At 52.1% G+C, this 57,671-nt stretch carries 56 protein-coding genes, 1 pseudogene and 1 riboswitch (2 of these 58 only partly in view); of the genes and pseudogenes, 28 read left to right on the forward strand and 29 right to left on the reverse strand.

The features are described 5' to 3' along the window. The 5 genes from cecR to HV213_RS19270 form a co-directional block, all read left to right on the forward strand. Positions 1-50: the final stretch of a transcriptional regulator CecR gene (cecR, locus tag HV213_RS19250; RefSeq protein ID WP_197975045.1), read on the forward strand. 628 nt of this gene lie to the left of the window's left edge; the window shows 50 of its 678 coding nt (coding positions 629-678); its start codon lies off the left edge, out of view; it ends in the stop codon at positions 48-50. Then, positions 47-1,039, forward strand: a complete 993-nt coding sequence (hlyD, locus tag HV213_RS19255; protein ID WP_181482927.1) for a secretion protein HlyD — start codon at positions 47-49, stop codon at positions 1,037-1,039. The genes cecR and hlyD overlap by 4 nt, the downstream gene beginning before the upstream one ends. Further along, the gene (locus HV213_RS19260) at positions 1,036-2,775 is read left to right on the forward strand and encodes an ATP-binding cassette domain-containing protein (protein ID WP_181482928.1); all 1,740 of its coding nucleotides are present in this window, start codon (positions 1,036-1,038) and stop codon (positions 2,773-2,775) included. The genes hlyD and HV213_RS19260 overlap by 4 nt, the downstream gene beginning before the upstream one ends. Then, positions 2,741-3,898 carry an ABC transporter permease gene (locus HV213_RS19265; protein ID WP_442788115.1) on the forward strand — a complete coding sequence of 386 codons (1,158 nt, stop codon included), beginning with the start codon at positions 2,741-2,743 and terminating at the stop codon, positions 3,896-3,898. The genes HV213_RS19260 and HV213_RS19265 overlap by 35 nt, the downstream gene beginning before the upstream one ends. Positions 3,899-3,983: 85 nt before the next feature. Continuing rightward, a complete protein-coding gene (locus tag HV213_RS19270) occupies positions 3,984-5,090 on the forward strand; it encodes an ABC transporter permease (protein ID WP_181482930.1) in 1,107 nt (368 codons plus the stop codon). Here the strand turns inward: HV213_RS19270 and HV213_RS19275 are convergent. After that, on the reverse strand, positions 5,052-5,462 hold the full coding sequence (locus HV213_RS19275; protein WP_181482931.1) for a YbhQ family protein: 411 nt from the start codon (positions 5,460-5,462) through the stop codon (positions 5,052-5,054). The two genes, HV213_RS19270 and HV213_RS19275, sit on opposite strands and share 39 nt — an antisense overlap. Before the next feature lie 131 nt (positions 5,463-5,593). On the opposite strand from HV213_RS19275, the gene HV213_RS19280 reads away from it, so the two are divergent. Genes HV213_RS19280 through HV213_RS19290 form a run of 3 tightly spaced genes read left to right on the forward strand, consistent with a single transcriptional unit; the run spans position 5,594 to position 8,561 of the window. Further along, positions 5,594-6,355, forward strand: a complete 762-nt coding sequence (locus HV213_RS19280; RefSeq protein ID WP_181482932.1) for an endonuclease/exonuclease/phosphatase family protein — start codon at positions 5,594-5,596, stop codon at positions 6,353-6,355. Beyond that, positions 6,352-7,596, forward strand: coding sequence for a cardiolipin synthase ClsB (gene clsB / locus HV213_RS19285; protein ID WP_181482933.1), 1,245 nt, complete (start codon positions 6,352-6,354; stop codon positions 7,594-7,596). The genes HV213_RS19280 and clsB overlap by 4 nt, the downstream gene beginning before the upstream one ends. Continuing rightward, a complete protein-coding gene (locus HV213_RS19290) occupies positions 7,596-8,561 on the forward strand; it encodes a lysylphosphatidylglycerol synthase domain-containing protein (RefSeq protein ID WP_181482934.1) in 966 nt (321 codons plus the stop codon). The genes clsB and HV213_RS19290 overlap by 1 nt, the downstream gene beginning before the upstream one ends. Positions 8,562-8,679: 118 nt before the next feature. Here the strand turns inward: HV213_RS19290 and HV213_RS19295 are convergent, their stop codons facing one another. The 7 genes from HV213_RS19295 to moaA form a co-directional block, all read right to left on the reverse strand. Then, positions 8,680-9,837: an integrase core domain-containing protein gene (locus HV213_RS19295; protein ID WP_181482744.1), complete on the reverse strand. Its 1,158-nt coding sequence runs from the start codon at positions 9,835-9,837 to the stop codon at positions 8,680-8,682. A gap of 133 nt (positions 9,838-9,970) precedes the next feature. Next, a complete protein-coding gene (locus tag HV213_RS19300) occupies positions 9,971-10,675 on the reverse strand; it encodes a Bax inhibitor-1/YccA family protein (RefSeq protein WP_110276765.1) in 705 nt (234 codons plus the stop codon). A gap of 44 nt (positions 10,676-10,719) precedes the next feature. Next, entirely contained in the window at positions 10,720-11,172 is a 453-nt protein-coding gene (gene moaE, locus HV213_RS19305) for a molybdopterin synthase catalytic subunit MoaE (protein ID WP_110276766.1), read from the reverse strand. Position 11,173: 1 nt separating this feature from the next. After that, entirely contained in the window at positions 11,174-11,422 is a 249-nt protein-coding gene (gene moaD / locus HV213_RS19310; RefSeq protein ID WP_181482935.1) for a molybdopterin synthase sulfur carrier subunit, read from the reverse strand. Continuing rightward, positions 11,415-11,903, reverse strand: coding sequence for a cyclic pyranopterin monophosphate synthase MoaC (moaC, locus tag HV213_RS19315; RefSeq protein WP_181482936.1), 489 nt, complete (start codon positions 11,901-11,903; stop codon positions 11,415-11,417). The genes moaD and moaC overlap by 8 nt, the downstream gene beginning before the upstream one ends. Before the next feature lie 3 nt (positions 11,904-11,906). Continuing rightward, entirely contained in the window at positions 11,907-12,419 is a 513-nt protein-coding gene (gene moaB / locus HV213_RS19320; RefSeq protein WP_181482937.1) for a molybdenum cofactor biosynthesis protein B, read from the reverse strand. 21 nt (positions 12,420-12,440) lie between these two features. Further along, a complete protein-coding gene (gene moaA / locus HV213_RS19325) occupies positions 12,441-13,430 on the reverse strand; it encodes a GTP 3',8-cyclase MoaA (RefSeq protein ID WP_181482938.1) in 990 nt (329 codons plus the stop codon). After that, a riboswitch (molybdenum cofactor riboswitch) is annotated at positions 13,418-13,556 on the reverse strand. (Overlaps the previous gene by 13 nt.) Before the next feature lie 281 nt (positions 13,557-13,837). On the opposite strand from moaA, the gene HV213_RS19330 reads away from it, so the two are divergent. Beyond that, positions 13,838-14,683, forward strand: a complete 846-nt coding sequence (locus HV213_RS19330) for a DUF4431 domain-containing protein (RefSeq protein WP_181482939.1) — start codon at positions 13,838-13,840, stop codon at positions 14,681-14,683. A 36-nt stretch (positions 14,684-14,719) separates the two neighbouring features. On the opposite strand, the gene HV213_RS19335 is transcribed toward HV213_RS19330, so the two are convergent. Continuing rightward, positions 14,720-16,426, reverse strand: coding sequence for a WG repeat-containing protein (locus HV213_RS19335; protein WP_181482940.1), 1,707 nt, complete (start codon positions 16,424-16,426; stop codon positions 14,720-14,722). Positions 16,427-16,793: 367 nt separating this feature from the next. On the opposite strand from HV213_RS19335, the gene yvcK reads away from it, so the two are divergent. From yvcK to pmrB, 4 genes are all read left to right on the forward strand, one after another. Next, the gene (gene yvcK / locus HV213_RS19340; protein WP_181482941.1) at positions 16,794-17,699 is read left to right on the forward strand and encodes a uridine diphosphate-N-acetylglucosamine-binding protein YvcK; all 906 of its coding nucleotides are present in this window, start codon (positions 16,794-16,796) and stop codon (positions 17,697-17,699) included. Between the two features lie 110 nt (positions 17,700-17,809). Then, on the forward strand, positions 17,810-19,453 hold the full coding sequence (gene eptA, locus HV213_RS19345; RefSeq protein ID WP_181482942.1) for a phosphoethanolamine transferase EptA: 1,644 nt from the start codon (positions 17,810-17,812) through the stop codon (positions 19,451-19,453). Beyond that, positions 19,450-20,121 (forward strand): two-component system response regulator PmrA, encoded by a 672-nt coding sequence (gene pmrA / locus HV213_RS19350; protein WP_181482943.1) that lies wholly within the window; start codon positions 19,450-19,452, stop codon positions 20,119-20,121. The genes eptA and pmrA overlap by 4 nt, the downstream gene beginning before the upstream one ends. A gap of 4 nt (positions 20,122-20,125) precedes the next feature. Next, positions 20,126-21,223 carry a two-component system sensor histidine kinase PmrB gene (gene pmrB, locus HV213_RS19355; protein ID WP_181482944.1) on the forward strand — a complete coding sequence of 366 codons (1,098 nt, stop codon included), beginning with the start codon at positions 20,126-20,128 and terminating at the stop codon, positions 21,221-21,223. A gap of 446 nt (positions 21,224-21,669) precedes the next feature. Here the strand turns inward: pmrB and uvrB are convergent, their stop codons facing one another. After that, positions 21,670-23,691: an excinuclease ABC subunit UvrB gene (gene uvrB / locus HV213_RS19360; protein WP_110276775.1), complete on the reverse strand. Its 2,022-nt coding sequence runs from the start codon at positions 23,689-23,691 to the stop codon at positions 21,670-21,672. Positions 23,692-24,412: 721 nt separating this feature from the next. On the opposite strand from uvrB, the gene HV213_RS19365 reads away from it, so the two are divergent. Further along, the gene (locus HV213_RS19365) at positions 24,413-25,135 is read left to right on the forward strand and encodes an ABC transporter ATP-binding protein (protein ID WP_181482945.1); all 723 of its coding nucleotides are present in this window, start codon (positions 24,413-24,415) and stop codon (positions 25,133-25,135) included. Here the strand turns inward: HV213_RS19365 and bioD are convergent. The 4 genes from bioD to bioB are packed head-to-tail and all read right to left on the reverse strand — an operon-like array spanning position 25,077 to position 28,725. After that, complete coding sequence (gene bioD, locus HV213_RS19370) at positions 25,077-25,799, reverse strand: dethiobiotin synthase (protein ID WP_181482946.1); 723 nt, start codon at positions 25,797-25,799, stop codon at positions 25,077-25,079. The genes HV213_RS19365 and bioD overlap by 59 nt on opposite strands. Next, complete coding sequence (bioC, locus tag HV213_RS19375; protein WP_181482947.1) at positions 25,792-26,547, reverse strand: malonyl-ACP O-methyltransferase BioC; 756 nt, start codon at positions 26,545-26,547, stop codon at positions 25,792-25,794. Before bioC ends, bioD begins: the two co-directional genes overlap by 8 nt. Continuing rightward, positions 26,531-27,688, reverse strand: a complete 1,158-nt coding sequence (gene bioF, locus HV213_RS19380) for an 8-amino-7-oxononanoate synthase (protein ID WP_181482948.1) — start codon at positions 27,686-27,688, stop codon at positions 26,531-26,533. The genes bioC and bioF overlap by 17 nt, the downstream gene beginning before the upstream one ends. Beyond that, a complete protein-coding gene (gene bioB, locus HV213_RS19385; protein ID WP_181482949.1) occupies positions 27,685-28,725 on the reverse strand; it encodes a biotin synthase BioB in 1,041 nt (346 codons plus the stop codon). Before bioB ends, bioF begins: the two co-directional genes overlap by 4 nt. Before the next feature lie 86 nt (positions 28,726-28,811). On the opposite strand from bioB, the gene bioA reads away from it, so the two are divergent. Continuing rightward, positions 28,812-30,101: an adenosylmethionine--8-amino-7-oxononanoate transaminase gene (gene bioA, locus HV213_RS19390; RefSeq protein ID WP_181486458.1), complete on the forward strand. Its 1,290-nt coding sequence runs from the start codon at positions 28,812-28,814 to the stop codon at positions 30,099-30,101. A gap of 186 nt (positions 30,102-30,287) precedes the next feature. On the opposite strand, the gene HV213_RS19395 is transcribed toward bioA, so the two are convergent. From HV213_RS19395 to hutI, 6 genes are all read right to left on the reverse strand, one after another. After that, positions 30,288-31,667, reverse strand: coding sequence for an amino acid permease (locus tag HV213_RS19395; RefSeq protein WP_181482950.1), 1,380 nt, complete (start codon positions 31,665-31,667; stop codon positions 30,288-30,290). Between the two features lie 99 nt (positions 31,668-31,766). Further along, entirely contained in the window at positions 31,767-33,302 is a 1,536-nt protein-coding gene (hutH, locus tag HV213_RS19400) for a histidine ammonia-lyase (RefSeq protein WP_181482951.1), read from the reverse strand. Then, positions 33,299-34,987 (reverse strand): urocanate hydratase, encoded by a 1,689-nt coding sequence (gene hutU / locus HV213_RS33310; protein WP_228288555.1) that lies wholly within the window; start codon positions 34,985-34,987, stop codon positions 33,299-33,301. Before hutU ends, hutH begins: the two co-directional genes overlap by 4 nt. Before the next feature lie 143 nt (positions 34,988-35,130). Next, a complete protein-coding gene (locus tag HV213_RS19415; RefSeq protein WP_181482953.1) occupies positions 35,131-35,856 on the reverse strand; it encodes a histidine utilization repressor in 726 nt (241 codons plus the stop codon). A gap of 55 nt (positions 35,857-35,911) precedes the next feature. After that, positions 35,912-36,868: a formimidoylglutamase gene (gene hutG, locus HV213_RS19420; protein ID WP_181482954.1), complete on the reverse strand. Its 957-nt coding sequence runs from the start codon at positions 36,866-36,868 to the stop codon at positions 35,912-35,914. Next, positions 36,865-38,163: an imidazolonepropionase gene (gene hutI / locus HV213_RS19425; protein ID WP_228288633.1), complete on the reverse strand. Its 1,299-nt coding sequence runs from the start codon at positions 38,161-38,163 to the stop codon at positions 36,865-36,867. The genes hutG and hutI overlap by 4 nt, the downstream gene beginning before the upstream one ends. Before the next feature lie 178 nt (positions 38,164-38,341). Between hutI and HV213_RS19430 the strand changes: the two genes are divergently transcribed. The 3 genes from HV213_RS19430 (at position 38,342) to HV213_RS19440 (ending at position 40,855) form a co-directional block, all read left to right on the forward strand. Then, complete coding sequence (locus HV213_RS19430) at positions 38,342-39,625, forward strand: putative acyl-CoA thioester hydrolase (RefSeq protein WP_181482955.1); 1,284 nt, start codon at positions 38,342-38,344, stop codon at positions 39,623-39,625. 406 nt (positions 39,626-40,031) lie between these two features. Continuing rightward, positions 40,032-40,244 carry a hypothetical protein gene (locus HV213_RS19435; protein ID WP_181482956.1) on the forward strand — a complete coding sequence of 71 codons (213 nt, stop codon included), beginning with the start codon at positions 40,032-40,034 and terminating at the stop codon, positions 40,242-40,244. 56 nt (positions 40,245-40,300) lie between these two features. Then, a complete protein-coding gene (locus tag HV213_RS19440) occupies positions 40,301-40,855 on the forward strand; it encodes a LuxR C-terminal-related transcriptional regulator (protein WP_181482957.1) in 555 nt (184 codons plus the stop codon). A gap of 222 nt (positions 40,856-41,077) precedes the next feature. On the opposite strand, the gene HV213_RS19445 is transcribed toward HV213_RS19440, so the two are convergent. After that, entirely contained in the window at positions 41,078-41,809 is a 732-nt protein-coding gene (locus HV213_RS19445; protein ID WP_181482958.1) for a MerR family transcriptional regulator, read from the reverse strand. Positions 41,810-41,983: 174 nt separating this feature from the next. Continuing rightward, complete coding sequence (locus HV213_RS19450) at positions 41,984-43,207, reverse strand: diguanylate phosphodiesterase (protein ID WP_181482959.1); 1,224 nt, start codon at positions 43,205-43,207, stop codon at positions 41,984-41,986. A gap of 333 nt (positions 43,208-43,540) precedes the next feature. Here HV213_RS19450 and ycgZ point away from each other — a divergent pair, with 333 nt between their 5' ends. The 3 genes from ycgZ (at position 43,541) to HV213_RS19465 (ending at position 44,549) form a co-directional block, all read left to right on the forward strand. Then, positions 43,541-43,786, forward strand: coding sequence for a regulatory protein YcgZ (ycgZ, locus tag HV213_RS19455; protein ID WP_181482960.1), 246 nt, complete (start codon positions 43,541-43,543; stop codon positions 43,784-43,786). 136 nt (positions 43,787-43,922) lie between these two features. Next, complete coding sequence (locus HV213_RS19460; protein WP_228288556.1) at positions 43,923-44,228, forward strand: hypothetical protein; 306 nt, start codon at positions 43,923-43,925, stop codon at positions 44,226-44,228. 54 nt (positions 44,229-44,282) lie between these two features. Then, the gene (locus HV213_RS19465) at positions 44,283-44,549 is read left to right on the forward strand and encodes a biofilm development regulator YmgB/AriR family protein (protein WP_110276842.1); all 267 of its coding nucleotides are present in this window, start codon (positions 44,283-44,285) and stop codon (positions 44,547-44,549) included. Positions 44,550-44,781: 232 nt separating this feature from the next. On the opposite strand, the gene pdxR is transcribed toward HV213_RS19465, so the two are convergent. Further along, positions 44,782-46,251: a MocR-like pyridoxine biosynthesis transcription factor PdxR gene (pdxR, locus tag HV213_RS19470; protein ID WP_181482962.1), complete on the reverse strand. Its 1,470-nt coding sequence runs from the start codon at positions 46,249-46,251 to the stop codon at positions 44,782-44,784. 136 nt (positions 46,252-46,387) lie between these two features. Between pdxR and HV213_RS19475 the strand changes: the two genes are divergently transcribed. Continuing rightward, the gene (locus HV213_RS19475; RefSeq protein WP_181482963.1) at positions 46,388-46,843 is read left to right on the forward strand and encodes a GNAT family N-acetyltransferase; all 456 of its coding nucleotides are present in this window, start codon (positions 46,388-46,390) and stop codon (positions 46,841-46,843) included. 61 nt (positions 46,844-46,904) lie between these two features. On the opposite strand, the gene pgl is transcribed toward HV213_RS19475, so the two are convergent. Further along, on the reverse strand, positions 46,905-47,900 hold the full coding sequence (gene pgl, locus HV213_RS19480) for a 6-phosphogluconolactonase (RefSeq protein WP_181482964.1): 996 nt from the start codon (positions 47,898-47,900) through the stop codon (positions 46,905-46,907). Positions 47,901-48,117: 217 nt separating this feature from the next. On the opposite strand from pgl, the pseudogene HV213_RS19485 reads away from it, so the two are divergent. The 3 genes and pseudogenes from HV213_RS19485 to HV213_RS19495 form a co-directional block, all read left to right on the forward strand. Then, positions 48,118-48,330: pseudogene (locus HV213_RS19485) on the forward strand (HAD-IIB family hydrolase); the annotation flags it as partial. 124 nt (positions 48,331-48,454) lie between these two features. Further along, on the forward strand, positions 48,455-49,297 hold the full coding sequence (locus HV213_RS19490) for a pyridoxal phosphatase (protein WP_181482965.1): 843 nt from the start codon (positions 48,455-48,457) through the stop codon (positions 49,295-49,297). Positions 49,298-49,523: 226 nt separating this feature from the next. Beyond that, positions 49,524-50,519: a hypothetical protein gene (locus HV213_RS19495; protein ID WP_181482966.1), complete on the forward strand. Its 996-nt coding sequence runs from the start codon at positions 49,524-49,526 to the stop codon at positions 50,517-50,519. Between the two features lie 402 nt (positions 50,520-50,921). Here HV213_RS19495 and HV213_RS19500 read toward each other — a convergent pair whose 3' ends face one another. Then, positions 50,922-51,497 (reverse strand): recombinase family protein, encoded by a 576-nt coding sequence (locus tag HV213_RS19500; protein WP_181482967.1) that lies wholly within the window; start codon positions 51,495-51,497, stop codon positions 50,922-50,924. Between the two features lie 516 nt (positions 51,498-52,013). Between HV213_RS19500 and HV213_RS19505 the strand changes: the two genes are divergently transcribed. The 3 genes from HV213_RS19505 to HV213_RS19515 are packed head-to-tail and all read left to right on the forward strand — an operon-like array spanning position 52,014 to position 53,745. Further along, complete coding sequence (locus HV213_RS19505) at positions 52,014-52,715, forward strand: dual OB domain-containing protein (protein WP_181482968.1); 702 nt, start codon at positions 52,014-52,016, stop codon at positions 52,713-52,715. A gap of 2 nt (positions 52,716-52,717) precedes the next feature. Further along, positions 52,718-53,155 (forward strand): DUF488 domain-containing protein, encoded by a 438-nt coding sequence (locus HV213_RS19510; RefSeq protein ID WP_181482969.1) that lies wholly within the window; start codon positions 52,718-52,720, stop codon positions 53,153-53,155. Further along, positions 53,152-53,745, forward strand: coding sequence for a DUF4326 domain-containing protein (locus tag HV213_RS19515; protein WP_181482970.1), 594 nt, complete (start codon positions 53,152-53,154; stop codon positions 53,743-53,745). The genes HV213_RS19510 and HV213_RS19515 overlap by 4 nt, the downstream gene beginning before the upstream one ends. Positions 53,746-53,760: 15 nt before the next feature. Here HV213_RS19515 and HV213_RS19520 read toward each other — a convergent pair whose 3' ends face one another. From HV213_RS19520 to HV213_RS19535, 4 genes are all read right to left on the reverse strand, one after another. Then, a complete protein-coding gene (locus HV213_RS19520; protein WP_181482971.1) occupies positions 53,761-54,213 on the reverse strand; it encodes a hypothetical protein in 453 nt (150 codons plus the stop codon). 129 nt (positions 54,214-54,342) lie between these two features. Further along, the gene (locus tag HV213_RS19525; RefSeq protein ID WP_181482972.1) at positions 54,343-54,699 is read right to left on the reverse strand and encodes a hypothetical protein; all 357 of its coding nucleotides are present in this window, start codon (positions 54,697-54,699) and stop codon (positions 54,343-54,345) included. A gap of 11 nt (positions 54,700-54,710) precedes the next feature. Continuing rightward, positions 54,711-55,481, reverse strand: a complete 771-nt coding sequence (locus HV213_RS19530; RefSeq protein ID WP_181482973.1) for a hypothetical protein — start codon at positions 55,479-55,481, stop codon at positions 54,711-54,713. A gap of 843 nt (positions 55,482-56,324) precedes the next feature. Beyond that, on the reverse strand, positions 56,325-57,671 hold the 3' portion of the coding sequence (locus HV213_RS19535) for a type III restriction endonuclease subunit R (protein ID WP_181486460.1). Its footprint extends 96 nt past the window's final position; 1,347 of the gene's 1,443 nt are visible here — the last part of the coding sequence; the start codon falls outside the window, past its right edge; it ends in the stop codon at positions 56,325-56,327.

Here is a 57,671-nt window from a genome sequence, read left to right on the forward strand (position 1 = left end):
ACGTTGATTTCGTTCTGCAAGGATTATCGCAAAGGAGTCTGGAGTCATGAAAAAACCGCTCATCGTTGTTCTACTGCTTCTCCTGATGGCTGCTGTGATTGGCGGCGGCTGGTGGTGGTATCAAAGCAGCCAGCAAAAAGCGCTCACCCTGTATGGCAACGTGGATATTCGTACCGTTAACCTGAGCTTCCGGGTGGGAGGACGGCTGGCGTCGCTAAGCGTCGATGAGGGCGATGCGATTAAAACCGGGCAAACGCTGGGCGAGTTGGATCGCGCCCCTTATGAAAATGCCCTCCAGCAGGCGCAGGCCAACGTTTCTACGGCCCAGGCGCAGTACGACCTGATGATGGCGGGCTATCGCTCGGAAGAAATTGCCCAGGCCGCCGCCGCGGTTAACCAGGCCCAGGCGGCTTACGCCTATGCGCAGAACTTCTATCAACGCCAGCTGGGGCTGCGTAAAAGCAGCGCTATCTCCGCGAATGACCTTGAGAACGCGCGCTCCTCACGCGACCAGGCACAGGCCACGCTGAAATCAGCCCAGGATAAACTGCGCCAGTACCGCGCCGGTAACCGTCCGCAAGAGATAGCCCAGGCCAAAGCCAGCCTCGAACAGGCTCAGGCCGCGCTCGCACAGGCGAAACTCGATCTGCACGATACCACGCTGACCGCGCCGTCCGACGGCACCCTGATGACCCGCGCCGTGGAGCCAGGCAGTATGCTCAGCGCAGGCGGCACGGTGATGACGCTATCATTAACCCATCCGGTTTGGGTACGCGCCTACGTCGATGAAAAAAATCTCGGCCAGGCCCAACCGGGGCGTGAAGTCTTGCTCTATACCGATAGCCGTCCGAATCAACCTTACCTTGGCAAAATCGGCTTTGTCTCTCCTGTGGCTGAATTTACACCGAAAACCGTCGAGACCCCGGACCTGCGCACCGACCTGGTTTATCGCCTGCGGATTGTGGTCACCGATGCCGACGGCGCGCTGCGTCAGGGGATGCCGGTGACCGTCGCTTTCAGCAATGGAAACGGCCAATGAGCGAAGACGTTATCACGCTGCGCGGTCTCACCCGGCGTTTCGCCGGCATGGACCGCCCGGCCGTCGCGCCGCTGGACTGCACCATTCACTCCGGCTATGTGACCGGGCTGGTTGGCCCCGATGGCGCAGGGAAAACCACCCTGATGCGTATGCTCGCCGGCTTGCTCAAAGCCGACAGCGGCAGCGCACAGGTCATTGGTTTTGACCCCATTGCCGACGATAGCGCCCTGCACGCGGTGCTCGGTTATATGCCGCAGAAATTTGGCCTGTATGAAGATCTGACGGTGATGGAAAACCTGACCCTCTACGCCGACCTGCGCAGCGTCACCGGCGAAGCACGGGAAAAAACCTTCGCCCGGCTGCTGGAGTTTACCTCTTTGGGCCCCTTTACTGGCCGTCTGGCGGGTAAACTCTCCGGCGGTATGAAGCAGAAACTCGGCCTCGCCTGTACCCTCGTCGGTGAACCGAAAGTGCTGCTGCTGGACGAACCCGGCGTCGGCGTTGACCCCATCTCACGCCGCGAACTGTGGCAAATGGTCCACGAGCTGGCGGGCGATGGGATGCTGATCCTCTGGAGCACCTCCTATCTCGACGAAGCCGAACAGTGCCGCGACGTGCTGCTGATGAACGAAGGACAGCTGTTGTATCAGGGCGCGCCCAAAGAGCTGACGCAGACCATGGCTGGACGCAGCTTTTTGATCTCCAGCACCGAGGAAAATAACCGCCGCCTGCTACAACGGGCGCTGAAGCTGCCGCAGGTGAGCGATGGCGTGATTCAGGGCAAATCGGTGCGCCTGATCCTCAAAAAAGAGGCCAATATCCGCGAAGTGCAAAACGCAGCCGACATGGCGCCGCTGGAGGTAGCTGAAACCGCGCCGCGCTTTGAAGATGCGTTCATCGACCTGCTGGGCGGCGCGGGTACGGCTGAATCGCCGCTGGGGAAAATTATCCACACCGTGGAAGGCTCCCATGACGACACGGTGATTGAAGCGCAAACCCTGACCAAAAAATTTGGTGATTTTGCCGCCACCGACCACGTCGATTTTCAGGTCAAGCGTGGAGAAATCTTCGGACTCCTCGGCCCTAACGGCGCGGGCAAGTCCACCACCTTTAAGATGATGTGCGGCCTGCTGGTCCCCACCTCCGGCAAAGCGCTGGTGCTGGGGATGGACCTCAAAGTCAGCTCTGGCAAGGCACGCCAGCATCTGGGCTATATGGCACAGAAATTTTCGCTGTATGGCAACCTCACCGTTGAGCAGAACCTGCGCTTTTTCTCCGGCGTTTATGGCCTGCGCGGCAAAGCGCAGAACGAAAAAATCGCCAGCATGAGCGAGGCATTTGGCCTGAAAAGTATCGCCAGGCAGGCCGCCGACGACCTGCCGCTCGGCTATAAGCAGCGCCTGGCGCTGGCCTGTTCGCTGATGCATGAGCCGGATATTCTGTTTCTGGACGAGCCAACTTCGGGCGTCGATCCCCTCACCCGCCGGGAGTTCTGGCTGCATATCAACAGCATGGTGGATAAGGGAGTGACGGTAATGGTCACCACCCACTTTATGGATGAGGCGGAGTATTGCGACCGTATTGGTCTGGTCTATCGCGGCAAACTTATCGCCAGCGGCACGCCGGACGATCTCAAAGCAATGGCGGCGGATGATGAACAGCCTGACCCGACGATGGAACAGGCATTTATTACCCTCATCCATGACTGGGATAAGGAGAACGCCAGTGAGCGCTAAAATCCTGGCATGGCGGCGCGTGCGCGCCCTGTGCGTCAAGGAGACGCGGCAGATCGTCCGCGACCCCAGCAGTTGGCTGATTGCGGTGGTGATCCCGCTGCTGCTGCTGTTTATCTTTGGCTACGGTATTAACCTCGACTCCAGCAAACTGCGAGTCGGCGTGTTGCTGGAACAGCAGAGCGAAGAGGCGCTGGATTTCGTCCATACCATGACCGGTTCGCCCTATATCGACGCCACCATCAGCGACAATCGCCAGCAACTGATTCAAATGATGCAGGCCGGGCGGATCCGCGCGCTGGTGGTGGTGCCGGTGGATTTCGACCAGAAGATGGCCCGTCCCGGCGACGATGCGCCAATCCAGCTTATCACCGACGGCAGCGAACCGAATACCGCCAACTTCGCCCAGGGCTATATCGAAGGCATCTGGCAAATCTGGCAACAGCAACGGGCGGAAGATCGGGGTGAAACCTTCGAGCCGTTGATTGATGTGCAGATGCGCTATTGGTTTAACCCGGCCGCCATTAGCCAACATTTTATTATCCCCGGCGCGATTACTATCATCATGACGGTGGTCGGCGCGATCCTGACCTCGCTGGTGGTGGCTCGCGAATGGGAGCGCGGCACTATGGAGGCGCTGCTGTCGACCGAGATTACCCGCGCCGAGCTACTGCTGTGCAAGCTGATTCCTTACTACTTCCTCGGCATGCTGGCGATGCTGCTGTGCATGCTGGTAGCGGTGTTTATTCTCGGCGTGCCGTTTCGCGGTTCGCTGGTGATTCTGTTTTTTATCACCAGCCTGTTTCTGCTAAGCACGCTGGGAATGGGGCTGCTGATTTCCACCATTACCCGCAACCAGTTTAACGCCGCGCAGGTGGCGCTGAATGCCGCATTTCTGCCATCGATTATGCTATCCGGGTTTATTTTCCAGATAGACAGTATGCCAGCGGTGATCCGCGCGGTGACCTACGTGATCCCGGCGCGCTATTTTGTCAGCACCCTGCAAAGCCTTTTTTTGGCGGGCAATATTCCCGTAGTGCTGCTGGTGAACACGATGTTTTTAATCGCCTCAGCGGTAATGTTTATCGGCCTGACGTGGATAAAAACCAAGCGGCGTCTGGATTAATTTGCCGAAGGCGGCAGTTTGCGGGTCTTGTAGCCCGGACAGGTGCGCCAGCACCACCTCCGGGGATCACAAAGAGAGAATAGATATGTTTCATCGCTTATGGACACTAATCCGCAAAGAGCTGCAATCGCTGTTGCGCGAACCGCAGACGCGGGCGATTTTAATTATGCCGGTGCTGATTCAGGTACTGCTGTTTCCGTTCGCCGCCACGCTGGAGGTGACGAACGCCACCATCGCTATCTACAACGAAGATAGCGGCAAGCATGCGGTGGAGCTAACCCAGCGCTTCGCCCGCGCCAAAGCCTTCACCCATGTCCTGTTGCTGAAAAGCCCGCAGGAGATTAGACCCACCATCGATGAACAAAAAGCGCTGCTGGTCGTGCGCTTCCCGGCAGATTTCTCACGTAATCTCGACACGAACCAGACCGCCCCGCTCCAGCTTTTGCTCGACGGACGTAACTCCAACAGTGCGCAGATTGCCGCCAATTACCTCCAGCAGATCGTTAAAAACTATCAGCAGGATCTGCTGGAAGGTAAAGCGAAACCGAACAACAGCGAGCTGGTGGTGCGCAACTGGTATAACCCGAACCTCGACTATAAATGGTTCGTAGTGCCGTCGCTGATCGCCATGATCACCACCATCGGCGTGATGATCGTCACCTCGCTATCCGTTGCCCGCGAGCGTGAACAGGGCACGCTCGATCAGCTGCTGGTTTCACCACTGGCGACATGGCAGATTTTTATTGGCAAAGCGGTTCCTGCACTGATTGTCGCCACTCTTCAGGCGAGCATCGTACTGGGGATCGGCATCTGGGCCTATCAAATCCCCTTCGCCGGATCGCTGCTGCTGTTTTACTTTACGATGATTGTTTACGGATTGTCGCTGGTGGGATTCGGGCTGCTGATTTCATCGCTATGCTCTACGCAACAGCAGGCGTTTATCGGCGTGTTCGTCTTTATGATGCCGGCGATCCTACTGTCCGGATACGTTTCGCCAGTGGAGAATATGCCGGTATGGCTACAGAATTTAACGTGGGTAAACCCCATTCGTCACTTTACCGATATCACTAAGCAAATCTATCTGAAGGATGCGAGTCTGGAGATTGTGTGGGGAAGTTTGTGGCCGCTATTGGTCATAGCGGCCACTACCGGCTCAGCGGCGTATGCGATGTTCCGCAGAAAGATCGCGTAATTTTTTATCTTTCGCCAGCAACGAAACCACTGCCGGGCCTGCCAGTATCACCAGCCCGGCGAGGGCCAGCAGCAGGTTATTGTGCAGCACGCGCGACAACAGCCATAGCGCAATAACCGCCGCGCCGAAGTACCAGGTGGTGGTGAGTTCTTCAAGGAAATCACCCACATCACGCCAGCGCTCTTCGTGATGACGCTGCAAAAACAGCATCGACAGTAACGTGACACCGTACAGCACGCACAAACCTAATCCGACGCGAACCAGCGCGCCGCTCATCCAACCCATCACCAGTACTGCCACGACCAGTAGATGCAACATAATCTGCCAGCAACTAAGACCCGTTGCGACGCGTACACGTTGTTGCCACTTCATGGCTTCTCTCCTGAAGGATTTTTCTCTGCTACTCAGAGTACCGCACTTTACGGAAAATTCCGTATCACCGCATCTTTTTGTGACCTCTACTACACTATTTCATTCAGGAAAGTGACATTGACTGGAGAAATATGGACGAACAAACGCCGCGATTTTCGTTGAACGTGCTAACAATTAACACCCATAAAGGCTTTAATGCGTTTAATCGCCGCTTTATTTTGCCTGAATTGCGCGAAGCGGTACGCAGCGTCAATGCCGATATCGTTTGTCTGCAGGAGGTGATGGGGGCGCATGAAATTCACCCGTTGAATATTAAGAACTGGCCGGAGACCCCACACTATGAATTCCTTGCCGACACGATATGGAACGATTTCGCCTACGGGCGTAACGCGGTCTACCCACAAGGGCATCATGGCAATGCGGTGCTCTCACGTTTTCCCATCGCGCATTACCAGAATCTTGATGTATCCGTCGGCGACAGTGAAAAACGCGGTCTGCTCTACTGCCGCATCGTGCCGCCAGAAAGCGGGATAACCCTTCATCTGATTTGCGTACATCTGGGACTGCGCGCGAATCAGCGCCAGGCTCAGATGACCATGCTGGCGGATTGGGTGAACAGTTTGCCTGCGGGCGACCCGGTGGTGGTCGCAGGTGATTTTAACGACTGGCGACAGCAGGCTAATCGGCAGCTAAAAGTCCAGGCCGGGCTGGAGGAGATCTTCACCCGCGCCAGAGGGCGTCCGGCGCGTACTTTCCCGGTCAACTTCCCGCTGCTGCGCCTCGATCGCATCTACGTCAAAAATGCGCACGCCAGCCAGCCGAAGACGCTAGCCCTGAAACAGTGGCGTCATTTGTCCGATCATGCACCGCTTAGCGTGGAGATACATCTGTGAAATGCAGCTGGCAGGAAGGAAACCGCATTCAGCTATTAGAAAACGGCGACAATTATTATCCGGCGGTCTTTTCCGCGATTGGCCGCGCACAGCAGCGGGTCATTCTCGAATCTTTTATCTGGTTTGAGGATGACGTCGGCAGGCAGCTCCATGCCGTGTTGCTGAAAGCCGCCCAGCGCGGGGTGCGCGTTGAAGTTCTGCTGGACGGTTACGGTTCGCCCGATTTAAGCGACGATTTTGTCGGCGAGCTAACCTCGGCGGGGGTCATTTTCCGCTACTACGATCCGCGCCCGCGCCTGCTCGGTATGCGTACCAACCTGTTTCGCCGGATGCACCGAAAAATTGTGGTTATCGACGACGTTGTCGCCTTTGTCGGCGGAATTAACTACTCCGCTGAGCATATGACCGACTACGGCCCGGAGGCCAAACAGGATTACGCCGTTCAGGTTGAGGGCCCGGTGGTGCTCGATATCCTGCAATTTGAACTTGAAAACCTGCCCACCAGCGAAGCCACGCGACGCTGGTGGCGTCGTCGTCGGCATAAGCCTGAAATCAACCGTAATCCCGGCGAAGCCCAGGCGCTATTTATCTGGCGAGATAACCAGGAACACCGCGACGCTATCGAACGTCACTATCTGAAGATGCTGACCAGCGCGCGCCGGGAGGTGATTATCGCCAACGCCTACTTCTTTCCAGGCTATCGGCTGCTGCACGCCATGCGCAACGCCGCCCGCCGCGGCGTTAGCGTAAAATTAATCGTTCAGGGTGAGCCGGATATCCCGATAGTCAAATTCGGCGCTCGCCTGCTCTATCACTATCTGGTCAAAGGCGGCGTGCAGATTTTCGAATATCGCCGCCGCCCGCTACACGGTAAAGTGGCGCTGGCGGACGACCACTGGGCCACCGTCGGCTCCAGCAATCTCGACCCGCTTAGCCTGTCGCTGAATCTGGAAGCCAACCTGATCATCCACGACCGCGAATTTAACCAGACGCTGCGCGACAATCTCAACGGCCTGATTGCCAACGACTGTCGTCAGGTTGATAAAAGCATTTTGTCGAAGCGGACCTGGTGGCGGCTTGGCGTTAGCGTGCTGGCGTTCCACTTCCTGCGCCACTTTCCGGCCTGGGTGGGCTGGCTACCGGCCCACACTCCGCTCCTGTCGCGCGTTCAGCCGCCGGTACAGCCAGAAATAGAAACGCAGGATCGCGTTGAGACGGAAAACCAGGAGGTGAAGCCCTGATGGCGAAATCGCACCCTCGCTGGCGGATGGCGAAAAAAATCCTCACGGTGCTGTTTTTTATCGCCGTTGCGGTGCTTCTTGTGGTCTATGCGCAAAAAATTAACTGGCAGGAAGTGTGGAAAGTCATTCGCGATTACAACCGCACCGCCTTGCTCAGCGCGATAGGCCTGGTTATCACCAGCTACCTGATTTATGGCTGTTATGACCTGCTCGGGCGCGTGTATTGCGGCCATAAGCTGGCAAAGCGCCAGGTGATGCTGGTGTCATTTATTTGCTACGCCTTTAACCTGACGCTGAGCACCTGGGTGGGCGGTATCGGCATGCGCTACCGGCTCTACTCGCGTCTGGGCCTGAGCGGTGGAACCATTACCCGCATCTTTTCGCTGAGCATCACCACCAACTGGCTGGGCTATATTCTGCTCGGCGGCATCATCTTTAGCGCCGGCATGATACAAGTCCCCGAACGCTGGTATATCAGCCAGCAATCGCTGCAAATTCTGGGCATCGTTTTGCTGCTGATTTCCGCGTTTTATCTGTGGGCCTGCACTTTTGCTAAAAAGCGTCATCTGACGATAAAAGGCCAGCGCCTGGTGCTGCCCTCCTGGCGATTCGCGCTGTTGCAGATGGCAGTTTCCACCCTGAACTGGATGGCGATGGGGGCAATAATCTGGCTGCTGTTAGGCCAACAGGTTGACTACTTCCTCGTGCTCGGGGTGCTGTTGGTGAGCAGTATTGCCGGGGTTATCGTGCATATCCCCGCCGGGATTGGCGTGCTCGAAGCGGTATTTATCGCCATGCTCTCGGGGGAAGATATCTCGCGCGGGGCGATTATTGCCGCCCTACTCGCTTATCGCGCGCTGTACTATTTTATACCGCTGCTGCTGGCGACCTTTGGTTACTTAATTCTGGAAAGTCGGGCAAAGCATCTGCGGGAGAAAAATCAGCGTAAACTGGCGGGAGAATAGAAAAAACCCCGGTCGCGTTGACCGGGGCTACAGTTTCGTGCGGTTTGTTCCCGGGTCGCGCTGCTGTATGACCGGATACATAGGTGACAGATCAGACCGGGAACATAGGTAACACTTTTTAGTCTATCCGGAGCACACTCTGGTTTTTTTGGTCATAGTACGCAAGCGTTATTCCATTAAAGATGATGGCTTCCAGGCCATCATCTTGTTCTTTCAGCATAATGTACTCGTCAGTCAGCGCTTCACTCAGGAACACCGCCCCCTTTTTACCCATATAAAGTGTTCCCCTCGATTTCACCCTGTAGACCGTGCCTCCTGCCGGATACACATATTCCGGAACACTGCCATCCCATTGTCGGCCCGACGGTTGCCACACCGTTCCGGGCGTTGCGCCTGCCAGGGCTTCATGCGGCCTCTCGTGGTTAAACTCTTCCCGGTAGTCACTGAACCACCGCTGTTGTTCTGCCATCGTCATGAAGGTGTTGCCATATTTCACCGCACTTTTCAGGGAGCGATGCATTCGCTCATGGCGGCCATTTTCTTCCGGATGACCCTTTCTGATACGTTCCGGTCTGATGCCCAGCTTGATTAGCCAGACGGCAAGACGGCTTAATCCGGCTATACCTGTTCCCGCAAAGGGTTGACCGTTATCAGTTCTGAGGACTTCCGGCAGGCCATATTCCAGGAACGCATCAGTCAGGCACTCTCTGACAAAGGATTCACTCTCCCGGAATGTTCCACGGCAGCTCAGCAGATATCGGCTGTGATTGTCGGTCAGAGTGAAGGGATGGCAGTACTCTCTGCTCAGCAACCTGAACTTGCCTTTAAAATCAGCGCTCCAGACCTGATTGTTCTCAGTGATGAGGGTCAGGGGCTGGCGATTACCCGGTGTTCTGCGTTTTCTCTTTTTATCCGGGACCAGGCCTTCACGCTTGAGGATATCGCCGATAGTGCTGGCAGCAGGTACGGTAAAATCGACATGGTGATTGAGCAACCACATCCGCAGTTTTTTAGGCCCCCAGTCAGGGTGTTTTTGACGCAGGGCAGTCAGATGCCCGACGATATCATCAGGAACAGTCCGGGAGTGGGAGTGGGGAGCGCGTGAGCGGTCAGAGAGAGATGAGAGGTCAGAAGGGTCAAAACGTTCAAGCCATTTATAGCCAGTTTTTCGGCTGATGCCGAAAAGACGGCAAAGAGCAGAGAAGGAGCCCGTACCTGCATGGCAGGCACGGATAAAATCAAGACGTTGCATAGGTCGGGTCTCAGTCCAGGGCATAGTGAGTCTCCTCTTCTATGTCAGTTATAACTGTTACCCATGTATCCGGTCTAAAGTGTTACCCATGTTTCCGGTTCATACCCTGCGCTTACCCGGGCTACGGGTCCGCCGCTCTCTGCAATCCGGGAAGGGTTTAGCGGCGGTTGCCGAAAATACGCAGCAGCATCAGGAACAGGTTGATAAAGTCCAGATACAGCGTCAGAGCGCCAAGAATCGAGTATTTACGCAGCATTGACGCATCGCGAACATCAATCTGCTCGCCAATGTTTTTCAGCTTCTGGGTGTCATAAGCCGTTAAGCCGACGAAGATAACGACCCCGATATAGGTCACAGCCCACATCAGCGCTTCGCTCTTCAGCCAGAAGTTGACCAGTGACGCCAGTAAAATACCAATCAGCCCCATAAACAGCATATTGCCGAAGCCGCTGAGATCGCGTTTGGTGGTGTAACCGTAGAGGCTCATCGCGCCAAACATCCCGCCTGCGACCACAAAAGTGCTGGCGATTGACGAGTAGGTATAGACGATGAAAATGCTCGATAGCGTTAATCCAGTTAGCGCCGAATAGAGCATAAATAGCGTCGTCGCCATCCCGGCGCTAAGCCGTTGCACCATGCCTGAGAGCACGAAGACCAGCCCCAGCTGTGCGATAATCAGCCCGTAAAAGGTGATTTTGCTGGAAAACACAAACATCATGACCGCTGGGGTATTAGCGGCAAACCACGCGATAAACGCTGTGAGCAGCAGCCCGACCGTCATCCAGCCATAAACCTGCGCCATATAAGTTTGCAGGCCGCTGCGGCCCTGCACGATTGAATCGGAACGAGGGTATCTGTCCATGACTATCTCCTGATTAACGAAATTTATCCTCTAAGCGTACCACACTACCAGCGTTCTGCCGCCTGTCTGTCGCTATCACGCGCATCGACCCAGCGCTCCCCTTCCGGCGTTGCTTCACGCTTCCAGAACGGGGCTCGAGTTTTCAGATAATCCATAATGAATTCCCCGGCCGCAAACGCGCTGCTGCGATGGGCGCTAGTGACGCCGACAAAGACAATTTCTTCGCCAGGCCACATCTCCCCGATGCGGTGAATCACCGTTACCCGCCCCAGCGGCCAGCGCTCGCGCGCCAGTTCGACAATTTCCGCCAACGATTTTTCGGTCATACCTGGATAGTGCTCAAGAGTCAGCGCTTTCACGCTATCGCCCAGGTTATGGTTGCGCACTTTGCCAGTGAAAGTCACCACCGCGCCGTCTTCATCGCGTTCGGCAAGCCACGGATATTCGTCACCAACCTTAAAACGCTCATGGCTGACCACAATACGGGTTTGCGTCATCTTAACCTCCGGTAACCGGCGGGAAGAATGCCACTTCATCACCGGCTACCAGCGGATGATCAAACGAGGTCAGCGTCTGATTCACCGCCGCCAGCAGCTTGCCCTCTTCCAGCGCCAGCGCCCAGCGGTCGCCACGCGCAACCAACTGTTGGCGAACGGCTTCAACCGTGGAAAGCCCGTTCGGCTCGAGAGTCAGGGAATCGGTGCCGAGCAGTTCGCGCACCTGAGCAAAAAATAGAACGTTAATCATGGGCATCTTCCACTCTGAAATCGCCGGACTTGCCGCCGCTCTTCGCCAGCAGGCGCACCGGACCAATCACCATATCTTTCTGCACCGCTTTGCACATATCGTAAATCGTCAGCGCGGCGACGGAAGCGGCAGTTAACGCTTCCATTTCCACGCCGGTTTTACCGGTCAAACGGCACAAGGATTCGATACGCACCCGGTTATGTTCCGGCTGCGCCTGTAGATTGACTTCAACTTTGCTCAACATCAGCGGGTGGCACAGCGGGATCAGCTCCCAGGTACGTTTGGCCGCCTGGATCCCGGCGATTCGTGCGGTGGCGAAAACGTCGCCTTTGTGATGGCTACCGTCGATAATCATGGCAAGCGTCGTCGCCTGCATTTCAACGTAGGCCTCGGCGCGCGCTTCGCGAACCGTCTCCGCTTTCGCCGAGACATCGACCATGTGCGCTTCGCCCGCGGCGTTAATATGGGTCAGTTGCGACATAAATTACTTCTTAAGATGAGAGATAAAGTTGCACGGACGGGTGCGGGCATCGAGCTGCGGCGCAATAATATTGTCCCACGCGGTATGGCAAGCTTTGGTTGAGCCGGGCATCGCGAAAATCAGCGTGCGGTTCGCCACCCCGGCAACGGCACGGGATTGCAGGGTCGAGGTACCAATCTCTTCAAAAGAGAGCATCCGAAACACTTCGCCGAAGCCTTCAACTTCGCGGTCAAACAGCGGCAGCAGCGCTTCCGGCGCCTGATCGCCCTCGGTAAAACCGGTGCCGCCGGTGATCAACACCACCTGCACGTCATCGCCGGCGATCCACGCCGATACCTGGGCGCGAATGGCATAACGGTTCTCTTTAACTATCGCCTTATCGACGACGGTGTGCCCCGCTTCCTGCGCCGCATCACGCAGCCAGTGACCGGAGGTGTCATCTTCTTCGCCACGACGGCTGGAAACGGTGAGAATAGCAATACGGGTCGGGATAAACTCAGCGCTGGCCTGACTCATCTGTTCGCTCCTTAAAATGAATTATCCGCCAATATACGACAGGTTCTGCGTAATACCGGTGTTGCCCTGATGCAGGAAATGGGTTTGTTTTTTATGCGTTAACGCTTCAGAAATCCGCGCTTCCAGCTCGGCCTGCTGCTCTTCTTCAGCAAGCAGATCGCGCAGATCAACGCCACCTTCGCCAAACAGGCACAGGTGCAGTTTGCCAACGGACGAGACGCGCAGGCGGTTGCAGGTGGCGCAGAAATCTTTCTCATACGGCATGATCAGGCCGATTTCACCGGCATAATCCGGATGGCAAAAGACCTGCGCCGGGCCGTCGCTACGCTGGCGAATCTGATGGATCCAGCCGCGGCGCAGCAGCTCGTCGCGCAGCACCATGCCTGAGATATGATGGCGGCGGAACAGGTCGCTGCCCTCACCGGTTTCCATTAGCTCAATAAAACGCAGTTGAATGCGGCGCGGTTGGATCCACGCCAGAAAGGTGTCGAGCTGGTGATGATTAACGTCGCGCATCAGCACGGTGTTGACTTTAACTTTCTCAAAGCCTGCGGCAAAGGCGGCATCGATGCCGTCCATTACCTGGCGAAATTTATCCTGGCCGGTAATGGCGTGAAACTGGCGGGCATCGAGGCTATCCACGCTGACGTTAATCGCCGTCAGCCCGGCATCGCGCCAATTTTCAACATCGCGCGCCAGCCGGTAGCCGTTGGTAGTGACCGCAATCTGACGAATAGAGGGATTTTCCCGCACGGCGGCAATAATGTCGGTAAAATCACGACGTAGCGAAGGTTCACCACCGGTCAGGCGGACCTTTTCCGTGCCGAGTGCTGAAAATGCACGCGTGACGCGACGAACTTCATCGACGCTGAGAAAGCCTTTATTGGTGACGGCGCCGGGCTTGTAGCCATCGGGCAGACAGTAGGTGCAACGAAAGTTACACACGTCGGTAATAGACAGGCGCAGATAGTAAAACTTCCGCGCAAATGCATCGGTAAGCTGTGAAGCCATAGACACCTTTCCAAATACGGGAGACGCGGTCATTTCTTTCCGCGCCCTGGCGACAACCGGGGCTGTCACGGCCAAAGCACCATATCTTGCGACACAGGCACAGAGGCTAGAGTGTTAGTGGGTTACACCAAATAGTAGCGCGTTAAGTGTGGCTTCGCCATACCCACATTTCGTTATGTATCAATGTATATAGCGGATATATATAGCTTTTTTTACGCTAAGTTAGTGAGAACACAGCGTAATCCCTCGTTCTGCATTCGCCCTCCACCCGATACAAAAACGTCAGGTATTTTATGGTTACCCTTCAAAAAGTGATATTCTCGCCGCAGAAGCAAGGAAAGAGACTTATTCAATGGAAATAATAAGTTAACAGTTAACAATCGGTCTACAAAGGACGCAACATTACGATGAACCGATCTCTTCACGTTATCCTGGCCATGCTCACGCTTTGCAGCGGTTCCATTTTCGCCGCCGAGCCGTGTATTCACTACGCCCAGGAGGTCAAACTCAGTGGATATGTTGAGGTCAGAACCTTTTTTGGCCCGCCCAATTACGGCGAGAACCCAAAAACGGATAGCCGCCAGGTGCAAAGTATGCTCTTCCTGGATGAGCCTGTCTGTGCAACAGCAGCCCCGAATGCCGCCCAGTATGATGAAGATGAAAGAGATCAAATAGAGGTGACGTTACGCACCGAAAGCCCCTCCAGCGCGTTAACTTCTCTCGCCGGTAAACACGTCACGGTGACCGGCAAACTTGAGCATGCCGAGACCGGACATGACAACAGCAAGCTTATTTTGTCCTCAGCGAAACTGATTGAGAGCACGGAAAGAAAAGCCATTCTGGACGCCCTTCGTCCACAGGCTGCAAGCCAGGCCGGACAGGCGGTACGTATAAAAGTCGATCGCTTAAATATCAGCAACGAATGGGCCATTCTGGTCGGGGAAATCGTCGCACCTGAGGGGCAAAAGCTCGACTGGTCGCGGGCTAAAGACTGCGACTCAGACCTGGATAAAATGCTGTGGGTCATCCTGAATAAAACTACTGGGCAGTGGCGCGTAAAAGAAATGACGATCTGTGCGTCAGAGCCGCCATGGTGGTATTTCAAAGATGCCGATCTCACTCTCCCCTGCGAAGTTTATGCCGGACTGGAGTCTGTGGATGAAAACCAGCGGTTTGACGATCTGGCGGCACGTTGCAGGGCACTCAAAACCAATACCACCGTGACAGAAAATCGCAATAAAATCAGCCCCTGACGCAAGATTAATGATGACAAGGCCTTCCGGGCCCTGTCATCCCGCATCATTATCGTCGATATACAGCACCACCTGTTTCTCAAAGTCGCCGCCGCCGTATTCAAGGTACTGCTGCAAGGTTAACAATCCCCTACGTTTCGCCAGCCGCCATTTGCAGTAATGTCCTTCCCATTCATCAACAGGCGCACCGAACAGCAGAGTCAGGCGCGTCTTTAAATCCTGATAATGCTTTTTGATATTATCGGCGTAGTCAGACTCCAGAAACTCATACTCTCCCCACTCGTCTTCTGTGTAATAGACGTCGGCAAGCGTGATAATTGCGCCAAACTTTATGTCATCTTTTTCGACCCTGTCAGCGTCAAAGTCATACTCCTCGCCTTCGAACTGCGCCCCGCTGCCGCCAATTTTATTCACCAGCACAAAAGGCCGAGGCCTGGCTGCAATCAGCGCGTTAACCGCATCACCAAGCGTTGCGCCAGGGTAAATTTCCGCCGGTGAAATACTAAAGAAGAGATAAGGCATCCAGACTTTCTGCTCATCGAAGATGCGGATAACCTGCTGTTGAGCATTTTTCAGAACGGCGGTTTGCCGCGCCCGATCAAACAAAAGCGTCGCTACCGTCTTCCCTTCTGGGTCCACATACTCAAGCTCATGGCGGGAGATAATAAACACCGTCGTATTGCTGCTGGCAAAACCAACAATAGCGTTTTGCGTATCGACGACCGGTTCCATCCACCGTCGCTGATGAATAAGTTTACCCTGCGCCGTCAGAATGCCCCAGTGCCCTTCGACTGTTCTCACGATGGCTGCGCCCACCGGGTAAAAATCGGTACCGTAGCTCAATAACGTCGAAGTCAGCGATCTACCGTTCACGAGATGGGTATAGCTGACGTAGAGACCGCCTTTACCGCCGGTCCGGACGATGCTGTGAGCGATTTTCGGTACCTCCGTCGTTTCAATTTCCAGCACCCGTTCGCCGTGAGCATTGTAAAATGCGCACAGCTCTTCGCCGCGCCAGCGCTGGGCACAGCAAAATCCGCTGTCATCGTAGTGAGAAATAAGATCGTAAACAGGCTCGACAACCCAGCCCCCGCGTTTATCAATCAGCCCGTACCGGCCTGATTCATCAGAAAAAGGGGCGATACCCTGGTCTGAAAAACCCTCGCCATTTCCTTCGCGAATCGAAAAGGTAAACTCACCGCGGGTGTTAATGTAGCCCGTGAAAATACAATTTCCCGCCAGACGATGAAAGCAGGCCATACCGCTGGAGCTGAATTCATCAAACCACTCTCTTTCGAGGGCATCCGAGTGGGGTAAATGAATTTCCGACCGTTCGCCGTAGACATTCAACAGCAGGAATTGGCCTTGCTGAGTCATGCCGATGGACAAGCCGCCCACCGTCGGGGTCAGGGTGTGGTAAGTGCAAGGAATGACCAGCTCACCCGCGCGGTTGACGATCCCCCATCTACCGCCGTCGCAAACCCGCGCCACTCCATCGCGATTAAACGCGCGAACATCATCAAAGCATGGCGCAATAATCCACTCTCCGGTGACAGAGAGAAGCCCCGACTTGCCATTTCCCTGCTTAATTGACAGCCAGGGCGCACCACCGTCCGCAGGCGCGCCCTGATAATCGCAATGTGAGTACAGAAACGATCTCTCTTCTCCATGACGATTCAGGTAAAGCCTAATTTTTGGCTGGCCATAGCGAACGGGGATATCCAGCTCAGACAGTGTTTCCATGATTAACTCAGGTCGACTCAGTTGAAAATACAGAGGAGTTTCTGTCGCCAGGCGGCAGAGAATTAACTCACGCCGGGAAAGCGGGCTGAATTACCGGCTAATATTATCACTGTGTGACACCCCCACTTTTAGCAAATAGCCATGTCCAGAGCGTGCTATACCCTAAATAATTCGAGTTACAGGAAGGCGGCGACGCAGTGAATCCCCAGGAGCTTACTCCGGTAAGTGACTGGGGTGAACGAGGAAAGCCAACGCACATGCAACTTGAAGTATGACGGGTATACACAACAGATGTCAGAGGCCGGGCATCGTTTTTTAACAAGAGATCGGTTACTGTGAGCCCGATTAATTGATAGAAGGGATTTTTATGCGCAATCGTACTTTCGCCGATCTTGATCGCGTTGTGGCTCTGGGCGGCGGACATGGGCTGGGCCGGGTAATGTCATCACTCTCCTCCCTTGGCTCACGCCTGACCGGTATTGTCACCACCACCGATAACGGCGGTTCCACAGGGCGAATTCGCCGCGCGGAAGGTGGCATCGCCTGGGGAGATATGCGCAACTGTATTAATCAGCTTATTGCCGAACCCAGCGTGGCGTCGGCGATGTTTGAATATCGTTTTAGCGGTAACGGCGAACTCTCCGGACATAACCTCGGAAATCTGATGTTAAAGGCGCTGGATCACCTGAGCGTACGGCCTCTTGAAGCGATCAATCTGATCAGAAATCTGCTTAAAGTCGACGCGCTGCTGATTCCCATGTCGGAACAACCGGTCGACCTGATGGCGATTGACCACGAAGGGCATGAAGTATACGGCGAAGTGAATATTGACCAGCTCGCCTGCGTGCCGCGCGAACTGATGCTCTCCCCACCGGTTCCCACTACTCGCGAAGCGATAGAGGCGATTGCCGAAGCCGATTTAATTCTTATCGGACCAGGTAGCTTCTATACCAGCCTGATGCCGATTATTTTGCTCGATGAGATGGCGCAGGCGCTGCGCCGCACGCCCGCACCGATGGTGTTTATCGATAACCTTGGTAAAGAACATAGCCCTGCCGCCAGCCTGGCACTGGCGGACCGGGTGGCCATTATGGAGCAACATATCGGCAAGCGGGTGATTGACGCGTTAGTGATCGGCCCGAAAGCGGACACCACAGGTATTGAACATCGGGTGGTTATCCAGACGCCGCTGGACGCCAGCGATGTCCCTTATCGCCACGATCGGCAGCTATTACGCAGCGCGCTGGAAAAAGCGATCCAGGAGTTAGGCTAATTCTCAAGGCAGCGTTATTCTGGCCACCAATCCAGCCAGGCTTAAAATCTTAAGGTTGTCTTAAAAAAACATCGGCAACATAGCGACCATCTCTTTATGTGGACGTCGCTATGTCACTATTTTCTTTACGTCGGCCGGTGGTTAGCCGTACAACCTATCTGATTCTGTTTGCCTGCTATATTGGGCTGGTACTGAATCTCGCCTTCTATCGTCAGGTATTTACCCTGCTGCCGGTCAACGGCCTGCACAACTGGCTGGTGTTCCTCAGCATGCCGATAGTGGCAATTAGCGTGATGAACATCATTACCACCATCGCCTCGTTCCTGAAGCTTGACCGTCTGATTATTAGCCTGTTTATCTTGCTGAGCGCCTCGGCCCAATATTTTATCTGGAACTTCGGGGTGGTGATTGATAGGGGAATGATCACCAACATTATTGATACCACGCCAGCTGAAAGCTTTGCCCTGCTCTCCAGCAAAATGGTTCTGATCCTCGGCCTTTCCGGGGTTCTGGCGGTAGCTGTCGCCTGGTGGGTTAAAATTCGTAAACCGCAAACGTTATGGCGCGGCGTCGCCATGCGCCTGCTCAGCATCGTGGTTTCAGCACTGTTGATTATTCTGGTCGCCGCGCTGTTTTATAAAGATTACGCCTCGGTGTTTCGCAATAACAAAGAGCTGGTGAAATCTTTGAGTCCGTCGAACAGTATTGTGGCGATGAATTCCTGGCATGCACATAACAGAATGGCCAATCTGCCGCTGGTAAGAATTGGCACAGACGCCGTGCAGAAGCCGGAAATGCGCAACGGAGCGAAGAAAAACCTGACCATTGTCGTGTTAGGTGAAACCTCAAGAGCGGCGAATTTTTCGCTCAACGGCTATTCTCGCGAAACCAACCCGCGTCTGAAGCAAGATAACGTGGTCTATTTCCCGAATACCACTTCCTGCGGCACCGCCACGGCAGTTTCCGTGCCGTGCATGTTCTCTAATATGCCGCGTGCCCACTATGATGAAGAGTTGGCGCAGCATCAGGAGGGCGCACTGGATATCCTGCAACGCGCAGGAGTTAAGGTACTGTGGAGCGACAACGATGGCGGCTGCAAAGGGGCCTGCGACCGGGTTCCGCACCAGAACGTGACCAGGCTCAATCTGAGCGGTCAGTGCATTGATGGCGAGTGCTACGATGAAGTGTTGTTCCATAATCTGGAGAGCTACATCGACGGTTTGCAACAGGACGGGATTATCGTTCTGCATACTATCGGCAGCCACGGTCCGACCTATTACAATCGCTATCCGCCGCAGTTCAAACAGTTCACACCGACCTGCGAAACCAATGAAATTCAGGGTTGCACTCAGCAGCAGCTCACCAACACCTACGACAATACGGTTTTGTATGTCGATTATGTGGTCGATAAAGCGATAAAATTATTGCAGTCGAAGCAGGACAAATTTACCACCAGCCTGGTGTACCTCTCGGACCACGGCGAATCGCTGGGGGAAGATGGGGTTTATTTACACGGTCTGCCGTGGTCCATTGCGCCTGATACGCAAAAGCATGTACCGATGCTCTTGTGGCTGTCGCCGGATTATCAACAGCGCTATGGCGTATCCGGACAGTGTTTACAGCAAAAAGCGAAAACACAACCGTATTCACAGGATAATCTCTTCTCCACCCTACTCGGCCTGCTCGGGGTTCAAACCCATGAGTATCAGGCAACAGATGATATTTTAACGCCATGCAGAGAGGCAGGCCGATGAAAATTTTAGTCATTGAAGACGATGCGCTCCTGTTACAAGGATTAATTCTGGCGATGCAAAGCGAGGGCTACGTGTGCGACGGCGTGTCGACAGCCCATGAAGCGGCGCTCTCTCTGGCCAGCAACCACTACAGCCTTATCGTTCTCGATTTGGGGTTACCGGATGAGGACGGCCTGCATTTCCTGGCGCGCATGCGTCGGGAGAAGTTTAGTCAGCCGGTGCTGATCCTCACCGCCCGCGATACCGTTGATGACCGTATCAGCGGCCTGGATACGGGGGCGGATGACTATCTGGTAAAACCTTTCGCTCTTGAAGAGCTGAACGCGCGTATTCGCGCCCTGCTGCGTCGCCACAATAATCAGGGCGATAATGAGCTGACAGTGGGTAATTTGCGCCTTAACGTCACCCGCCGTCTGGTGTGGCTCGGCGAACAGTCTCTGGATCTGACTCCTAAAGAGTACGCCCTGCTCTCACGCCTGATGATGAAAGCGGGCAGCCCGGTGCACCGCGAGATTCTCTACAACGATATTTACAGCTGGGATAACGAACCGGCCACCAACACGCTGGAGGTGCACATCCACAATCTGCGCGACAAGGTGGGTAAAGCGCGGATCCGCACCGTTCGGGGTTTCGGCTATATGTTGGTAGATAATGCGGAGACTGAATAACGCTATGCCTCTGTTTGTCAGTAAAAACTGGACCATGCGCCATCGGCTGCTGCTGACTATCGGCGCTATTCTGGCGGTTTGTCAGTTGATTAGCGTGTTCTGGCTGTGGCATGAAAGCCAGGAACAGATCCAACTACTGGTGGCCAGCGCCATTGAGGGGCACAACAACCAAAAGCATGTTGAGCATGAAGTCCGGGAAGCGGTCGCCAGCCTATTGATCCCAAGCCTGTTGATTATCGGCCTGGCTCTCTATATCAGCTTGCTGGCGGTCAAAAAAATCACCAAACCGCTGTCCCGACTGCAAGAAGAGCTGGAGAGTCGTACCCCAGACAATCTCCAGCCGATTACGCTAAAAGAGTCGGTGCCGGAAGTCACCGCAGTGACTAGCGCGATTAATCAACTGGTTTCTCGCCTGAATCTTACACTGGACCGCGAGCGCCTGTTTACCGCCGACGTCGCCCATGAACTGCGCACGCCGCTTGCCGGGCTGCGTCTGCATCTGGAGCTGCTGGCAAAAGTCCATAGCGTCAGCGTAGACCCGCTGATTCAGCGGCTCGATCAAATGACCAACAGCATCAATCAATTGCTTCAGCTGGCGCGCGTCGGCCAGTCATTTTCCGCCGGGAGCTATCAGCAGGTGGCGCTGAAAGAGGACGTTGTCGAACCGCTACAAGATGAGCTACAGGCGATGCTGGCACAGCGGCAACAGAAGCTGGTGCTTGACGAAGAAAGTGGTGAGGCGATTGTGTCAGGCGACGCTACGCTGGTGCGGGTGATTTTACGTAACCTGGTGGAAAACGCGCATCGTTACAGCCCCATCGGGTCGACGATTCGCGTGTCGATAAAGCCCGGCCTGACGTCAATTCTGGCGGTAGAGGATGAAGGCCCGGGAATTGATGAAGCGAAAAGCGGTGAATTGAGCAAAGCGTTTGTGCGTATGGACAGCCGCTACGGTGGTATTGGTCTCGGGCTCAGTATCGTTACCCGCATAGCCCAGTTGCATGATGCCCAATTCTTTTTACATAACCGTCAGCCCGGTCCAGGGGTTCGCGCCTGGGTGCTGTTCCCTAAAACTTCCCGTCAGAACGTCAGCACCCACTGATGGAAGAAGGTAACGACAATAACAAAGGCGCAGGTAACTGCCAGGTATTCGCGGAAGGTTAATTTTTGCATGGCGCTATCCTCAGTAGATTGAGGATAGTTTCGCCGAACAATATTAAGCCAACATTAAGGGCCACGGAAAAACGAGATTGAATCCGTGACTGGAAATCCCGGGTCGCAGACGGCTATAAACCTGTAGCCCTGGCAAGGCGCGTCAAGCGCCGCCCCGGGATGAAGCCACGCACAGGCATCTGATCCGGCACACTTCCCGGAGGCGATGCTGCGCATCTGTCCGGGCTACCGGACCTCAGACGGCTGTGAACCCGTAGCCCGGGCAAGGCGCGTCAAGCGCCGCCCCCGGGATGAAGCCACGCACAGGCATCGCCTCCGGCACATTCCCCGGAGGCGCTGCTGCGCATCTGTTCGGGCTACAAAACCCGCAAACGGCTACGACGCAGCGATAAACAGATCGCGCAGTTGATGAAGCTGGTCGCGAATTTGCGCCGCCTCTTCGAACTCCAGGTTTTGCGCATGCTGCATCATCTGCCCTTCCAGCTCGCGAATTTTCTGCTGTAGCGCTTTCGGCGTCAGGGTCAGTTCCACCGCATCCGCTTCAACCGGCGAGCGGAACTTGCCGCGTCCCTTGGTTTTGGTTTTCGCAATATTCTGACCCAGCGCCAGAATATCAACCACTTTCTTATTGAGTCCCGTAGGCGTAATACCGTGCTCTTCATTGTAACGTTGCTGCTTCTCACGACGACGCTCGGTTTCATCAATCGCTCTGGCCATCGACGCAGTTATCCTGTCGCCGTAAAGAATCGCCTTACCGTTGATGTTACGCGCCGCGCGACCAATGGTCTGAATCAGCGAGCGTTCCGAACGCAGGAAACCCTCTTTGTCGGCATCCAGAATAGCCACCAGCGACACTTCCGGCATGTCTAAGCCTTCACGCAACAGGTTAATCCCGACCAGCACGTCAAACTCGCCCAGACGCAGGTCGCGGATAATTTCCATACGTTCCACGGTGTCGATATCTGAGTGCAGGTAGCGCACCCGCTCACCGTGCTCTTCCAGATACTCGGTTAAATCTTCCGCCATCCGCTTGGTCAGGGTGGTGACCAGCACGCGCTCGTTAATCGCGGTGCGAATACGAATTTCCGAGAGCAGGTCGTCCACCTGGGTTCCCACCGGACGCACTTCAATAACCGGATCAAGCAGCCCCGTCGGACGGACTACCTGATCGACCACTTCGTCGCCGGATTTATCCAGCTCATAGGCCCCAGGCGTTGCCGAAACATAAATGGTCTGCGGCGCGAGGGCTTCAAACTCTTCAAACTTCATCGGACGGTTGTCCAGCGCCGACGGCAGGCGGAAACCGTACTCCACCAGCGTCTCTTTACGCGCCCGGTCACCACGATACATGCCGCCAATTTGCGGAATAGTGACGTGGGATTCATCAATAACCAGCAGGCCATCAGCAGGCAGGTAGTCGAATAGCGTCGGTGGCGGCTCGCCCGGCCCGCGCCCCGAGAGATAGCGCGAGTAGTTTTCGATCCCTGAGCAGTAGCCCAGTTCATTCATCATTTCGAGATCGAACTGGGTACGCTGGCTCAGGCGCTGCTCTTCCAGAAGTTTGTTGTTCTCCAGCAGCACCTTACGCCGATCCGCCAGCTCAACTTTAATCTCTTCCATCGCCTGGACGATACGTTCACGCGGGGTGACGTAGTGCGTTTTCGGGTAGACGGTATAGCGCGGGATTGTCGACTCTACGTGGCCAGTCAGCGGGTCGAACAGCGACAGGCGCTCAACTTCCTCGTCGAATAGCTCGATACGCAGCGCGATATCGTCAGACTCCGCCGGGAAGATATCGATAACTTCGCCGCGAACGCGGAAGGTTCCGCGCTGGAAGGCCTGATCGTTGCGGGTATATTGCAGTTCGGCCAGACGACGCAGAATGGCGCGCTGGTCGATTATCATGCCGACCGTGAGGTGCAGCATCATCTTCAGGTACAGGTCCGGATCGCCCAGACCGTAGATAGCGGAAACCGATGCCACCACCACCACATCGCGCCGCTCAAGCAGCGCTTTGGTCGCCGACAGGCGCATCTGTTCAATATGTTCGTTAACCGACGCGTCCTTCTCAATGAAGGTATCCGAGCTCGGCACATAGGCTTCGGGCTGATAATAATCGTAGTAAGAGACGAAATACTCCACCGCATTCTCCGGGAAGAACTCTTTCATCTCGCCGTAAAGCTGCGCCGCCAGCGTTTTGTTAGGTGCCAGCACCATCGTCGGGCGTTGTAGATCGGCAATAACGTTGGCGATGGTAAACGTTTTACCCGAACCGGTTACGCCGAGCAGCGTTTGATGCGCCAGGCCATCTTCCAGCCCCTCTTCCAGGCGACGAATGGCTTCCGGCTGGTCGCCAGAGGGACGGAAAGCAGAATGCAGCTTGAACGGTTTACTCATCAATCAGGACCTGAAGAAGGGTTGAACGGCAGGTGTTTAATTCTACCCTTCAGTTCAACTTTTGCCAACAAATAATACTGGATATAAAAACAGTATCATACTATCGTATATCTCCAGATTTGTCTTTTTTACCGCCATCGCGGACGAAAAAAAGCCGCCTTGCGGGATAATCCACCTGTCTGCCGGGTTATCCCCAGAAATTTTTGACATTTAACATTTGTCAAGCAAGGGGATGAATCTTTTATGGCAGCCGGTGACACTTTTTTTACAGCCATTGATTTTATTTAATTAATTGATATTTAACAAAATTTAAGAAAAGATGGGTTTCGCGTCAATTTGCCTGCAGGCCGCGTAATCTCTAGCTTACCGCAAGTTCTCTAACTCTAATGCACAAGGTTATCCACAGGAATAGTGGATAACTGTCTGCAGCCCATGACCTGTGCCACCCGGCCGAAATCACTGAATGGGGCAAAACACCTGCTAAAAAAATTTATTGAATTTTTTTTGCGATTTATCGGCAAAGAATAGCTGGATTTTCTATTATTTTTTGCACCACATTTCAGCGCCCTGGCACCGGGAAAGTGCAAGGTCTGCCGTAACCCTCTTCACTTTCGCCGTGCCGTCCCTGTATTTGTCAGCAAATACCGAGAGTTCTTTTTCCTGGCAAGGGATTTGCAGAATCTTCTTGTCGCCCGCTATCCCAGGAAAGGAGAAAACGTCTATGTTGAGTCTACGTGCCGTGAACCACTATTACGGAAGCCAGCACACGCTGTGGAATGTTGACCTTGAGCTCAGGCCGGGGAAATGTACTTGCGTAATGGGGCGCGAGGGGATGGGGAAAACCACCCTCGTTAACTGTATTACCGGGCACCTCCCGGTGGCCAGCGGCAGTATGACCTGGCAGGACGTGGGGGCTGCGCCTTATGACCTGATGCCGCTCTCCGCGCAATCGCGTAGCGCTATCGGTATCGGCTACGTCCCGCAGGACAAACGCATCTTTTCGCAGCTGAGCGTGGAGGAGAATCTGCATATTGCCCTCGCAGCAGGCGGCGAATCCGCGTCAGCGGTGGCCGGGGAGATTTACGATCTGTTTCCGGAACTCTATACGCTGCGGCAAAGCAAAGGCATTACGCTGACGGCTGATGATCAGTACCAGTTGGCGCTGGCCCGGGCGCTGATAACCCGCCCGCGCCTGCTGATCCTCGATGAACCCTCGCGCGCTGGCGGGCAAAGTTTTCTGCACAAATTAGGCGACCTGCTGGTTCGTCTGAACCGCGATATCGGCCTGACGGTGCTGATCGCCGAGCAGCACCTGCCGTTTATTCGCCGGGTCGCGGACAGTTTCTGCCTGCTGCACTGCGGTCGCAGCGTCGCCCAGGGGGATGTTATCCAGCTGGATGCGCCGCTGCTGGCGCAGTGGATGACGCCCGATCCAGCACGCTGAGATCGAGATAGTGGCCGAGATCCTCGCGCTGTGCCACATCCGCCAGCCACGGGATCTCGCCGAGAAACGGCGCGGGCAGCACGCGTTTCAGCGTCGCCAGATACTCAAGGTGGCGCTTGCCCGGCGGCTGGATATCGTTGGCAACCCATCCGGCCAGCGGCAGATCGGCCTGAAGCACCGCCTGCGCGGTCAGCATCGCATGGTTAATGCACCCCAGCTTAACGCCCACCACTAAAATCACCGGTAACTGCTCTTGCTCTACCCAGTCGGCAAAGGTCAGCGTTTCTGAAAGCGGCGTAAACCAGCCCCCCGCCCCTTCGACTAACACCCAATCCGCCAGCCCTTCCAGCTCGCGTAAACCGGCTGAAAGCGCTACGGCGTCAATTGGCCTGCCCTCATCGGCGCTGACAATATGCGGTGACGTCGGTTCAGCAAAAGTGAATAGATTGACCTGTTCGTAGCGCAATGTCACCCGGCTATTGCGCTGTAAGGCCAGCGCATCGTCGTTGCGCAGCCCATGCGCCGTGTTTTCGCTGCCGGAAGCGACCGGTTTATAACCCGCGCTATTGAACCCTGCGCGATTGGCTGCCTGTAGCAGAGCGCAGCTGGTGACGGTTTTACCAACTTCGGTGTCGGTTCCGGTCACAAAGAAGCGTTTAATCACGTTCGATGACTCCTGTAAAAAGATGGTACGTCAGCGGGCATAACCCCTGCTGCTGCGGCCAGGCCAGTTGAAGCTGGCGCAGTTTGCCACGACTAAGCGGTGTGGCGCTGCGGCCCTGATGCAAATGGGTCGCGCCAATGCCTTTAAGCGAACGCATCGCGCTGAGCGCATCGGCAAACGGCAGAGTGATGGCATGGACATGACCGGTAGCGCGGCGACCAACCAGCGTCTGACGTACCGCCTGCTCGCTGAGAAAACGGTTAACATGCGGCTGTTCATCAATAGCTCGCCACGCCTGATTCAGCTCCGGCAGCGAACCTGCCAGCAAAGTGCTAAACGCCACCCGACCGTCGGGTCGCACGACCCGATACAGCTCATTAATGGCAGTGGCAAGATTGTCGCACCACTGAACCGCAAGGTTGCTCCACGCCAGGTCGACGCAGCTCTCCGCCAGCGGTAGCGCTTCGATATCCCCTTCGACGTAGCGATGCGCGCAGTCTCCGCGCCGGGCTTGCGCCAGCATCTCAACGGAGAGATCCAGCGCCGTCACCCGGCACCCGGCCTCGCGCCAGAAGCGGCTTATGCTGCCGGGGCCACAGCCCGCATCCAGTACCTCGGGGAAGGTTTTTATATCGAGCTGCTCCAGCAGCCGGGAAGCGCTCAGACGTTGCAATTCATCATGCTGAGAGTAATGGCCCGCCGCGCGACCAAACGCCGCTGCTACCGCGCGTTTATTCACCACCGTCATGCAGTACCTCCAGCAGGCGGGCGATATCGTCGGATCCATGGGCCGCCGTCAGCGTCAGGCGCAAGCGCGCGCTACCAACAGGGACCGTCGGCGGACGGATGGCCGTCACCCAGCAGCCCTGTTCACGCAGGCGCGCCGCCAGCCTCAGCGCACGGGCATTGTCGCCGACGATAAGCGGCTGGATTGCGCTGATGGATTGCGTGAGTTCACCGGGATAGTCGGCCATTTGGCGGCGAAAATCGGCAATATGACGGGCCAGCTTCTCCCGCCGCTGCTGACCGTCGTCGCTACGAATCACGCCCAGCGCAGCGCTGAGGGCCACCGCCTGCGCCGGAGGCATGGCGGTGCTGTAAATCAGATGACGGGCAAACTGCAACAGATAATCCGCCAGCGCCTCGCTGCACAGTACCGCCGCGCCGCTAACGCCAAAAGCTTTGCCAAAGGTGACAATCAGCAGATCCGGATGTACCTGCTGGCTATCGCAACTGCCTCGCCCCTCTTCGCCGACCACGCCGATGCCGTGCGCGTCGTCAACCAGCAGGAGCGCCTCAGCCGCCCGCGTCGCCCGCTGGATATCCGTCAGCGGAGCGCTATCACCATCCATACTGAAAATCCCTTCGGTCACCACCAACTGTTGACCGGATAGCGGTTTCGCCAGCAGCTCTTCAAGATGCCAGGCGTCATTGTGCTGAAAGCGCCGCAGATGCGCCGGACTGAGATTAGCGGCTTCAAGAAGCGAAGCATGGCTGAGGCGATCGGCAACAATCCGATCTTCTTTGCCCGCCAGCGCGGCAATCACCGCCTGATTGGCGGCAAAGCCTGAAATAAACAACAGCGCGCGCGGGTAGCCCAGCCAGTCGGCAAGCTGCTCTTCCAGTGCGCAATGCGCCTCGCTATAGCCGCTGACGTGACCGGAGCCGCCGCTGCCGACGCCATAGCGCTCCGCGCCTTCCTGCCAGGCTTTGACGATTGCCGGATGTTGGCTGAGGCCAAGATAATCGTTACTGGAAAAATTGAGCCAGCGCTGGCCTTCGCGGGTGAGCCAACGACCGGCTCCCTGCGTCACCGGCTGACGGCACCGCAGAGCGTCCGCCGCCTGCCGCTCTTCCAGCGCCTGCTCGATACGCTGCTGCCAGCTCATAGCGCCGCCGCGTTGTAATATTCCTCGGTATCAGGATTCATCAACGCCTGCTCCAGGCGCTGCTGCTGGGCGTTATCGCCTTCCAGCACCGCGGTTTGCTGCGGGTTAATCCCCAGTTTACGGAACAGCTGCAGATCTTTGTCCTCTTCCGGGTTGGGCGTAGTCAGCAGCTTGCAGCCGTAGAAAATCGAGTTGGCCCCGGCCATAAAGCACATCGCCTGGGTTTGTTCGTTCATCTGCTCGCGCCCGGCGGAGAGGCGCACGTGCGAGGTCGGCATCATGATGCGTGCGATGGCAATAGTGCGAATAAAATCAAAAGCATCAACGTCGTCGTTATCCGCCATTGGGGTGCCTTTGACCTTCACCAGCATGTTGATCGGCACGCTTTCCGGCGGGGTCGGCAGGTTAGCTAATTGCAGCAGCAATCCGGCGCGATCTTTGACCGTTTCGCCTAAGCCGACGATACCGCCAGAGCATACTTTGATCCCGGCATCGCGCACTTTGTCGAGGGTATCGAGGCGCTCCTGGTAGGTGCGGGTAGTGATGACATTGCCGTAAAACTCCGGCGAGGTATCGAGGTTATGGTTGTAGTAATCCAGACCGGCACCGGCCAGGCGCTGCGCCTGGCTGTCGTTAAGGGTACCGAGCGTCATACAGGCTTCCAGCCCCATCTCCTTCACCCCTTTCACCATCTGCTCGAGGTACGGCATATCGCGATCGTTGGGGTTCTTCCACGCCGCCCCCATGCAGAAGCGGGTTGAACCGGCATTTTTCGCCTGCCGTGCCGACTCCAGTACCTGTTCAACCTCCATCAGGCGCTCGGATTCGAGACCGGTTTTGTAGCGCGCGCTTTGCGGGCAGTATTTGCAATCTTCCGGGCAGGCACCGGTTTTAATCGACAGCAGCGTGCTGACCTGAACCTGACGCGGGTCGAAGTGCTGACGGTGGGTCTGCTGCGCTTCAAACAGTAAATCCAGGAAGGGTTTATTAAACAACTCAGTGACTTGTGACATTGTCCAGCGGGTGTGGTGAGCCATTAGCCTCTCCAAAAAAGTTTTGTTAATTGTCGGTTCGGTTTATACTCGTAAACCTAAATGTTTTCAAAATGGTTTACAAGTCGATTATGACAATGGACGATCTCGCTTTCGATCGGCGCCACATCTGGCACCCTTACACTTCAATGACTTCACCGCTGCCGGTCTATCCGGTGGTGGCCGCCCACGGCTGCGAGTTGACCCTTGCCGGTGGCGAGCAGTTAGTTGACGGCATGTCGTCCTGGTGGGCGGCGATTCATGGCTACAATCACCCGCGGCTGAACGCGGCGATGAAAGCGCAGATTGACCAGATGTCGCACGTGATGTTTGGCGGGATCACTCACCCTTGTGCCGTCGCGCTGTGCCGCCAGCTGGTGGCGATGACGCCGGAAAGCCTTGAGTGCGTGTTCCTCGCCGATTCCGGCTCCGTTGCCGTTGAAGTGGCGATGAAAATGGCGCTCCAGTACTGGCAGGCAAAGGGCGAGCCGCGTCAGCGCTTTCTCACCTTCCGCAACGGCTATCACGGCGACACCTTCGGTGCGATGTCGGTCTGCGATCCGGATAATTCGATGCACAGTCTGTGGCAGGGTTATCTGCCGGATAACCTGTTCGCCCCAGCGCCGCAAAGCCGCTTCGATGGTGAATGGGATGAGCTGGATATGGTGCCGTTCGCTCGTCTGATGGCCGCCCATCGCCATGAAATCGCGGCGGTTATTGTGGAACCGATCGTCCAGGGCGCAGGCGGAATGCGGATGTACCATCCCGAGTGGCTCAAACGGATCCGCAAAATGTGCGACCGCGAGGGCATCCTGCTGATTGCCGATGAAATTGCCACCGGATTTGGTCGCACCGGCAAGCTGTTCGCCTGCGAGCACGCAGGCATCGCGGCAGATATTCTGTGCCTCGGCAAAGCGCTAACCGGCGGCACCATGACCCTATCCGCGACGCTGACCACCCGCCAGGTAGCGGAAACCATCAGCAACGGTGAAGCGGGCTGCTTTATGCACGGCCCGACTTTTATGGGTAACCCGCTGGCCTGCGCGGTAGCGGCGGAGAGCCTGCGTCTGCTGGCAAGCGGTGAGTGGCAACAGCAGGTGGCGGCGATTGAAACACAGCTGAAAACCGAGCTGGCCCCGGCAAGAGAATCGGCGCTGGTTGCCGATGTCCGCGTACTCGGGGCGATTGGCGTGGTCGAGACCCGCAGGCCGGTGAATATGGCAGCGCTCCAGCGCTTTTTCGTCGACCAGGGCGTGTGGATCCGCCCATTCGGACGCCTGATCTATCTGATGCCGCCGTATATCATTACCCCACAACAGCTGACCCGTCTGACCAAGGCGGTTAACGCCGCGGTACAGGAAGAAACATTTTTTAGCGAATAAGAGACGGTAATGGCGCGGCGGCGGGGATTCAACGTCCATTTTCACAGCCTCGGCAACGCATCAATTACCGCCCTGTTTAGCTAATCCCCTGATTGCGGCGTAAACGCCTTATCCAGGCTACATGTTCGTGCGATTTGGTAGCCCGGGTAAGGCGCCAGCCGCAACCCGGGAAAACCAAAACAACGACTACTCCGTCACCGCCAGCACGGCGTTTTTTCTGACCCGCGCGAACCACACCACCGTCAGCAGGCCGAGCCACACCAGACCGGCGATCAGCGCAATCCGCGTCTCCTCCACCATCCCCAGCACCGCGATCACCAACCCCATAAACAGCAGGGTAAGCAGCGGCGCAACCGGCCAGAATGGTACCGGGAACGCGATATGACGACGCTCTTCTTCAGACAGACCGCGACGCATCGCAAAGTGCGCCAGCAGGATCATCAGCCAGACCCACACCGTAGCGAAGGCCGCCAGCGAGGCAATCAGCACAAACACCTGCTCCGGCATCAGGTAGTTCAACACTACCGCCGCCAGCAGTGCCACCCCCATCACCACCACCGTCATCCACGGCACGCCGTTGCTGGCGATGCGCTTGAAACTCTTCGGCGCCATCCCCTCTTTCGCCATGCCGTACATCATCCGGCCCGCCCCGAAAATATCGCTGTTGATCGCCGAAATACTGGCGCTGATCACAATGATATTAAGGATGGTGGCCGCCGCCGGGATGCCCAGGCCATCAAAAATCAGCACAAACGGACTGCCCCGCTCGCCGAAGCTGTTCCACGGGAAAATCGCCATCAGAATCGCCAGGGTGCAAACATAGAACAGCACGATACGCAGCGGGATGGTATTGATCGCCTGCGGGATCACCTTCTGCGGATTTTTCGCTTCCGCCGCGGTCACGCCGATAATTTCCACGCCGCCGAAGGCGAACATCACTATGCCAAGCGAGGCGATAATGCCCTCCCAACCATTAGGCGCAAAGCCGCCGTGGCTCCATAAATTTTCCAGCCCGGTGGCCGGGAAAGCATTGCCGAAACCGAAGAAAATAATGCTGCCGCCCGCCACAATCATGGCAATAATCGCCACCACTTTAATCAGCGACAACCAGAACTCCATCTCGCCAAAAACGCGTACGCTGCACAGGTTCATGGCGCCGATGAAAAAGATAATGCTCAGCACCCAGATCCAGCGCGGGACGTCGGGGTACCACAGCCCCATATAGATGCCGAAGGCGGTAACGTCCGCCAGGGCGACAATCACCATCTCAAAGGTGTAGGTCCAGCCGGTGATAAACCCCGCCAGCGGCCCCAGATACTGGCGCGCGTAGCTGCCGAAGGAGCCGGAAACGGGGTTACGCACCGCCATCTCCCCGAGCGCACGCATAACGATAAACACCGCCGCGCCGCCGATCAGATAGGCCAGCAGTACCGCCGGGCCGGCGGCCTTAATCGCCGATGCGGAACCATAAAACAGCCCGGTACCGATAGCGGAACCAAGCGCAATGAAGCGAATGTGACGGGCGTTCAGCCCGCGCAGCAGGTGTGGCTTGTTCTGTTGTTGCATATGCAAGTGTCCTGATAGTTTTTATACGACGACAAATATGCGTGTAGGGTGGCCGGGAGGAGAGATCCTCCCGGCGCAGGTACAGAGAACAGCGATGATTTAGTGTTGGTCTGAGAGCACGCCAGGCAGCAGCCGCGTCAGGTGACGCTCCGCCAGAAGCGCAATAGCGTTTTCAATATCCGGGGCGAAGAAGCGATCTTCGGTGTAGTGCGTGACTCGCTCGCGCAGCAGGTGGCGCGCCTCTTCCAGCAGCGGACTGCTGGCCAGGCCTTCGCGCATATCCAGCCCCTGCACGGAAGCCAGCCACTCAACGGCCAGCACGCCGCGCGTGTTTTCCGCCATCGCCCACAGGCGACGACCGGCAGCCGGAGCCATCGAGACGTGGTCCTCCTGGTTAGCTGAAGTCGGCAGGCTGTCCACGCTGTGCGGGTGCGACAGTGCTTTGTTTTCGCTGGCCAGCGCCGCGGCGGTGACCTGGGCAATCATAAAGCCGGAGTTGACGCCGCCGTTTTTAACCAGGAACGGCGGCAGCTGCGACATATGGCTGTCCATCATCAGGGCGATACGGCGCTCCGAAAGCGATCCGATTTCGGCAATCGCCAGCGCGATATTGTCCGCCGCCATCGCCACCGGCTCGGCGTGGAAGTTACCGCCGGAAATCACGTCGTTTTCGCTGGCAAATACCAGCGGGTTATCGGAGACCGCGTTGGCTTCAACCAGCAGCACCTCCGCCGCCTGGCGAATTTGCGTCAGGCAGGCGCCCATCACCTGCGGCTGACAGCGCAGAGAGTACGGGTCCTGAACCTTGGTGCAGTTGTGGTGCGATTGTGAAATGGCGCTGTCGTCGGTCAACAAGTGGCGATACAGCGCCGCCGCGTCAATCTGCCCGCGCTGGCCGCGCGCTTCGTGAATACGCGGGTCAAACGGACGACGCGATCCCAGCGCCGCTTCGGTGGTTAACGCGCCGCAGACTACCGCTGAAGTAAACAGGTCCTCAGCTTCAAACAGGCCGCGCAGGGCAAACGCCGTCGATGCCTGAGTGCCGTTGAGCAGCGCCAGCCCCTCTTTTGCCGCCAGGGTGATGGGTTCGAAGCCCGCCTGACGCAGTGCTTCCGTTGCCGGTAACCATTCGCCGCCCCGCACCCGCGCTTTCCCTTCGCCCAGCAGCGTTAAAGACATATGCGCCAGCGGCGCGAGGTCGCCGGATGCGCCGACCGAGCCTTTCGCCGGGATCCACGGCGTCACGCCCGCATTCACCAGACCTATCAGCGCCTGAATCACGCTCAGGCGGATCCCGGAAAAGCCGCGCGACAGGCTGTTAATTTTCAGCACCATAATCAGACGCGCCAGATCATCATCCAGCGGTTCGCCAATCCCTGCCGCGTGCGACAACACCAGCGAGCGCTGAAGATTTTCGAGATCTTCGGTGGAGATGCGGGTTTGCGCCAGCAGGCCAAAACCGGTGTTAATGCCATACGCGGTGCGGCCTTCCGCCAGAATCGCGTTGACGCAGGCAACGCTGTCATCAATGGCGGCAAAGGCGCTCTCGTCAAGGGTGATGTTGAGCGGCTGGCTATAGACATCGCGCAGCTGCGACAGGCTGAGTTGACCCGGAATCAGTGTTAAAGCGTTCATTTAGCGTGCCCCTGCGTTGCTGCCACCATCGGAAGATTCAAACCTTGTTCTGCTGCGCATTCAATAGCAATATCGTAGCCCGCATCGGCATGGCGCATCACGCCGGTCGCCGGATCGTTGTGCAGGACGCGAGCAATGCGCGCCGCCGCTTCGTCGGTACCATCACAGACGATAACCATGCCGGAGTGCTGCGAGAAGCCCATCCCTACCCCGCCGCCGTGGTGCAGCGACACCCAGGTCGCACCGCTCGCAGTATTCAACAACGCATTGAGCAGCGGCCAGTCGGAAACCGCATCGGAGCCATCGCGCATCGACTCCGTCTCGCGGTTCGGGCTGGCGACGGAACCGGAATCAAGGTGGTCGCGGCCAATGACGATTGGCGCGGAGACTTCACCACTGCGCACCATTTCGTTAAACGCGAGGCCCAGCTTCTGCCGCCACTCCAGCCCCACCCAGCAGATACGCGCCGGTAAGCCCTGGAAGCTGATGCGCTCGCGGGCCATATCCAGCCAGTGATGCAGATGCTTATCGTCTTTCACGATCTCTTTGACTTTAGCATCGGTTTTATAGATATCCTGCGGGTCACCGGACAGGGCGACCCAGCGGAACGGACCGATGCCGCGACAGAACAGCGGACGAATATAGGCGGGAACGAAGCCGGGGAAGTCAAAGGCGTTGCCAACGCCCATCTCCTGGGCCATCTGGCGAATATTGTTGCCGTAGTCAAACGTCGGCACGCCCATTTCGTGGAAGGCCAGCATCGCCTGCACGTGGTCGGCCATTGAGCGCTTCGCCGCCAGAATGGTGCCCTGCGGGTCCGATTCGGCTTTCACCTGATACTCTTCCCAGCTCCAGCCTTTCGGCAGATAGCCGTGCAGCGGGTCGTGGGCGCTGGTCTGGTCGGTGACCATATCCGGGCGCACGCCGCGCTTGACCATTTCCGGTACGATGTCTGCCGCGTTACCGCACAGGGCGATAGAGATCGCCCGGCCTTCAGCGGTGTATTTTTTGATGCGCGCCAGAGCGTCATCCAGCGAAGTCGCCTGTTCGTCAACGTAGCGGGTACGCAGGCGGAAATCGATACGGCTCTGCTGACATTCAATGTTCAGCGAGCAGGCACCTGCCAGGGTCGCGGCCAGCGGCTGCGCGCCGCCCATACCGCCGAGACCGGCGGTCAGTACCCAGCGCCCTTTCAGGCTGCCCTGATAGTGCTGACGACCGGCCTCAACGAAGGTCTCATAAGTGCCCTGCACGATGCCCTGGCTGCCGATGTAGATCCAACTGCCGGCGGTCATCTGGCCGTACATTGCCAGGCCTTTAGCATCGAGTTCATTAAAGTGTTCCCAGGTCGCCCAGTGCGGAACCAGGTTGGAGTTGGCGATCAGTACGCGCGGCGAGTTTTCGTGGGTTTTAAATACGCCCACCGGTTTGCCGGATTGCACCAGCAGGGTCTCATCGCTCTCCAGTTCTTTCAGCGCCTTCACGATGGCGTCGTAGCATTCCCAGTTACGCGCCGCACGTCCAATACCACCGTACACCACCAGCTCATGCGGGTTTTCGGCGACATCCGGGTCAAGGTTGTTCATGAGCATACGCAGCGGAGCTTCGGTCAGCCAGCTCTTCGCATTTAACGTTGTGCCACGCGGCGCACGTACGTCCTGCTGGCGGTATTTGCTTTGCGACATCGGGGGGTTCTCCTGACAATTAACGTTGTGTACGTAGATACATATACTTGTCTATACAAGCATGCGCAAGCCAGGATTTAACACAAATGATACATTTTTGTTATATTGCGTCAGCAATCACATTTTGCCAACGCGCGTAAAGATCAGGAACCAAAGTGGCCCTGCAGGCGATAGCGGCTACCGGGAAAAAGCAGGCGCGCATGGGAGACGATATGGGTGGTGGACCAGGTACGGCGGCGAATCAGCAGGCACGGGTCATGGGCATGGATATGCAGCAGCACGCACTCCTCCGCGGTGGCCTGCACCGCTTCAACGATGTGCTCCCCCTCGGTTAAGGGGGCAATCAGCGACAAATAGTCGTGAGGCGTAGTGGCGGTATAGTCCTGGCGCAGATAGTCCGGTACGACGGCGGCGTTAACGCAGCGGTCTTCAATCTGTACCGGAACATCATTTTCAAAATGCACCATCTGCGAATGAAAAATCCGCGTACCGACCGCCACGTTCAGCGCCGTGGCCTGAATAAGGTCGGCCTGAGTCTCCTCCAGCAGCAATACCTGACAGCGGTGCTGATGGTGGCGGGAGGCAATTTCGTCGGCGATGCTGCGTACTTCAAACAGCGCCGACTGCCCTTTTGGCTCTGCGACAAAGGTACCAACGCCCTGGAGTCGCACCAGCAGGCCCTCGTCGGTCAGCTCGCGCAGCGCCCGGTTGATGGTCATGCGGCTGAAGCCAAACTGCGCCACCAGCTCCGCCTCCGAAGGAATACGATCGTGCACACGCCAGACGCCGCTGTGGATCTTTTCGCTGATCGCCTGTTTCACCTTTTCATAGAATGGCGCGGGTGCGGAACGAGGTTGCGGTGAGAACATAGCCGGGCTTTCCTTGTGCTAATGGGCGGCGAAACGTCCAGAATATACCGAATCGCTAATGCCACCAATGGGCGATTTGCCATGCCAGACGCGCTGCCGCGCGGGCTCCTTGACTATCGATATCATACTGCGGATTAAATTCTACTAAATCCACCGCCTGGAGCTTACCGCTGCGGCACAGCGGTTCAACAATGCGCAGCAGCGTTGCCAGCGGGATACCGAGCGCAGCAGGCGCGGAGACCGCCGGCATTTCACGCGCGGGCATCACATCCAGATCAATAGTCAGATAAAGGCGATCGTAACAAGCGATATTACGCGTGATTTCCGGGATAACTCGCGCCTCAAAAGAGGCGAGAACGTCGAGATCCTCAATAATCGTCACCTCGCGGCGGGCGGCCTCATCCCACAGCGCTTGGGTATTGGCGGCGCGGCTTACGCCGATACAGGTGTAATGGAAGCCTCGCTGCTGCGCTTCACAGGCCAGCGCCAACTGGCGGAACGGCGTACCGGAGCTGGCCTGGTCGGCAAAACGCAAATCAAGGTGCGCATCAAGGTTAATGATGCCGACTTTCTCGTCAGGAAACGCATCCAGCACCCCGGCACCGTGGCCGAAAGCCGTCTCGTGCCCGCCACCTAATACCAGCGTGCGTTTGCCTGCGCGTTGGCAGAGGGCAACTGCCTCGCGCAGCGCCTGCTGAGCCTCTTCCAGTCCCTCACCCACTGCGCTGATGGTTCCCATATCAACGCAGCGGTCATGCCCCTGGTGACTGGCCATGTTCGCCAGCGCCCGGCGCAGGGTTTCAGGTCCCTTTTCGGCCCCGGTGCGCCCTTTATTGCGCCGGACCCCTTCATCGCAGGCAAATCCCAGCAGGGCAATATCACCCGCCAGCGCTTCAGGTTCAAAGCGTTCAGCCCGCTCGATGGTTTGAAACAAGCGTAGCGCGTTAGCCGCTTCCGCGCTGTCATCGCGCCCCTGCCACAGTGCCGCGGGCGTAGATTGCCAAAGCTTCATGCGATTTCTCCTCGAACGACGCGCTGCCAGAGCGGGCTGCGCCCCGGTTCATAAACCATTTCCACCGGATGTTCGGCATCCCAGATAGCAAAATCGGCAACAAAGCCTGCGGCCAGCTGCCCGTGGCTCGCCTGACGGCCCAGCGCCTGCGCTGCATGTCGGGTAACCCCTGCCCACGCCTCCTCCGGCGTTAAGCCAAATTTCACACAGGCCATATTCATCGCCAGATGCAGGCTGGCAAAGGGGCTGGTGCCAGGGTTGTAGTCCGTCGCTACCGCCATTGGCACGTGATATTCACGCAGCAGCTCAACCGGCGGTTTACGGGTTTCGTTAAGAAAATAGAACGCGCCGGGAAGGAGCACCGCCACGGTGCCGCTGCGGCTCATTGCCGCGACTCCCTCTGGCGTCAAATATTCAATATGGTCGGCGGAAAGGCCTTTATAGCGGCTCACCAACTCAGCGCCGCCCAGCGAAGAGAGCTGCTCAACGTGCCCTTTGACCGAAATCCCCAATGCCTGGGCCGTACTGTAAACCCGCTCGGTTTGCGCCGGACTAAAACCGACATTTTCACAGAAGGCATCGACGCTTTCGAACAATCCCTCTTCCCACAGCGCGGGCAGAATCACTTCGCAAACCAGATTAATGTAGCCATCCGGGTCGCCTTTATATTCCGGCGGCGTGGCGTGAGCGGCGAGCAGCGTTGGCGAAATCTCGACGGCATGGCTTGCGGCGAGTTGCTGCACGACACGCAGCATCTTGCGTTCGTTTTCAAGGTCTAACCCGTAGCCGGATTTAATCTCCAGAGTGGTGACGCCTTCACGCAGCAGCCGCTCCAGCCGCCGTCGGGCCAGCTCCAACAGTTCCGCTTCGCTGCTTTCCCGGGTAGCGCGCACCGTTGAGTTAATACCGCCGCCGTTGGCGCTAATAGTCTGGTAGGAAACACCATTGAGGCGCTGCTCCCACTCCTGCGCCCGGCTGCCGCCAAAAATCAGATGGGTATGGCAATCAATCAGCCCCGGCGTCAGGAGCCTGCCACCAAGGTCGATGCTTCGCCCGGCGGGCGCCTCATTATCGGCAACAATGGCCTCGATGCGACCATTGCGCACCAGCAGCGCGTGACGCTCCAGCAGGCCGTAAGGTTGTGAGTGGTCAGGATTCAGGGTAGCGAGACGGGCGTTTCGCCAGATTACACGTTCGGAGGTGGCTTCAGTCATAGCGGTCAACTTGTCATGGGTTGTATAGACATTTATTTTGATCCTGCGTGAAATGTCAACAAAAGCAAGGATGAATGTTATTTATTTGTGACCAAACGCGACCCATTCCCGGTTCCTGCTATACAAAAGCAGCAACTTTTTTGCGCTATGTCTTCCCGTTTCGCTTAACTTGGTATAAAACAGCAGGCTTTAAAGGACTTATACCCGTCATACTTCAATTCAGGGTATATCTATTTGATTGATTCTTGCCCGGAGCAACATGAACACATTTTCCGTTTCCCGTCTGGCGCTGGCGCTGGCCTTTGGCGTGACGTTGTCCGCCTGTAGCTCGACGCCTGCCGATCAACAGCCCTCAACGCAGACTGCGCCGGGCACGGCTTCTCGTCCTGTTTTAACCGCTGATGAGGCGAATAACTTCTCAATGGCGAGTTATTTCCAGTCTCTGGATCCTAACGCTCAGGCCTGGCACCCGTCCGCCATTAGCCTGCCGGCGCAGCCTGATTTTGTCGTCGGGCCTGCGGGAACCCAGGGCGTGACCCACACCACCATTCAGGCCGCGGTTGACGCAGCGATTACCCGTCACTCCAACCGTCGTCAGTTTATTGCCATCATGCCGGGTGAATATACCGGCACCGTGTATGTTCCGGCGGCCCCGGGCGCGCTGACGCTGTACGGCACCGGCGAGAAGTCGCTCGACGTCAAAATCGTCCATCCGATTGATTCAGAAATCGATTCGACCACCTGGCGTCACCTGGTCAATCCGGGCGGTAAATATATGCCGGGCAAACCAGCGTGGTATATGTTCGACAACTGCCAGAGCAAACGTACCGCGACTATTGGCGTAATGTGCTCGGCGGTATTCTGGTCGCAGAATAACGGCCTGCAGTTGCAGAACCTGACGATCGCCAACGATCTCGGCGACAGCGTTGACGCGGGCACCCACCAGGCCGTCGCTCTGCGCACCGATGGCGATCAGGTGCAGATTAACAACGTCAATCTCCTTGGTCGTCAGAACACCTTCTTTGTGACCAATAGCGGCGTACAGAACCTTCTGCAGGATAACCGCCAGACCCGTACTCTGGTCAGCAACAGCTATATTGAAGGCGATGTCGATATTGTTTCCGGCCGTGGAGCAGTGGTGTTTGATAATACCGATTTCCGCGTTGTGAACTCGCGTACCCAGAAAGAAGCCTACGTTTTCGCGCCAGCAACGCTGAAGAGCGTGACCTACGGCTTCCTGGCGATCAACAGTCGCTTCACTGCTTACGGCGATGGCGTAGCGCAGTTGGGTCGCTCTCTGGACGTTGACGGCAATACCAACGGCCAGGTTGTTATCCGCGATAGCGTCATTAATGAAGGCTTTAATATGGCCAGACCGTGGGCCGATGCCGTGGGTTCAAACCGTCCGTTTAGCGGTAATACCGGCGCTGCCGATGACAAAGGCAACCCGCAGCGCAATCTGAACGATGCTAACTTCAACCGCATGTGGGAGTACAATAACCGCGGCGTGGGAAGTTTTGTTGTCGCTGAGCCGAAGCAGTAACAGTAATCAACTTGAAGGGGGAGCCATTCCCCCTTTTCTCTCCGCTCCCTTCAGGCTCTATCCCCTTTTCCCTTCCACCACCATCGTCAGGATAGTTCATCCTGGTTGCTAAATCTCCACGTTGTACAAGTTTTTAATCATAAAAATTACAATAAAAACAATCACCTATAATTTAAAAACAAAAAACATAATCTATAAGTACAAAATAACCTGCAAAAACTGTACAAGTAGAAAATCATGACTATAGTTAAAACGTAAGTTTTAATTTCTCTGCATTACAGCATCCTTATGACTTAAAAATTGCACACCATTTCTCTTGATATGGTGAAAAACTGAATAACAAAAATGATTGTTATCAATCGGCTTTGTTGGTTGATTAATTATTGAATGCAGCCTGAGATATATCATGCAGATTAAAAACACTATTCCCGCAGAGTTTATTCCTAACTCTGCTTTGCTAAAAAACATCGAGCATATGGTGCAGATTAAGAACGAAACGGTGAGTAATGAGCGTTTAATCATTGAGGTTCAGCACCGCCTGAATATAGAGAAAAATGAAATTCTCGCTGATTTGTATATGCAAATACTACATATGTTATACGGAAAAACTCATCACTAAGCGCGACTTTTAGCAGGCAAACATACAGCAACTAACGACCCAGGCTCGGAGGACAAATGAATAACGACAAACCAGACTTCTTTTATAATCATTACGATCTTTGGATTAACAATAACCTTCTCCGTCAGGGTTTACAGCTTATTCTTGATTCACTATCACCGGGCTGTTTTCATGGAAAATACGTTTTCTTCACCAGCGACAACTATTATTCTGTGTTAAATCATAAGTATGACCAACGGAGGGTTCGCTTTGTTCTGCTTACGGATGGTAATGACTTAAACTTCTTAAGTGAAATTCCAATGTTCAGAATCTCCGCGCGCTCCACGCCAGCTGAAATAAAATCGTTTATTCTCCGACCAACGCTGTATGGTAAAAAACCGGATGGCGAATCCGAGGGTATTATTCTTACCAGTCGTGAGAAAGCGGTTATCCGATTAATGAATGATGGTGAAGCGATGGTTAATATCGGAAAGTCACTGAACTTGCATATTAAAACGATTTATCAAATCCGTCTGACGTTGATTAAAAAATTAGGCTGCTCCGGGCGTACAGATTTTTTTAACATTAGCCGTAGCGAAACGTTCAAAGCCTGGTCACAGCTCAATTCTTAATATTTTATCGTTAGGCCGAGTTAAAATATCTAAAAAAGAAAAAGCGGCGGAATATATACCCAAAATAATTCGAGTTGCTTAAAGGCGGCAAGGGCGTAAGTCCCCAGGAGCATAGATAACTATGTGACTGGGGTGAGCGCGCGTAGCCAACACATAAGCAACTTGAAGTATGACGGGTATAAAAACAAAACGCATGTTCCGCTGCTGGCTTCAATTCCCCACTTAATCCCCATGAAACTCGATAGTAAACCCCTGACTTTGCCAGTGGCTGAGTAATTCCGCCTGCAAAGGAGATAACGCACGGCCGGTCCAGACAAAAATGTGCTGTCCAGGGAACAGTTCCGGGCGAGGAGAATCAAGCGGTTCAGCCAGAACGTTAACATGCCAGGCACGCTGCGACAGCCGCCACGCTTCTAGCCAGAGCCGGGTACGGTCTTCATTACCCCAGCCAACCAACAACGTCTCTTTACCGACTTTTTTACGCGATTCGGCAAGGAACGACGCCACGCTATCGATTAAAATTCCATCCAGCATGCTGCTAATGGCCAGCGACGTGTTTTGATCAAGATTTAATTTCTGCCGCACGGGCACCAAAAGCTGGTCTATAAGACTATCCACGGGATATTCGTGGCTAAGAGACATAATTCTGGCGCGTAATTTCGAGGGCTGTACAACTCGCAGAAGAGTCATCATCTCGTCCTGGAGTAAAACTGAACCATCGTGCGCCGCAGGTTGATGACCTTCCAGTAACGCCTTGACCTTACCGACAGAGACTCCACGTTCAATCCAGCGCTTGATCTCCTCAATACGCTGAACGTCTTCATCGTCAAACTGACGGTGCCCCCCCTCGCTTCTCTGCGGTTTCAGCAAGCCGTATCTTCGCTGCCATGCACGCAAAGTAACGGGGTTAATTCCGCAACGTTCGGCAACTTCACCGATACTGTAATAAGCCATTAGCGCCCTCGTAACATGCCATACTTTCCTGGCTAAATTAACGAATTTAGCCAGACTGTACAATTAACTTTTCTTGTACAGTTAAAATATAACAGGTTGGACGCCAATATGTAGGTCAAAAAGGGAGTATGAATGATTTATCTGGCGTTTTCAGACTATGGGTACCAGCAAATTTTAAAGAATTTCCCAGGATGATTTTTTTTCGGGCCATGCGACCGCAGGAATTCCGCCCAAACACGGACTGGCAAATAAATTACCCTGAAAATGCGCGATCCCCGCCGACTCGAGCCACATCCACTCTTCCGGCCGCTCGATTCCTACCGCCGAGACGGCAATTTCCAGCGAGTTACAGCATTTAATAATGGCCTGCACTATAGCCTGCCTTGGCCCGTGCTTATGGATATCTTTGACCAGTTGACGATTGATCTTTATGCGATCCGGCTGAAACTGAGCCAGTAACAAAAGTCCGGCATAGCCGGCACCAAAGTGATCGATAGCGACGCGAATACCCGCGGACTTGAGCTTACGAATAGAATCAGTGAATTCATCAATACGTGAGATAGCTTCACTCTCGGTGAACTCAACAATAATCTGCTCTGAAATCAAACCATTCGCCTTGATTTCATCTAAAAGAAACTCAACAGCGCCGGGAACATTCACCAAAGTCATTGGTAAGAGATTAATAGACAACGTGCATCCACGCAGACGCAGACGTCCCGCCATGGCAAACGCCACCCGCTTACTGTGGAGGTCCGCCTTATAAATATCCTCTCGCGAGAGTCCATCAAAATAAACCTCAGGCGATCCACCGCAGGCGGTACGCAGCAACGCCTCAACGGAAACAATTTCTTTAGCAAACGGGTCAATCACTGGCTGAAAAGCGAAGCTGCACTCGGCCTGTGCGAACGGGACTTCAGGATAAAAAGCTGTGCTATCCGTTACAAAATCCCAGCTTTCCGGCGCGGGAATTTCGTAATAATTATCCTTTTCCGTCGCTTCCACGAAGGTACGAAAAAAGTGGAGAGCCCGGTCATCGTAAGTTAGCTGATATTTTGTGGTCCCTTTATCCAACACCATTTGCAGAACTTCATCGCGGTCATACTCTCGTAAATCAAAGAGTTCCATACCAATATTGCCAAATCTACGCGTCGGACCATGATCGCTAAGCAGTTCAACAAGATTATGGTGGCGCGAGTCCCCACAGATATGACGATAAATTTCCAGAACCTTCTCTTCAGGTCCTTCTAATAGCTGAAAAAAATGGGTGCCATTAAAAAGTAAAATCCCGGACACGTCCATCTGGCTATTTTTTACATTTGCTTCAGCAACCATGCTTTCGAGCGATTTAACTGACACGTTGTCGCAGATATGACTGCGATAAATGATGGTAGTGAGCATGATATTTCCGACAGAAGAGATATAGATGTTGAGATATCACAGTAGCAGATCCGATGTCCTGCGTCCTGTAAAAAAGACAAATATATTAACAAATATTTCACATCAAACCGTTCTTTTGATTGACCTTCTTCTCCAGCCAACACCTGTACAGAATGCACATCCCCCAGATAGTACACACTCTGTTGAGGAAAGATTAAAAAAACATATAAATCAATTAGTTACATCAAAAAACAAAAAACTAACATTTTTATTTCATTTTTTTATGTACAAGTTATCAATCATTGTATAACTTTAATGGCAACTTAACTGATGATTGAACTGACAGGAGCACATATGCAGCAGAACAGTTATATTCCTGACACAGCTAGCGCTATTGCCCATTATTTCAATAAAGCCTCTTTGCCTTCACAGCAGGAAACGCTGGGACAAATCGTGATGGATATCCTTTATGAAGGCCGAAATCTGAATCGTAAATCTCTGTGTACCAAGTTACTGAGTCGCCTTGAAGTTGCTTCTCAACCTGAAGAAGAGAACCACTATCAAACGTTAATCGGTTTGCTCTTTGAGCGACAAGATTAAGCGTGCCAGCAGTAATCTGGTGAATTAAGTCGACACTGAAGAGTCTGATTTCACGGATGATGCCAATACTTAATCAGAGCATCGACTTCAAACCAAATCTCCAGTCATGGAGACGACGGTAATCAGAGATACAGTTATGAATAGTGGTGAGATTGAACACTTAGCAGATGTACTGATTGGAGAGGCTGTCCTCTCTCTACTCAAAAACAAGGGGCCGATCAATACTCAGGCTCTGGTAAATAAACTCCAGTCGATGCGGGTCGGTGAAACGGATAAAAAACGGCGAGATACAATTGGGCATATTATTGATGAAATCAATAATATGGTAGCTCTTCGAGGTAAGAAAAAGTTTCTGGGTACTTCAGGTGCGAAAAATTATTGGGATGACCCAAATGCTTTATTGGGTTCATCTTCGCAATCTGGTACAGGTAAAATGCACTGACCATTAATGGTCGATTCTTTAATTAACAAAGTTGAGAATATGATGAGACAGACTATGCATCAGCAATCAGATATCTACGCAGGCCTGAACGATACCGCACTCTCTGAATATTTCCGCAATGCAGGCGACAGGCTGATCGATGAATCTGCAGTGATGTCCCTGGCCATTAGTAGTATCCTTGCCACTGAAGGGCATCTCAGTAATAAGGCTATTATATTCTGGTTAATTAATGCCCTTGAGACGACCAGCGATGTGGTGACTGCAGATGTTATCCGTAAGACGCTGGAAATCGTCGTGAGTTATACCATGGATGATATCTAAGATAGCGACAAGAATTAATGAAACAAGGAAGTCCGCTATTGTTAATAGGTAGAATAACGGTTAAACAGGACCTGAGGATAGAAACAAAACCCGCCTGTAGTATAATTCCGCCTAAAATTCGGCTCCTGTTGCCAGATATAAAATCCACAACAGGAGACGGATATTAAATAAATATATGCAATATTTAATCAGCCTTTTTATAAGACTGAATATAAAAACACATTACCACGCGCTAAAGCACCGCAGCCAGACGCCTGACTCCATCGACCAGGACCTCCGGCGGATGGTTGGCAAAACCGAGTAAAATCCCCTCTCTCGCCATCGGCCGCTGACAGTATCGCTCAAAGGTCTGTACACCTAAGCCTATACGACGAGCCTTGTCTTCCACCTCTTTGGCTTTTATGCCATTCAGCAGCCAGCAGACTAAATGAACGCCCGAATCCGTCGGATGAACCGCCATGCGTCCAGGAAAATAGTGCTCAATCGCCGCCTCCAGCGCACTTTTGCGCTCAAAACAGGCTTTGCGGATACGACGAACATGGCTGGCGTAGTGCCCCTCACTGATAAAACGCGCCAGAACCGCCTGTTCCAGATAGCCGCTACTAAGATCGGTATAATACTTGGTAATGGCAAACTGTTCGCGTAAATGCTCAGGCACCACCAAAAAACCGAGGCGAAATTCCGGGTACATCATCTTAGAAAACGTCCCTGAATAGATAACCCGCTGGTGTTTATCTAACCCCTGCAAAGCCTGTAAAGAACGGGCGGCGTAGCGAAATTCACTGTTGTAGTCATCTTCGAAAATCCAGGCCCTATGGGCTTCTGCCCATTCCAGTAAGGCAAGCCTTCTCGGCAGGCTGAGAGTTCCGCTGAGCGGAAACTGATGCGAGGGCGCGGTATAGACCAGTTTCGCCCCTGGGTAGTGCAATATTCCATCCTGAATATCCATGCCATCGCCATCAACACGAACGGGCCGGACGGAGACTCCTCTGGCGGCGAATGCACCGCGAGCGCCGTTGTATCCAGGGTCATCCAGCCAAACCTCATCACCCGGTACCAGCAATGCCTGAGTGGTGATCGTCAGCGCCTGTTGAATACCATTGACGATAATAATTTGATCTTCATGACAATTTACCCCACGAGTCGCCTGAATATAGTGACTGATAGCTCGTCGCAACGGTAGATATCCGTAAGGCGTGGTGTGCATTCCCAGTTCACGATGCGACTGTCGCCAGACGCGCCCCAGCAATCGTCCCCATAAAGCGTGAGGAAAGAGATCGGTACAGCCGATACCCACCGCAAAAACCCGGTTCATCCCCCCACTCTCCTGGCTTTCGGACCAAGAGGGTATCAATGCCGAGATATCGGGGTTGAGCTGCCCGATAGCAGATGTCGTCGCTTCAGGCGCCGCTGGTGAATAATGCTCGCTAATGAAGTTATCCGGGATATGTTGGCAGACAAATGTGCCCGCGCCCTTGCGCGTCACCAGATACCCCTCATCCATCAGGCGATCGAAACCCGAGATAACCGAGTTCCTGGAGATCGCCATCATCTCAGCCAGCGCACGGCTTGAGGGGACTTTTGAACCCGCCGTCAAACGACCGTCAAGGATAGCGTTACGCAGGGCGTGATAAACCTGATCTTTGATGATCCCGCGTTGTAATAACAGGTCCTGAAACAGAGGTGCAACTGGTTTTGCCATAGCTGTGAGGGATATCTTGAAGGTAAAAGTGGATCCTATAAATATATAGAAAGTGTCACTTTTTAGGAACCATAAGAACTTCTAACATGGCGCTCAGTGAGGACAAAACTCCCATTTTTAAAAAATAAGGACCACCATGAATTTATCTCAAATCACCATCGAACCCGCAACCGAGAGCGACTTTGCCCAGTGGTTGCCACTGTGGAAAAGCTACCAGGTATTTTACCGCGTCGATATCCCGGAAGCAGTGACGCAATTGACCTGGAGCCGTTTTTTAAATCCCATTGAACCGATGTTTTGCGCCGTAGCAAAGCATGAAGGAGCGATAGTTGGGCTGGTGCATTACCTGTTCCATCGCACCACCTGGGCCGAAAGCGACTACTGCTATCTGGAAGACCTGTTCGTTAACCCAGAGGTTCGGGGCAAGCATATCGGCAAACAGTTGATTGAATATGTTCAGCAGCAGGCGCGTAAACGCCACGCTGCCAGCCTGTACTGGCACACCCATGAAACCAACCTTCGCGGCCAGCGTCTGTATAACTGGGTAGCGGATAAAAGCGGCATGATTGAGTATCGTATGCGGGTGAAATAACCGTCTCCTCAAGCATAAAAAAACCTCGCCGCAGCGAGGTTTTCAGCCATAAGCAGCAGGCTTAGTATGCGTTAACCACTACCCACATAGGACCCTGACCGACAGCATAGCGCCCTTTTTCTTGCAACAGGCCCTGCTCACCTTCGATTTCATACACCGCAACATGATGCGATTTCTGACCAGCAGCAATCAGGTATTTGCCGCTGTGATCGAGGTTAAAGCCGCGCGGTTGTGCTTCGGTTGGCTGATAGCCTTCGATGGACAACACGCTGCCGTCTTCGGAGACGCTGAAGATGGTGATAATGCTGGCGGTACGATCGCAGGCGTAGAGGTAACGACCATCCGGGGTGAGATGGATATCCGCCGCCCAGCGAACACCGGTGAAATCAGAAGGCATCATGTCCAGCGTCTGCACGCACTCGATTTTGCCGTACGGATCTTTCAGTTCCCAGACGTCAACAGAGCTATTGAGTTCATTGACGCAGTAACCGTACTGCTGATTCGGATGGAACACCATATGACGCGGGCCCGCGCCTTCAACGGTGGTCACTTCAGCCGGTTCCTGCGCAGCGAGGAAACCGTCATCGCTCAGGGTAAACAGGCAGATACGATCCTGCTTCAGCGCCGGAACCCATAAGGTGCGGTTATCCGGGGAGATGTTTGCCGAGTGGCACCCTTCCAGACCTTCAATAACGCTCACCGTATCACCCGGCAGGCCATCGGTCAGCGGCGTGACGCTTACGCAGCCCGAATTATAAGAGGCGCTAAAGACAAAGCGTCCCTGATGATCGGTAGAAATATGCGTCGGGCTACCCGGCAGCGCGGCTTCGCCGGCAAAGGTCAGAGCGCCATTATCGGGGGCAATGCGGTAAGCCAGTACGCGAAACTCCGGACGCACGCCGACGTAGAGATACTCTTTGTTCGGGCTCACCACCATCGGCTGCACCTGACCTGGGGCGTCAACAACCTGCACCAGCGTCAGTTTCCCCTCAACATCCAGATTCCAGACGTGGATCTGCTGGCTTTCCGGGCTGGCGGTATAAACGGTTTGTTTCATGAATACTCCTTTCCTCACTGCTCGTGGAAATTTCATTTTTCAGACTAACGATGCGCTGAAAAACACAATACGCTACATTGTTCAGGTTGCCTTGCAACAGCCAGAAGGATCAAGTGTATCGACTCTTTTAGCGGTAGATGCTGAAAAGTTTGCCCGAATGGCACAGCGGTGTACCATCATAGCCTGCTCACTTTTCACCATTAACCGGAAACAACACATGACCTCACGCGTGATTGCCCTGGATTTAGACGGCACCCTACTGACCGGAAAAAAAACAATCCTTCCCGCCTCGCTCGACGCACTGGCTCGCGCCAGAAACGCGGGATACCAGGTGATCGTCGTCACCGGCCGACATCACGTCGCTATCCATCCTTTTTATCAGGCACTGGCTCTGGATACACCTGCAATTTGTTGTAATGGCACTTATTTGAATGTGTAGCGTCTATTACAACAAATTATCAGGCACTTTCCCCATGATTAGGGACGGTTTTGAAGTATGAAGTAAGCAGTGTACTATCGGCCTAACTCCCAACTCAATCAAAGTGAAACATGATATGAACTATCAAGTAATCGCCCTTGATCTGGATGGCACACTTTTAACACCAGAAAAAATGATTCTCACAGAGTCATTAGTTGCCCTACAAAATGCCCGTAAGTCTGGGGCAAAAGTAGTGATCGTAACTGGACGGCATCATGTTGCTATTCATCCTTTTTATCAGGCATTAGCCCTTGATACACCAGCTATTTGTTGTAATGGTGCGTTATTGTACGATTACAACGGAAAAAAAGTTATTTCGGCTGATCCGTTACAAGCAAACCAAGCTACACAGTTGGTTGACCTACTTGAACGTTATGATGTTCATAGCTTGATGTATGCCGATGATGCCATGTTTTATAAGGAACCTACGGGTCATATTATCCGTACTGAAAATTGGGCTAAATCATTACCTGAATCACAACGACCAGTGTTTAAGCAGGTAAGTTCGCTATGTGAAGCGGCACATGAAGTAGCCGGAATCTGGAAATTCGCCCTTACTGATACTGATACAGTTAAATTGCATAAATTCACTCAGATCGTAGAACGTGAACTTGGGCTTGCTTGTGAATGGTCATGGCATGACCAAGTTGATATAGCTCAATTGGGAAATAGTAAAGGTAAGCGATTAGCACAATGGGTTGAATCTCAGGGTTTATCAATGAACCAGGTTATCGCTTTTGGGGATAACCACAATGATCTTAGCATGCTTAAAAGAGCTGGTCTGGGTGTAGCTATGGGTAACGCCGTAGATGAAGTCAAAGCCTGTGCTGATCTGGTAATTAGCAATAATACCGGAACTGGAATTGCCGAGACAGTTAACAAGTACTTTGAATATGTTCCAGCACAAGAGACAGTGTAATAGGTGAGTGATTAGGACGGTATAGTTCAAAATTTGTGCCGTCATAATCCGCCATAACAAGTACGATCATTCCTTTTTCAACTGCTAAGCACTATTACTCACAAGTCCATAACATACGTGAAGCCCTTCAAATACCAGGATTTGTTGAGCGTTGATCGATTCGTAGAAGAGGTGTATATTACCTCAGGCTGTTCATCCAAACAGTACGCAAAGATAAGGAAATGCAATGGCAGATAATTCAGAATCTTTTGCAACTATAGAACAAATTACTTCCCGTCCTAATTTTTTATCTAATTTAGAAATCACCGTTGATAGTTTTCATTCTCTTATTGGACGTTATCATCTGAGTGAAAGTGTTAAATGCCAAGTAAAAACCGAAAATGGTATTTGTGGTCAAAAACATCAAGCCGGATATGTAGGTGTTGATAAAGATGGTAATGAATGTTTAATCGGTGGTATTTGCGGCGATAAGTATTTTGGTGATCATACCCACTATATTCAGGAAAGAAAACGGATCGATGCAGAAATTGACAGGCGAGAAAGCATTGAAAAACTACACGCCTATAAAGATAATTTTCTAAGTTTTTCTACCGTACATAGTACATTGTTAAAAGAAACTCAAGATGTTAGTAAAAAAATAGAACATCTATATAAAGGTTTTCCTGATATAGTACTAACTTACCTCTACCAAGCCCAAAGAACTCAAAACTGGGATTTATATATTGACGTCTTACGTCATACTCGTGGTGAAAAAGGGATGACGAGTAATTGGTACATTGAGAAGCTCTGTACATTCCCTCCGTTACCATCACCACAAGAAATCTCAAGTTTATTAGGTCGCATTGAAAATCTACAAACGATTTTTAGCGAGGCTTGTTCAAAACAGATAGATGAACTTGCCACCCCAAAATTAAAAAATTATGTAAAAAGTATCGCAGAATTTTCAGAGTTAGAGTCCACTTTTAGCAAATTCTTAAAGAATACAGAAGACTTCACGCATAAAAACATTATATTTCATTTATACTATGCTTGTGCTAATGCAAAGGATAAATTTAATACTGTAAAAACAATAATGTCCTTACTTAAAAAATCTAAACCTACAGATACATTAGTAAGAAAAAAATGTGATGAGATTGAAGAGAGTACAAGAAAGAGATTTGACAACTGCGAAATCCGGTGTAACAAAAAAGTCATGAAATTTAAAAAGAATAGTCTTGGCTAAATTAGGAAGCCCCTTTAGGGGCTTTCGTAACTCCGCCCTATCATAATAATAAGCACCTGTAGCAGTTACCCTAATAGTATTTAAATTAATACACATTAACTTTATCTCACGCAATAGACCTCATTTTTAACTTTCAATCATAGAAACTATCAACTACTACCGATTAATACGAAAAGTACTTTTCCTATTTCATCAAGTTGAACGATGGGAAGCACAGCACCGCCTTAAGCCAGTACTTACACAATGATAAACATGAATACTCAGCCTAAACGTTGTCAACATATGAAAAAATTACTAATTTCTCCGAGTATGATCTGGTTTTGCTCAATTTTCTGATAGATATCGAAAGGATTCTGACAGCACTAAACTATCAGAATCCTTCCCCTACCCCCTTCCGCTATATCAGTTCTCAATACTGCCAGTACTGGCAAGCATTTCTTTCTTAACGCGGAACACTGTAGCCCTGCCGCAATCACACAGCTTTGCGATCTCGTCCGGTGTGTTCTTCCCGGCTTGAAGCATATCAATGATTTTACTGTGTAATTCCTTGTTCTTTTGCTTACCCTTGTACTTCTTAGCCTCTTTAGCAAGGGCAATTCCTTCGTTGCGACGTGATGCGATCATACCCCGCTCAAATTCTGCAACGGCACCCATCATGGTAAGGATCAGGCGTGATTGTGGGGAATTATCAAAACTCATAGAGTTTGCGAGAAATTGAACAGTGATCCCACGCTCAACGAGGTTATCAATCATCTCCAACAAATCGCGGGTATTACGTGCGAGGCGATCAATGGAATGGGTAACGAGGGTGTCACCTTCGCGGAGGTGAGAAAGCAGGTTCAACAATTCAGGTCTTTCGCTGGTGGACTTCCCTGATTCCTTCTCAGGAACAATTTTGTCACAAACTGGTTCCAGTACTGCCAACTGGCGTTCAAGATTCTGATCCTTTGTTGAGACTCTCGCGTAACCAAAAATCATTTTCCAGCCCTCACCGCTGATAAGTATCATTTTAATTAACTGAATGATACAGTATCATTTAAGCCAATTCAACATCTAAATGATACTAAACGAGACGAGAAAAACGAGTATCACAAGGGACTACCCAAAAGAGATTTTTTATCGTTCATTTTTTGGGCACTATAGAATTAGTGAAAAGTTCAGTACTGGCATCTGAGTACACGGCATTTGGTCGGTGGGGTTGGACCTGAGCAGATGAACGAGATTTTAAATCGTGCAGAAAAATTCTGGATGTACTTTTATCTTAGTAAACGATCCCTTTAGATTTTTTGTCAAAAAATTGGGAGACTGGGTTTTGGTTATTTTTTGTACTAAAGACAGGTAACGTAATCGGCTTTGTTAACTAATGGCCTACTCGTTTTGTGCAGTTATTCAAAGTAATTTTTCACAATCCATCGTAGCATGGTATACCAACGGATTGATTTCAAAGATAAATGTTGGCCTTCATTAATTTACGATTATTAGAAAGGAATAGCTATGAATTGCACACGAATAATAATACTGGCTGCCTCAGTCAAGCGTCAAAATTATTGCGTCGCAGGTAAAAAATGGCATCAAAATCAAGATAACATTTGGCTACGCCCCGTTGGTAATAGTCTGCCAGATGGGAATGATGCGTTGACTTCAAAGGAGATTCAATATCATTCAAATAGAATCCCATCTACTTTAGATGTGGTTGACATTCAATTTTTAAGATATGCCAACCATAATATTCAGTCTGAGAATCACTTAATTGATACTGCTTTTAAATGGGATAAAAAAGGGACATATCCGGTAGAAAAGCTTTCCGAAATAGTAGACAACCCAGAGACATTATGGTTTGTTAATCGCGAAGGTACAAATTCAAGAATGGGAATAAATGATTGCTTCCCAACCCAATATTTGGCAGGGCCCACAAATAGCTTATATCTCATACTAATCAATGAGTTAATTATTCATTTAACTCATGAAGAAGACTTCTATGGAAAAAACAGAAAAAGATACAGAGGATCTTTTAATTACAAAGGAGTTAATTATAAATTATCAATAACAGACCCAAACATTTATTCTCAATATGGACAATCGCAGGATGGTGACTACAACTACGGGAAATGTTACGCTACTATAAGCATGGCTCCATTGGAAGATAATGGAAATTGTTATAAATTCTTAGCAGCTTTATTTAAGTTTAAGGTGTAGATATGAAGGTATACTCTATTGGATTCACAGAAAAATCGGCTGAGGTTTTTTTTAAACTTATAAAATCACAGAATATTAGTACATTAGTAGATGTTCGTTTGAATAATGTTTCTCAGTTATCAGGGTTTGCTAAAAAAAACGATTTAAAGTATTTTTTAAAAGAAATTTGTGATGTAGATTACTTACACATTCCTGATTTGGCTCCGACAAAAGAGATACTTGATCCATACAAAAAAAAGAATATATCTTGGGAAGTATATGAAGAAAAATTCTTAAACCTGATGGCTCAACGCAACATTGAGCGGATAGATAAAAAAATCATATATAACAATTGCTTACTTTGCAGTGAGCATAAACCACATCACTGCCATCGCCGCCTTGTGATAGAATACTTGAATAAACACTGGGATGCTGATTTAGAGGTTAAGCACTTGATATGAATAAAGTACTTATAATGTATCACCCAAGCTTTGCATCGTCTGGTAAGTTTGAAAGAAAGCTTACTAAAATACTTTCAACATTGGATGATTATCAAATTCTCTACTTTGATGATCCAGCAAACCTTATTAGTAATTACTTCGAATCAAAATTATTAAAACATCTTAGCAATAATGTACTTGGCAGCATTGTTCAAGATGAAAATCTGACTCATGCGGTAATATTTGATTCTACCTATTCACCAGAGTTCACAACTGTTAAATCATATCTTTCAGAGGTGATACCCGTTCGATATATCCAAGATAAAATTACATTTGTCTCCAATAAAGATAAAGGTGATCATTTTGATACTTATATCGGTCGTGGAACTTTGTGGGGAAATCCATATGCAATAGGTCAAGATGGTGATCGTGAAGAAGTGATAAGGAAATTTGCGTATGATTTTAACCGGGGGTTTTTACGAGGTGGCGAAGATTTCAATGAAAAATTACAAGCTCTAAGAGGGCATACTTTAGGGTGCCATTGCAAACCTTACGCATGCCACGGAGATGTTCTTGCTGAGTACCTTAATAAATTGGATGATGGTGAATAGATTTATGCCATAAAATTATTTTTTTACTAAACTCTTTATTACATGGTATGCCTCCAATGGTTCTGACTCTACTATATTTTGAAGGTTCGGCTTTACAGAGCAGGGCATATCTAAAGTGGTAATCATCTTTAAATTAATGCTTTCTTTTTGGAAAAATTCCAAAACAGGTTTTGTTATTGCAATAGGAATTGCATTCATACCTTTTTCTTTCATCCAACAAATCCTGTGTCGCCCATCAATAACTCGAATTTCATTGTCATAATTGACATCTAAAAGTGGCACGTTGAACTTAGGAAAAAACCTTCCATGGCTTATCCAAATATACTTAGGCTCTTCAGTGCAGTTATTTTTCACCCATAAAAGATCATCATCATGATTATAATCATTTAAAATTACATTTATAATATTAATATCTAACAAAACAATACACTCATGAATTTCATGGTTATTATACAATTCGTACTCCATAGCTTCCTTCTTATTTAAGTTATTCATGTTAATATTTACATATACACTATTTAATACATTCAATATCGGATCATATTAATTTATAACATATCCTATAAAATCGAATTTACAGCTTTATAGGATATAACATCATTGAGAACGATCAAGTACCATGTACGCTGGCTGGCACATGCTGCCCCGCTCCTGTAACCAGTAGTAATCCAAATCGGCTATACGCACATTCAGCCCCGAATCCACACGATTGATCTGTAATCGTAGCCCTACAGTATCCTTGTACGATAAACCAGATTTAACATTGTACTTGTACTTAACCCCACCTTCTTCTTCAAATGACTTGAGATAAGGCGTCATTTGTTCCTGAATTTCCTTTAAGCAAACAACTTCATTATTAAAAGTAAATGTTTTTTCTATTTTCCCATCTGGTACAGCTGCGACTGACACACCGGAGCAACAAAATAACAGTACTGCTATAGAAGCCTTTTCCATTTGAATATACCTTATTGAAGATTAGTACTTAATACTTCGCCTGTATCAGCATTGAACGTACAGGAGTACTCTATATTTTTAAACGCACCAAACCCGTTTTGAGCCTGTGCTCTGTGCCCGTAAAGAGTGACTAATTTCCTGCTTTTGTCGTACCAGCTATATGACGAGAATTTTGGTTCAGTAATTCCATCAGTCCATTTAAACTGGTATTGAGCAGACTTTTCAACAGCAACCTTACAAATATAATCCCCGCCCTCATGTTTCGAGGCATAGCAATAGGCATCATCAAGACATTTAGCTTCCTCTTCTTTCGCTTTTCGCTCCTTTTCTGCGGCAAGTACAGCATCCTGAGCCGCTTTTTCTGCTGATTTAATGCGTTGTTCTTCGGCAAATTTGGCATAATCAGCAACATTCGAAATATTATTTTCACGGGCAACAGAAAACTCTTTACCGTCTTTAAAACCAAGTTTTTGTGCTCTGGCCTCATCGCTTGAAGAACGGGCAGCACTTGCTACAAAAGCAAGAACAATAATCAGTACTGGAACCGTATAATGATTAACGAGTTTATAGGGTAAGTACTTAGCCCGTAGAGAACCAGAACCCAAAACAGCCCAGCCTATCGCGGCAGTACTTGCCAGTAGCTGGCACAATCCTGCGACGGAAAGCATGACGACCGACCAGAAGCCAGTACCAGCGGTGAAGAAATCACCAAACTTTTCCAATGCTGCCAGACAAAGAAAGACTCCCCAAAGTCCATAAATTATCAGTTGTACAACTCTCACAGTTTTGTCACTCCCGTTAGCTTTTTTCAGGCCAAAAGAACGGACTTAAGGCCGTCCGTGTCAGGTACTCAAGAGTAACACGCACACCTAAAAATGATCGATATTAACGATCAATAATATGAATATTGATCGCTATAAACTATCAATATCTATTAATTCAATACAAATCAATAGGTAAAATCGATCAAGTGGATTCGTAAGACATGAAACTGGCTATGTATCTGATTTCAATACAGGGAGTACTGGCGATTCCATCACGTAAACGCTCACAAAGCGTCGCTACGGCGTTTTATGGGGGGTTGTACATTCAGGTATGTCAGTAATGAACATCACATTCAGGGGTTTTCTGTGCGTTTTGTCCGAAACACCATTATGAAGGGGAATTAATCGGATCGGGGTCGCTTCGCTCTGGTCAGTACTGACAGGGCTTTTCCAGTAACTTAAACAGCAGATGCCCCACCAAGTACACAAAGGAATTATTTATAGAATAAGTAATGAAATAACAGTCAGTTATGTACTTACTGACAGAACAAAAAACGCGATTGGGTTCGCTCTGCCAGTGACCGAAGGGAACGCAGCAGTAGAACCGAATCCTGCGAACAGTACACGCAAAGCGGGTGCTGTTTAATTGTTTTATCTATATAAACAATGAGATAGCCATCAAGTACTCACTGCGTGAGTACTCTCACTAACTACCCGAAACAGTTCGCTTGCTTCGCCGCTCCTGCTTTCAGGTAGTTAATTCGCTTTCGCTCGTTGCTATGTCCGAAATTTATTACCTAAAGATATTGTAAGGTATTATTTTTCGGACATTTATCCGTTTTTATGATGGTGTTCTGGACTTCATTTTTTGCGTGTTTTTTGTACTTCATTTTCATATTTGTCCCACATCGCCTTTTTCTCTTCAGTACTGAGATCGGTGTTAGTAGCACTGGCAAGAAACGTTCTGAACGCTTCTAACTCAAGCCCCGGATTGCTGCCTTTCCAGCGGCGGAAACGCTTTGCTTTGGTATCAGCAAGAGTGAAACGCTTTTCTTTGTTCATTGAGCCTTGCGGCCTGCCTCTCTGCCCTTGTTCATCATCATCAATACCGAGATCTATGTACTCAATATTGTCTGTAAGTGACTTGGCCTGCCATTCATCAAAAACATAAACGGTCTGCGTTTCAGTACTGTCGAAATTCCTCGAAATCCCTCGTAGTACGAACTGGTGTAGACTTTCGTACTCCCTTGCGATGTGTATCGCCTCGCCGTCAATCTCAAAGAACAATTCACATTGCTTAGCCTCTGTTTCAGAGGGACGCATACAAGCCAACCAGACGCATGTCATAAGGTGCTGGTACTGGTTGAATCCTCTGGCATCCGGGCTTATCTCTGTGCCGTTCTTGAGGCTCTGAGAATCGCTTTTGTTCTTCGTCCAGTAGAAATCCTGTTTCTCAAGTTCTCCATCAATAAACGAGTATATTTTTTGTACTTTATCAGGATTGTTCGTTTTCCATGTCCTTGATAGTTTGATTTTTTTAGAAAAATAATAAACCTTCAACCTGTCTTTGAGTGCTGTTTTTCGTTTCAGTAACCCTTCAAGTTCAGTACTTTCAAAGAGTTCTTTATTGCCTTTATAGATTAATGAATTTTCGAAATTAGCTCCGAGAAAGGTGATTGATACGTCTTTGTACTTATTGAGATCTTTCCATGCTGTGATATTAAGCTGTTCCTTTTCCGCATCAGTAAAGTACTCATTATTCATTATAAAATGATCATTATCATTCAATACTGAAAGTTGATTTGAAATGTTCTTTACTACATCGCCCTTTACTTCTGGATTTCTTTCAGCCGCAATATATATATTTCTGTCATCTAATGACTGTACTTTATGGATTAGAACATTACGGATAACGTTTTTTATTTCAGGACTCCCTTCATTTATGTTCTGGAAAGAGTGAAAATTAGTCACATCGTCAATATAAACATTCCAGTTAGATAACAATTCAAGAGGAATTTTGAAAAACGTTTTATCTGTTATGAGTAATGTTTTATTACTTCCAGATGAAAGATATTCAATAACTGAACTAATAACGCTTTCATCTTTTGGTACTGTATCCGTAATAATATACTCGCAATTATTGATTTGCTTTGCTGTCTGCTTAATAAGTTCTTGAGTGTTCTGTACTAAAATATAATTTTCAGTACT

The sequence above is a fragment of the Klebsiella sp. RHBSTW-00484 genome (genome assembly GCF_013705725.1).
Lineage (GTDB): Bacteria > Pseudomonadota > Gammaproteobacteria > Enterobacterales > Enterobacteriaceae > Klebsiella.

Bases quoted from the DNA above. Each gene is read 5' to 3' on its own strand.
- hlyD (WP_181482927.1), top strand. From the start codon at position 47: ATGAAAAAACCGCTCATCGTTGTTCTACTGCTTCTCCTGATGGCTGCT.
- HV213_RS19260 (WP_181482928.1), top strand. From the start codon at position 1,036: ATGAGCGAAGACGTTATCACGCTGCGCGGTCTCACCCGGCGTTTCGCC.
- HV213_RS19265 (WP_442788115.1), top strand. From the start codon at position 2,741: ATGACTGGGATAAGGAGAACGCCAGTGAGCGCTAAAATCCTGGCATGG.
- HV213_RS19270 (WP_181482930.1), top strand. From the start codon at position 3,984: ATGTTTCATCGCTTATGGACACTAATCCGCAAAGAGCTGCAATCGCTG.
- HV213_RS19275 (WP_181482931.1), bottom strand. From the start codon at position 5,462: ATGAAGTGGCAACAACGTGTACGCGTCGCAACGGGTCTTAGTTGCTGG.
- HV213_RS19280 (WP_181482932.1), top strand. From the start codon at position 5,594: ATGGACGAACAAACGCCGCGATTTTCGTTGAACGTGCTAACAATTAAC.
- HV213_RS19290 (WP_181482934.1), top strand. From the start codon at position 7,596: ATGGCGAAATCGCACCCTCGCTGGCGGATGGCGAAAAAAATCCTCACG.
- HV213_RS19295 (WP_181482744.1), bottom strand. From the start codon at position 9,837: ATGCCCTGGACTGAGACCCGACCTATGCAACGTCTTGATTTTATCCGT.
- HV213_RS19300 (WP_110276765.1), bottom strand. From the start codon at position 10,675: ATGGACAGATACCCTCGTTCCGATTCAATCGTGCAGGGCCGCAGCGGC.
- moaE (WP_110276766.1), bottom strand. From the start codon at position 11,172: ATGACGCAAACCCGTATTGTGGTCAGCCATGAGCGTTTTAAGGTTGGT.
- moaD (WP_181482935.1), bottom strand. From the start codon at position 11,422: ATGATTAACGTTCTATTTTTTGCTCAGGTGCGCGAACTGCTCGGCACC.
- moaC (WP_181482936.1), bottom strand. From the start codon at position 11,903: ATGTCGCAACTGACCCATATTAACGCCGCGGGCGAAGCGCACATGGTC.
- moaB (WP_181482937.1), bottom strand. From the start codon at position 12,419: ATGAGTCAGGCCAGCGCTGAGTTTATCCCGACCCGTATTGCTATTCTC.
- moaA (WP_181482938.1), bottom strand. From the start codon at position 13,430: ATGGCTTCACAGCTTACCGATGCATTTGCGCGGAAGTTTTACTATCTG.
- HV213_RS19330 (WP_181482939.1), top strand. From the start codon at position 13,838: ATGAACCGATCTCTTCACGTTATCCTGGCCATGCTCACGCTTTGCAGC.
- HV213_RS19335 (WP_181482940.1), bottom strand. From the start codon at position 16,426: ATGGAAACACTGTCTGAGCTGGATATCCCCGTTCGCTATGGCCAGCCA.
- yvcK (WP_181482941.1), top strand. From the start codon at position 16,794: ATGCGCAATCGTACTTTCGCCGATCTTGATCGCGTTGTGGCTCTGGGC.
- eptA (WP_181482942.1), top strand. From the start codon at position 17,810: ATGTCACTATTTTCTTTACGTCGGCCGGTGGTTAGCCGTACAACCTAT.
- pmrA (WP_181482943.1), top strand. From the start codon at position 19,450: ATGAAAATTTTAGTCATTGAAGACGATGCGCTCCTGTTACAAGGATTA.
- pmrB (WP_181482944.1), top strand. From the start codon at position 20,126: ATGCCTCTGTTTGTCAGTAAAAACTGGACCATGCGCCATCGGCTGCTG.
- uvrB (WP_110276775.1), bottom strand. From the start codon at position 23,691: ATGAGTAAACCGTTCAAGCTGCATTCTGCTTTCCGTCCCTCTGGCGAC.
- HV213_RS19365 (WP_181482945.1), top strand. From the start codon at position 24,413: ATGTTGAGTCTACGTGCCGTGAACCACTATTACGGAAGCCAGCACACG.
- bioC (WP_181482947.1), bottom strand. From the start codon at position 26,547: ATGACGGTGGTGAATAAACGCGCGGTAGCAGCGGCGTTTGGTCGCGCG.
- bioF (WP_181482948.1), bottom strand. From the start codon at position 27,688: ATGAGCTGGCAGCAGCGTATCGAGCAGGCGCTGGAAGAGCGGCAGGCG.
- bioB (WP_181482949.1), bottom strand. From the start codon at position 28,725: ATGGCTCACCACACCCGCTGGACAATGTCACAAGTCACTGAGTTGTTT.
- bioA (WP_181486458.1), top strand. From the start codon at position 28,812: ATGACAATGGACGATCTCGCTTTCGATCGGCGCCACATCTGGCACCCT.
- HV213_RS19395 (WP_181482950.1), bottom strand. From the start codon at position 31,667: ATGCAACAACAGAACAAGCCACACCTGCTGCGCGGGCTGAACGCCCGT.
- hutH (WP_181482951.1), bottom strand. From the start codon at position 33,302: ATGAACGCTTTAACACTGATTCCGGGTCAACTCAGCCTGTCGCAGCTG.
- hutU (WP_228288555.1), bottom strand. From the start codon at position 34,987: ATGTCGCAAAGCAAATACCGCCAGCAGGACGTACGTGCGCCGCGTGGC.
- HV213_RS19415 (WP_181482953.1), bottom strand. From the start codon at position 35,856: ATGTTCTCACCGCAACCTCGTTCCGCACCCGCGCCATTCTATGAAAAG.
- hutG (WP_181482954.1), bottom strand. From the start codon at position 36,868: ATGAAGCTTTGGCAATCTACGCCCGCGGCACTGTGGCAGGGGCGCGAT.
- HV213_RS19430 (WP_181482955.1), top strand. From the start codon at position 38,342: ATGAACACATTTTCCGTTTCCCGTCTGGCGCTGGCGCTGGCCTTTGGC.
- HV213_RS19435 (WP_181482956.1), top strand. From the start codon at position 40,032: ATGCAGATTAAAAACACTATTCCCGCAGAGTTTATTCCTAACTCTGCT.
- HV213_RS19440 (WP_181482957.1), top strand. From the start codon at position 40,301: ATGAATAACGACAAACCAGACTTCTTTTATAATCATTACGATCTTTGG.
- HV213_RS19445 (WP_181482958.1), bottom strand. From the start codon at position 41,809: ATGGCTTATTACAGTATCGGTGAAGTTGCCGAACGTTGCGGAATTAAC.
- HV213_RS19450 (WP_181482959.1), bottom strand. From the start codon at position 43,207: ATGCTCACTACCATCATTTATCGCAGTCATATCTGCGACAACGTGTCA.
- ycgZ (WP_181482960.1), top strand. From the start codon at position 43,541: ATGCAGCAGAACAGTTATATTCCTGACACAGCTAGCGCTATTGCCCAT.
- HV213_RS19460 (WP_228288556.1), top strand. From the start codon at position 43,923: ATGAATAGTGGTGAGATTGAACACTTAGCAGATGTACTGATTGGAGAG.
- HV213_RS19465 (WP_110276842.1), top strand. From the start codon at position 44,283: ATGCATCAGCAATCAGATATCTACGCAGGCCTGAACGATACCGCACTC.
- pdxR (WP_181482962.1), bottom strand. From the start codon at position 46,251: ATGGCAAAACCAGTTGCACCTCTGTTTCAGGACCTGTTATTACAACGC.
- HV213_RS19475 (WP_181482963.1), top strand. From the start codon at position 46,388: ATGAATTTATCTCAAATCACCATCGAACCCGCAACCGAGAGCGACTTT.
- pgl (WP_181482964.1), bottom strand. From the start codon at position 47,900: ATGAAACAAACCGTTTATACCGCCAGCCCGGAAAGCCAGCAGATCCAC.
- HV213_RS19490 (WP_181482965.1), top strand. From the start codon at position 48,455: ATGAACTATCAAGTAATCGCCCTTGATCTGGATGGCACACTTTTAACA.
- HV213_RS19495 (WP_181482966.1), top strand. From the start codon at position 49,524: ATGGCAGATAATTCAGAATCTTTTGCAACTATAGAACAAATTACTTCC.
- HV213_RS19500 (WP_181482967.1), bottom strand. From the start codon at position 51,497: ATGATTTTTGGTTACGCGAGAGTCTCAACAAAGGATCAGAATCTTGAA.
- HV213_RS19505 (WP_181482968.1), top strand. From the start codon at position 52,014: ATGAATTGCACACGAATAATAATACTGGCTGCCTCAGTCAAGCGTCAA.
- HV213_RS19510 (WP_181482969.1), top strand. From the start codon at position 52,718: ATGAAGGTATACTCTATTGGATTCACAGAAAAATCGGCTGAGGTTTTT.
- HV213_RS19515 (WP_181482970.1), top strand. From the start codon at position 53,152: ATGAATAAAGTACTTATAATGTATCACCCAAGCTTTGCATCGTCTGGT.
- HV213_RS19520 (WP_181482971.1), bottom strand. From the start codon at position 54,213: ATGGAGTACGAATTGTATAATAACCATGAAATTCATGAGTGTATTGTT.
- HV213_RS19525 (WP_181482972.1), bottom strand. From the start codon at position 54,699: ATGGAAAAGGCTTCTATAGCAGTACTGTTATTTTGTTGCTCCGGTGTG.